This window comes from Pseudoalteromonas sp. Ld20 (genome assembly GCF_045064175.1).
GTDB lineage: Bacteria > Pseudomonadota > Gammaproteobacteria > Enterobacterales > Alteromonadaceae > Pseudoalteromonas > Pseudoalteromonas neustonica.
In genome coordinates, this window is record NZ_JBISHB010000028.1 from 56,810 (window position 1) to 104,089 (window position 47,280).

Genomic DNA, 47,280 nt, shown 5'->3' on the forward strand with positions numbered 1-47,280 from the left:
GCTCAGCGCTCTGCAGGGGCTGCAAAAGAGATTAAAGAGTTAATTAGAGATAGTGTTGATAAGGTCGAAGATGGCACGCAATTGGTCAATGAGTCAGGTGCAACGTTGCAAGAAATAGTTACCTGTGTGCAACGTGTCACAGGCATGATTTCGGATATTGCAGAAGCATCTGAAGAGCAAAGCTCAGGCATTGAGCAAGTTAATAAAGCAATTTCTGAAATGGATGAAATGACACAGCAAAATGCGGCCTTGGTTGAACAAGCGTCTGCTGCTGGTGAGTCGATGGCAGAGCAAGCGAATGATATGCGTAAGCTATTACGGTTCTTCTCATTAGGCCAAGAAGAGGCTGTAGTTCCCAACATAGAAAAGCCTAAAGCGACGACCCCACACGTAAGAAGTACTGAAACACCCGTCACACATAGTCGTTATATTCGCAGCGAACCAAGAGGGAATGATTTCTCTGAGCCTTCTGATGAGTGGGAAGAATTTTAAAGTTTATTAATAAACAACAAAGAATATTTTCTATATGGATTTAGAAAAGGTGCGCTGTACATTTTATATCACATAAGTATTTGATTTATTGTACAGCGCGATTAGCGCACGCCAATGCTTAGAATCCTGAGCAGCTAATTACTAAACCCTTAATAGCCGTTATTTCCGACTGTTATAATTGCGAGTGATTGTGATGAAAGAGTTTTTGTTTACCGACGATGATTTTAAGAAAGTATCAGAAAAAGTATATAACTCTTGCGGCATTGTATTGGGTGAGCATAAGCGGGAAATGGTTTATTCACGTTTAGCGCGGCGAGTAAGATCATTGCAGCTCTCCAATTTCAAGCAGTACTTAGAGTATTTAGAAGCTCACCATAATCAAGAGTTTAGTGATTTCATTAATGCGATAACCACAAATTTGACGGCATTTTTTCGCGAGCAGCACCATTTTGACTATCTACAAACACAGATTTTTCCAAAGCTATTAATAGCCAATAAAGATACGCGGCGAGTACGTATTTGGTCTGCGGGCTGCTCTACGGGTGAAGAACCTTATTCTTTAGCTATGGTATTGAGTGGTGTATTCCCACGTGATTGGGATGTAAAAATTCTAGCAACCGATTTAGACTCCAACGTTTTGGCGAAAGCGCAGTCTGGTACTTATACCGCAGCAAATGTTAATGGGCTTGAGCCTAGTCAGTTAAAGCGCTGGTTTTTAAGAAGTAAAGATGGTGAGCAATTTAAAGTAAAACCTGAACTGCAACAGATGATTTCTTTTAAACGTTTGAATTTACTGCAAGAGTGGCCGCTTAAAGGCCCATTTGATGTGATTTTTTGTCGTAATGTGGTGATCTATTTTGATAAAGAAACGAAAGAGCAGCTTTTTGAGCGTTATCACCAAGTTTTAGCTATGGATGGACATCTAATGTTGGGTCACTCTGAAACAATGAGTAAGGCACATCAAGAGTTTAAGAATTTAGGGAAGACAATGTATCAGAAGGTTTAATTATGGATAAGCATTTTTCACCAGTACTAAAAGGCTTCGATCATGTAAGACGGTTTTGGGATAGTGGGCATAAAAATGTTGTTGCAAAGGTTTTGCCCGGTGAGTTTTATGTATCAAAAAATGATGAGTTAATTACGACTGTGCTCGGATCATGTATTGCTGCGTGTGTTTATGATGAGCAAGTAGGTGTTGGGGGCATGAATCACTTTATGCTGCCTATTGAAAAAGGACAGGAGCTTACAAATGCTCACAGCCTAAATTGCCGTTATGGAAATTGGGCAATGGAATTTTTAATTAATGAAGTGCTTAAAAATGGTGCATCGCGCGCGAATTTAAAAATAAAGCTCTTTGGTGGCGGGCAGATTATTCGGACAATGACGGATATCGGTCTTGGTAATATAAGTTTTGCACAGGCATACGTTCAAGAAGAGGGATTGAGGTTAGTTTCTCAGGATGTAGGGGGTCCATGGCCTCGTAAAGTGGTGTTTCACCCGCAGACGGGTAAAGCTCATGTGAAAAAGCTGCGTAGTGTGCAAAATGAGAATATCGAAAAACGTGAAGTGAACTATCTTCATAATATTGAAAAACAAGAATTAAAAACTGATATTGAATTATTCTAAGGGGATTAAATGATTAATGTACTCGTGATAGATGACTCCCCGCTGATAAGGCAAATCTTAACCCAAGTTTTAAATCAAGCTGATGATATTAAAGTGGTTGGCTGTGCTGAAGACCCTTATCAAGCCCGGGACATGATCAAACAGCTCAATCCTGATGTACTTACATTAGATATTGAGATGCCAAGAATGGACGGCATTAGTTTTTTAAAAAATCTAATGCGACTAAGACCAATGCCGGTTGTAATGATTTCTACTTTAACTCAAAAAGGCTCGCCCATTACGCTTGAAGCATTAGAGTTAGGGGCTGTTGATTTTGTTGCTAAGCCAAAAATTAATGTATCTGAACAATTTGCTCAGTATGCGCAGCTAGTACAGCAAAAAGTGCGCACTGCTGCAAGTGCTAGGATACGCAGCTTTAAGCTCCCAGCTAATGTTGCAATTGATACTTCTGCTAAACAACATTTTATCAATACCAAAGTGTTAGCGATCGGAGCATCAACAGGGGGAACTGAGGCAATTAAAGAGGTATTAATAAATATGCCAGTGAATTGTCCGCCGCTTATGATCACTCAGCATATACCGCCAGTTTTTAGTAAGTCATTTGCACTACGAATGGACAAAACCTGCGCAATAAATGTAAAAGAAGCATGTCATGGTGACAAACTAGCGCCAGGCTGGGCTTATATAGCACCAGGGGATCAGCATTTAAGTATTAAGTTGCAAAATGGCAGTTTGTATTGCCAGCTTGATGCAAGTGACCCGATAAATCGTCATCGCCCCTCTGTTGATGTGTTATTTAATTCGATGGCAAAGGTATGTCCAACGCATACAGTAGCAGCACTATTAACGGGAATGGGAAGTGATGGCGCTAAAGGTTTATTGTCTCTAAGGGAGTTGGGGGCTTACACTATGGCGCAAGATGAGCTGTCATCAGTAGTATGGGGAATGCCAAAAGCGGCAATTGAGCTAAATGCCGCTATAGATGTGGTTTCCTTGGATAAAATCGCGAGTAATTTATTGCGTCATGCTGTTAAAAAATAATTTGCAAAAAATAGGTTATTTAACGATTACCCAAGGTTGTGAAAACCAGTAATAACTACCTGCATGCTTAATAGATGGCGCAGTACAATTAAAGCGAGAGCGACCTTTACCTAATGCTTTTGGTGTTTGTACTTGCACTGTATCTTTAGATGTCCATTTTAGCTTTGCTTGTCCAACACTAGATACATAACATGCTAGTTGGCTTTTATGGAAATCCCCCATATTAAATTGGATACTGATCTGGGGAAGATCCTCAGTTGTTACACTATCAGTATAAATTAGCTTTTTAATAGGGAATGCACGCGCATTCATTTTAGTAATTAAAGTATCGAGCGTGCTATAAAACCCTGATGCAGGAAAGCGAGGTAAGCGGCTAAAGTCAGAGTCTGTGTGTATAGCTCCTGAGTGTTGGCCAATACCAATAAAGCCCAACTCAGTTACTAAGTCTTGCAGCTGATTATTAAACTCACCGTAAGGATAGGCTAAGTATTTATAGTCATGTCCTATTTCTTCTTTAATGCGCTGTTGTGACGACAAAATATCTTGCTTGATCCGGGCTTGCCATTGCTCTGTTGTTTCTTCAGCTAATTTACGATGTAAGTAGTCATGTTGAGCACTGTGATTAGCAATAAGGGCTCCTTTTTTTGCGAGCTCTCTCAATTGGGGCCAACCCATCACATAGCCTTTACCTTCATCAATAAGTTTAGGGTTTACAAAAATAGTATAAGGGTAATTAAACCTCTCTAATATGGGCGCTGCTTGTTCATAGTTATTCTTGTATCCATCATCAAACGTAATTGCGACGGTTTTATCTGGTAAACTTTCGCCTTGTTGCAAGCGAGTTAATAGTTCATTGAGTGGGAGCACTTTAAAATCATGCTCTTGCAGGTAAGTAAGATGTTCGGTAAAAGTATCAGCACTGACACTTGTAACCGCTGGCAGAGTTTCACTGACATGGTGATACTGCAAAATAACTGCACTTTGCGCAGGCAAAGACAGACAAAATAGGACCGATAGTACACTGTGAAAAAATTTCTTAAACGTCATAAGGCACACCATAAAAGCTTGCTGTTGTTAGCAGGTCCGATGATATTATCAAATATAACCGTGCCATTGTTAGGAATTGTTGATACAGCAGTAATTGGCCATCTAGGTAGTGCGCATTATCTTGCTGGTATAGCACTAGGAGCCACGATTATTTCGTTGCTTTTTTGGCTAGCAGGCTTTTTAAGAATGAGTACCACAGGCCTTGTGGCACAAGCTTATGGTAAAAAGGACTATGCTCAATTAGCTGGGTTACTAAAACGTAGTTTAGTACTGGCGCTTATTGTTGCTTTCATTTTAATTGCCTTATCCCCATTAATGAAAAATGTAATCGCTTACCTGTCTGGTTCCAGTGAGGAGGTGTTAGTACAAGCTTATAGTTACTTTTATATTCGTATTTTTAGCGCACCAGCAGCGCTGTGTAACTTGGTGTTACTAGCGTGGATGCTTGGTATTCATTATGGTAAAGGGCCGTTCTATTTGCTGCTCGTCACTAATATTACCAACATCGTATTAGATATATATTTTGTCGTGTTTTTAGATTGGGAAGTTGCTGGTGCTGCATGGGCTTCGGTGATTGCTGATTATATTGCCTTAGTGTTTGCATTATTTTTAGTCATACGATTAGCAAATAAAATGTCAGTGCCTTTATTTGTTGGTGGTTGGTTTAGTCGTAAAAAAATGTGGGCATTATTAAGTCTTAATCGTGATATTTTTATTCGCTCGCTGATTTTGCAGTTGTGTTTTAGTTTTATGACTTTTTATGGTGCTCGCATTGGTGATGTGACGCTTGCGGCAAACGCAGTATTAATGAACTTTTTAATGTTAGTTAGTTTTGCACTAGATGGTATCGCTTACGCAAGTGAAGCAAAAATAGGCCAGGCGAAAGGGCAAAATAGTGTTAGGCGTATTAATTTATGGATGCGTATAAGTGTTTTTTGGGGAATGTTGTTTGCCCTATGTTATAGCGTGTTTTTTGCATTATTCGGCGGGCAGATAATCACGTTATTAACGGATGTTCCGCAAGTGATTAGTGAAGCCCAAAAATATTTGCCTTGGCTAATAATTTTACCGCTAGCAGCAATGAGTTGTTTTCTGTTTGATGGTATTTTTGTTGGGTTAACTCGCGCAAAAGACATGCGTAACACGATGGTTTTTTCAGCGCTATTCGGTTTTTTTGGTGTTTTTTTGTTATCTCAGCAATGGCAAAACCATGGGTTATGGTTTTCGATGACCTGCTTTATGTTACTTCGTGGCATTACATTGATAGTCCGTTATAGGCAACTACAAACATCGCAGCGCTTATTGAGTTAGTTTAAATGTAGGTTAATTTAAAGTTAACTTAAAACTTAGAGTTTATACCCAAGCCACCTTAAGATGCAGAATTCAGCGTTTCACAGAGGCTTAATATCAAGGCGTTACTTTGTAGGAATGGCCGTCCCTTTTAAGAAGGAACAACGATGAGAGTAAGTCTCTGTGAAACGCCCAACGGGTTGGTTTAAAAGCGATTTATACTGCGTTATTGATTTTAATAATAGAACCACTATTACTTGCAATCAATGCCTTGCCTAAATCGCTTTTAATTCCAACTGAAACTCGCATCTTGAGGTGGTTTGGGTATATTGTGCTAAAACAGCGTCGTTTAGCACGTTTGGGTATCTAAATTCGCATCTTGAGGTGTTTTGAGTATATGACTGAACTTTACCATTGGTTTGATTTAATCGGCGTGGCAGTATTTGCTGTGTCAGGCACCTTAATTGCCTACGATAAAAAAATGGACGGCTTTGGTGTCGTTGTACTGGCGACGGTGACAGCGGTGGGTGGAGGAACGTTACGTGATTTGATTTTGGATGTGCCTGTTTTTTGGCTACACGATCAAAGTTATTTTGTCGCTATTTTTGCATCGATTTTTATAACAACGCGCTTTATTAACAAGCAAAAATCCATACCTTATTATCATCTACAAGTGGCTGATGCATTTGGTTTAGCCTTTTTTGCGGTTATGGGAGCACAAAAAGCGCTCTTGGCCGGCATGCCCGCAACAACGGCGATTATCATGGGGATGATAACAGGGTGTTTTGGTGGCGTGATCCGGGATGTACTGGCGGACAATATACCTATGTTATTAAAAGGTGAGCTATATGCTATTACCTGTATTGCTGGTGGAATCGTCTATACCCAAGGTATCGCGTTTGGAATCATGACCGAAATGGCCATGGTGCTTGCGATGTTAACAACGCTAATATTACGTTTAGCAGCAATGAAGTGGCAATTGACACTACATATTTTTAAATATCCTGACTAGACTGTAATAAAACAATATTACAGGGACAAAGGAAATGTCATTAGCTCGTATATATTCTCGCGCTCAAGTGGGGATTCAAGCACCTGAAGTGATGGTTGAAGTTCATTTGGGAAACGGTCTACCGGCTTTTCATATCGTTGGTTTACCAGAGGCGTCGGTAAAAGAGGCTAAAGATAGGGTGCGCAGTGCCCTTGAAAACTCTCAGTTTGGTTTTCCAGATCAACGTATAACTATGCTATGAAAGAAAAACAGGAATAGTTTTATGCTTCCCTCTATATATAGCGCAATCTCTACTGGATTTGGTATACTGGCACAAAAATCTATGTATACTGTGTTTACATACAGGTCCAAGGTGAATGTTAATGATTACCCCTCACGTAATACCTTATCAAGGTAGTAAAAGAAAACTTGCTGATTCTATTCTTCAATATGTGGATGGGGTAGATATACATACACTTTATGAACCGTTTGCAGGTTCAGCAGCTATAACCTTGGCAGCGGCAAGCCAAAACTTGGCGAAAGAGTATGTTCTTAATGATAAATTCGCCCCAATAATGGATTTATGGGAATTAATTATTAACACCCCAGAACTAGCTTCTGATAGATATGAATCTCTTTGGAACTGTCAAATTCCGTTAGATGATTCTGTTGAATTACTCTCGCATTCCTACCAGCACTATATGGATGTAAGAAAAGAGTTTAACCAAGACCTTGATCCAATAAAATTTTTATATCTGGTTGCTAGATGTGTCAAAAATGCTATTAGATTCAATTCAAACGGTGAATTCAATCAAGGCCCTGACAAGAGAAGAAAAGGAACGGCTCCTAAAAAGATGAGAACCAACATTCTTGGAGCGTCTACTGTGCTAAAAGGCAAGAGTCGAGTGTATAGTCAGGATTTTAGAGACATAACAGCTAAAGCCACAAGCAATGACCTAATCTATATGGATCCACCTTGGCAAGGAACTAGTACCAAAAAAGACACAAGGTATGCTTTTGTTCTGCAAATTGATGAGTTAATTTCGGAAATGGAAGAATTGAATAATCGTAATGTGCCTTACATACTTTCATTCGATGGTGTTTGCGGTGATAGGTCATATGGTAAAGATTTACCAGATAGTTTGAATTTAAAAAAAGTTATGCTAGATGCTGGAAGATCTTCTCAAGCTATACTTTTAGGTAGAGAAGACAAGACTTTTGAATCCCTCTACCTATCACCAGCATTAGTCCAAAAGATTGAACCTAGCCTTTTAATCGCTGTATAACCAAGTCTTGAATAGGAAGTCCTGTTCTTTTACTTTCTTCTAAAAGGTGGTCATATACTTCACAATCTTGACCACTAAAACCAAGGTTTAGTAAGCGTAGTGGTCTCGTTGCTGCGTGATCATAATTTTCAGGGTAAGCCCAGTAACAAGAGCTACAGATAGCCTTATCTTTTGCCCCTTTAAGGTTAGGGCATTGCTCACACTCCCAAGATTTTTTCCTTTGTGCTGCACCACTTAAAAGCATAAATTTGTCGGGGGTATTTTCTTCGGCAACTTCATCACCAGCAACTTCATAAGGTATGCGATGATCGATTTGTAAGTATCTACCTTGAAATGCAATACCAGATACGGCACAACGCTCTCCATACATTGCAACAAGTGTGTCTTTTAAGTGTTTAGAAAAAGTTTGACGACCTGCTAATTTATGACCTTCAATTTTTCTAGGATCACCAAACCTGTAAGCTCCAATTTTTCGCCCTTGCTTATCTAATACCTTGAAAGTATCTAAAGGTATACCATTCTCTCTCACATCTCTTGCCGCCCTTGGTGGGTGGTCATAACCGTATATATCCTTTAACTCTTCTGTAGAGACAGAGCCGTGAGCGATAATGTGATCTATCACTGTTTTTGCACGTTTTGCAGTAATCTTTTTAGCAAGCTCTAAAATTTTAGGATCTATAGTATCCATAATCTAACTCCATAAAATGAGTTAGATTACCAAATAAGGCCAAAAATTGGGACCATTATCGCATATTGCAAATGATTATCATTAATAAGAGTTCACTTCTAATATATATATTTCTTCAGTGTCAATTAATCTTAAGTCCTCATGTATTATATTTAAAAAAGCATCGTATCCACTTCTAATTATTGCGCCTTCATTTCTAAAATCTTCAAAATATCTTTCTATGTTTTCACAACAACGATAATATTCACCAGAATCAAAACATAAACAACCATTAAAAACCGAATAAAACAAAACTTCATTATTAATAGTAAAACAATTATCGCCATCAGGTTCTATTTCTTGATTGTAATAAACTTTTGTCAAACCGTCATTATAATACTCTTCAAAGTCTTTAAAATAATATTTAAAAGATTCATCATCATCACAATCAAATTCCTCATTGTCGGCTAATTTTTCAAATAATTCTTTTGCGCTTGCCTTAAAGTTATAATGTTCTATTTTAATTACTTTAATATCACCCATTTAATATCCTCTCATCAGTTGGTTATTAATTTACATACCACTATTTTATGGAAAAGCAAGATGATAAAAATTGACTTGTAATTAATGAATGATAAAAAGATTATATATATGACTTATATTGCAAGTAGGAAGTGGGGAACCCACTTACTTGATTTATCTAACGATAAATATACAAATATTCGCTTAAAGCTCTATTTGAATTAAACAGTCTCTACCGCATTATCATTTGGTTTATCGACTATTTAATTTTAAAGGATCCGCATTACATTTGGAGAAAAAACATGAAAGAAACTATGTATAAAAAAGAATACTTACCATCTAAATTAAAACATCTTGAAATAATAATCATGCTGATAAATGCAAACGATGAAGAAGAATTACAAATAAAAAATAAAATTAATAATGAGGTGAGAAATGAAAAAAGAAAAACGAGATCCAAATAAAACAAGTTTGCATTTAAGACTTTCAATAGAAACAAAGAATCATTTGGAAGAATTAAAAGAACTTGGAAATTTTAAAACATTTGAAGAAACTATCTTGGCTTATATGTCCCAAAATGGAACAGAAGTAAAAAAAGTCTTTGTTGATGAAGATGGTCACTGTTTGAAACTAATGAATGAATTAATTAAATATTCTACAAACTTAAATCAAATGGCAAAAATTGCAAATCAACAAAATAGTATATCTTTAGAGGAAATTAAAAAGTTTCAACATAATCATTTGGTTTTAATCAACGCAAAAAGGTATTTAACAAAGAATGTTAAGATATTAAAAAAGAGGTTATAGAATGGCAGTATTTAGAGTATTACATGAGGGAAAAACATTAAGGGGATTACACGGAACAGTTAGATATAATTCAGTCGATAAGAAAGGCTTGAACAGCCCAGAGAACCCAAGACTGATTGGTGTTGAGTCAAACAGTGGCTTTTGTTTGAACGTTAACGATAGAGACGAATATAAACGATTAAAAGATAGTTTTGTTATGTCTGTTGAAGCTAACTCAAAGCTATCTAAGAACTCCCGTCAGTCCTACCTATACGAACACTCTATGATCTCTTTTTCAGAAGAGGACGATGAGAAACATACGCTTGAAGAACTTCAAAAACTAGCACTAGAAGCGTGTGAGCTTTACGATCCCAAGTTTAATGAAACTCCTTTTATGCTCTTCCCTCAGACAGACTCAGGAAAGACCCATTTCCACGTTGTCAGAGGCTTTCACGATGATGAGGGAAAGTATCAAAGACAAGTCCAATCAGGGCGTAAAATGGAGCGTGCAGCGCAAAAATTAGAAAAGCAATATAAGCTAACTTTCACAGGTAAAAATGATCCAAATAATTGGTTTATTATTGATGGAAAAAGGACTTACATTCCAAAACATAAACAAGATGGTCAAAAAACAGTTAAAAATAAATACTCTAGTAAAATTAAAATTCACAAAGATAAAGTAAATAAATTAGAAGATAAAAAATCAGTTGTTCAAAATGACATCACAAATTTAACCAACAATGCAAATAATACGGTTAATGATTTAAATGATTCAATTTCAGAAATAAATGAAGATATAAAAAATGATACTAATGAGATTGATAATTTAGGGTTTTTTAATAAACTTCTTAAAACTGATAACGATGTATTAACTGAAAATATTTCAGTTAATGATAGAAAGTTACGAGAATTAAAATCAAAAGTTAAAAAAGAAAAGAAATCAGCGAATAAACAAAAAGAATCTTTATCTAATGAATATAAGAATTTGGAAACGAGTATTGATAGAGAAAATGGTGATATCTCAGCAATAAAAGACAAAGAAACTAAATTGAAAACTTCATTTGATAGTATTGATGATTTTAAAAAATCAATAAATGATACTTATAGAAATAACCAAAGCTCAAAAGAATTCATCGAAAAGTTGAATAATTCAGGTATAGAAATACAATATCTTCACAGGAAAAATGGGAATGGTGGCATAACTTTCATCAGTGATGATTTTTCTTTATCTGGTGGTAAAGTTAATTCAATGCTTACGTTCGGTAAAATAAAGAAGAACAATCCAGAGTTGTTCAAATTAATAACTGGTCAAAGTGATTTATTAAGTTTGTCTTGTGATGATTCAAACAATAATAAAATAAACATTAAAAGTATAAATGACAATTACAAACAAAAAGTTGATAAACACGGTAATACTTTTATTTATTATGAGCATAAAGATGAAGAAAAATACCCAAGGAATTTCAACCTTAAACTTTCAGAAGATAAAAATAGAATTTCATTTGGTCAAAGAAGTAATGACCACGACATTAAATTATCGTATGACCTCGCAAAACAAACGGGTTGGACTTGTGCGAGTTCTGATAGTAAAGAATTAATACATCGTTGTATGAAGGTTGCTTTTAAAGAAAATCCAGATGATTTATTCTTTTTTCAAACGAATGAACCAAGCTTAAAAATTGATGAGCTAAAAGAAATTACAACATATAAAACATTATCAGATGATAATTTAATCAAGTTATATGATAGTGGGGTTGTTGCTACTGAAGATAAAGAGAAGTTGAAATCTTATATCATTCAACAATGTGTAAGAAAAGACTATCCAGTTGATAGAATCAGTGATTGTTTAGATAAAAATAAATCTTTAAAGGATACTTTTGAAGAAATAAAAAGTAGTAATAATAGTGGTGGCAATAATAAACAACAATTACATACACAATCTAAAAAACTTAAAGGTAAGAGTATTAATTCATTATCACCAAAACTAACACCTTTCAATAATCCTAATCATAATTAATCTGTAAATCACCCACTATATTTGAAAGATCACGCTCATAAGTATCATAATAAAACTTATAATGTTCTTCTGTAGCTTTTTGATTTTGATTTGCAGGATGTTTATATTCAGCTTCAACATTTATTGATTTAAATGATTTTTTTATTTTTGCTATTTTATTGTCTCTTCTTTTTATTGTGTTTAAATCTAATACCTTAAACAAATAATGTAAGTCAAGATAGCCGCTTGGTTTTATTTTTGTCAGAATGAACAACTTTACAGTTCTAACATCAGATATTGATTTTAAATCAGATATTTCAAGTTTATTAAACCCAGAGTCTTTTATGTTTTTCTTGTATTCTTTTGAAAGTTTGAAATTAATTTCATTACCAAGTGTCTTTATTTCATAGAAAAAAGGGCTTTTTAATTCGTTAATGAATTTTCTTATTTTACTTACTGATAAATCTCTTCTATTTAAAATGCTACTTTCAGAAAGTAAACCTTTTATATTAAAGTTATGATCTGCTTCTTTTTTTGTATTTCTGTAAATCATTGTTGAGTATGCAAGTATTGTAATAAACAACTTCATTTTAGAGTTGTTTTTATAGTCAAACAATGCGTAATGTAGTGGGTTTTTTCTATTCATAATTTCGTGTGGTATTGTTAAGTATTCAATCATTTTAATTTCCTTTTAGTTGTTGTTTAAACTTCAAAGGAATAATGATTATAATATACTTACTTTACAAATTGTAATTTTGGTGTTATATAATTAGTATTCTTCTTGGCGGAAGTTTAATTTTAAAAAGTCGCAAATTATTATGCGGCTTTTTTTGTATCTTTAATATATCAAATCACAATTGAAATATTTGTCAAACTGTAACTAAGTGCAGGGGGCTAATGTTTCAAAGTGTAGGTGGCTAATGTTTCAAAGTGCAGGGGGCTAATGTTTCAAAGTGTAGTCCTAATAATATATATACAAAACTAATTTAAATTTTTTAATATAGATTCTTTTTTTATATGTAAATTTATAGCTTCAATTTTTTGTTTTTATCGGCCTGAGGCCAAAGCATAAAAAATTTGCTGATTTTCCGAAGGAGCTTGCGTATGAGGCTCTAAAATCCATTTAAAGCTAATCAAATGGAAAACATAGCTAACAGCATAGGCATTTGTAGAAAATTGCTCAAAACGCTTGTTTGAGAGAACCTATTAGCATTTTGTGACTTAATCAAGGTCATAGACTTTTTCTGGTGTTTCAACACCCCAATAGTTTGTGGCTTTTAGTATTTCGATAAACTTCCCATCCATTCGCCCACTCTTGTAAGCGTTAAGGATTTCTTCTTTCAATTCGTAAAATTCACCAAAACCATCAACAGGTTTTATCTTTTCTTTTTTCTCAAGCTTACTATTGTTCAAAGTAAAGTGAATAACCATCCCGTTAGAATAAAGCGCAGTGCAAGCCTTTGAGTCGCTTGATACGACAAATGCCGCAAAATTTTCATTAACAAATCTCTTAGCTTTTACGACAGAAACAGGATCGGTCTTGTCAAAAAACTCTAGTTTGTTATCACTTGATAATCTTGCAATATTCGCTTTAAAATCTGCAATTCTTGCATCATTCACATTGATTTTCTTACGCTGTTTTGAACTTTCTTTTAGGTAAGTAGCATAATCCAAATCACCACTCTCATTCATCGTTTCTAGGGTTATTATATCTTTTTCAATCTTCTTGGTGTCTGTAGAAATCTCACTGATTTTCCCCTTTATCTGGTTAATTTCATTACTATTATCTTTCTTGCTTTGTGTAACCATTCCAAACATATTTGGAGTAGATGAAATAAAATCATCATACTTGATAGATTTACTCTTGCAGCCCAGAACACGCCTACCCTGACATTTCAACATATAGTATAAGGTTCTACCTTTTTTCGTGATTTTATCATCTGTCTCAAAGTAATATTTTTGACCACAACCTGCACAAAACATTTTACCAGTGAAGATATTAATAGATTTTCTACCAGAGGCTTTTTTGGTTTTCTTTGTTGCCGTCATTGATTGAACAACATCCCAATCATCAACGGAAATGATAGACGGGTAGTAGTTTTCATAAATATCGCCACTCTTTGCAATACGTAGCTCACCGAGAACACAGCGATTTTTAAGCAGGTGGTTAATCTTGGCTGAACTCCAAGAATTGGTAAAATTCTTATGTCGTCTTTTTGCTACTTGCTCAACAAGCTCATCGTTAAAAATCCTTGCTATATCGCCCATAGAAGTTCCTTCGATATACATTTTAAAGGCTCTTTGAACGATTTTAGCTTTCTCATTAATCACGAAATTTGTTTTTTGTTTTGTGCCTTTGTTGTCTATCCATCCTGGGAAAATCCCCACGTATTGAATAGATTCTCCGTTGTTTAACTTATCAATTTTTTGATCAAAGCTTTTTAGAATCCTTTCCGCTTTCTTTGCACTCTCTTCGTTGGCTTGAGCCATTAGCATTGACGAATACATAATGCTCATCAAATCGTTGAGACTAGCTTTTGTGTAGATTTTCTTATCCATCAATGTAATGACATTTACATTGGCTTTGAGGATTCTTCGGAAAACTTGATAAGCATTGTCTATGCTTTGTCGTGAGAGTCTATCTATTTGCTCAATACACAGATACGCAGATCCATCAGATTCTATGACTCCTGTATCTAAAGCATCTAAAAAGTCCCCTAGCGATCCTTTTTCAATATGCTTTGCTTTATATGCCGATAAGCCTAAATCCTTTAACTCAAGGCTGTTATTGACGGTATAGCCGTTCTCTTTTGCATAGTTTAAGATGTCGCCCATCTGTCGCTTGTATGAACTGCCACCTGATTGCTGTTCGCTACTAAACCTGACATATGGGTAAATGATTTTTTCCATTCTTGAACTCCTTAAATTATGCAAATCTCAACATATCATTTTTCCTGTTAATCATACATAAAATTACAGTAAACCTTGCACCTGCCGACCTTCCAAAAGATGGAGGACGTTTTGATTTAGCTATCGCCATGGGTATTTTAGTCGCATCAGGGCAGGTGGTTTGTAATGATCTTGAGCGTTATGAATTCTATGGTGAGCTTGCCTTAAATGGAGAGGTGCGTGGGGTTAACGCTATTTTACCATCGGTGCTTGCAGCGAAAGAGCAAGGGCGCTGTTGCTTCCTGCCTTATGTTAACGACAGTTTAGCCAGTTTAGTACATGGTGTTGAGCGCAAAGCCGTTTCATCAATTCAAGAAGTATGGAGCGATTTACTCAATCAGCAACCTTTACCATTGAATATTGAATACGCAGAGCGAGTTCATACCGCTAATTTTATTCATGATTTAAGTGATGTAAAGGGTCAGCCCGGGGCTAAAAGAGTATTAGAAATAGCTGCCGCCGGTGGTCATAACTTACTATTTTTAGGCCCGCCAGGAACCGGTAAATCAATGCTTGCCCAACGTATGCCAACCATTATGCCTGCGATGTCGGATGACGAAGCGCTCTCTAGCGCCGCGCTTTATTCAATTATAGGGCAATCGATTGATTTAACTAATTGGCGTAAAAGGCCATTTCGCAGTCCGCATCATACTTGTTCAGCAGTGGCGTTAGTGGGAGGATCTTCAAATCCCAAGCCGGGCGAAATTTCATTGGCTCATAACGGTGTTTTATTTCTTGATGAGTTACCAGAATTTGAACGTAAAGTGCTTGATTCACTGCGTGAGCCTATGGAAACCGGCACGGTAACAATTTCAAGAGCCGCTAGGCAAATGGAGTTTCCTGCGCAGTTTCAACTTATTGCAGCACTTAACCCCAGCCCCACCGGTTGCCATAATGATAAGCGGGCGACTCCCGATCAAGTAATGCGTTATTTATCTCGAGTATCTGGGCCGTTTATCGATCGTATTGATTTACAAATAGAATTACCGCGTTTGAACAGCGCGCAATTGCAAAGTACCGAAGAAGAAGAAAGCAGTGCTGTGGTGCGAGCGCGGGTTGAGGCGGCGTATAATCGTCAGTTAAAACGTCAAGGTAAAGTTAATGCACGGCTTAATAATAAGGAAATGGGCATACATTGCGTGCTTGGTACGGCTGAGTTGCAGTTTTTAGCTAAAGCCAGTGAGAAGTTGGCGTTATCACCACGCTCTTATCACCGTGTAATTAAAGTTGCTAGAACAATCAGTGATTTAAAAGGAGCTGATGAGATTAGTTTAGCTGAGTTAAAAGAGGCTCTTAATTACCGCGCATTTGAGCGTTTGATTGCACAACTAACAAAATACTAAGCTTATTTGATTCATGCTGATGTGGTATTTTCATCACTAATCTTAACGTCAAACGATACTATTATGCAGCCACATTACGCTCATTTAGAACGAGTAATCAATACATACAGTCCACTTTCTCAGCAAGCTTGGGATGCTTATTTAGGGTGTTGTAAAGCCAGAACAGTTGTAAAAGGTGAAACTCTTTATTCTTTAGGTGAAAAACCTAATAGTTTTGCGTTTGTCCACACGGGGTTGTTTCGTGCTTTTGTTCGCGGTGAAAATGGTGACGAGTTTAATAAAAACTTTTTTTCAGAAGGGCGTTTTCCGGGCAGTATGAGTTCACTGTTAACGGATGAAAATAGTGACTTAGAGGTTCAAGCACTTGAAGACAGTGAGATTATAGAAATTAACCACCAACAATACCGTGATGTTTTATTCAAATTCCCCGATTTAATGATTTTTCATATACATTATCTTGAGGCGCATTGGTTAATTGAGAAAGAGCCTAGAGAAATTAGCCTTTTACAACTAGAGGCAACTGAACGTTACCTTCATTTTTTACATAAATTTGAATTGATCTTACATAGATTACCTCAATTTCATATTGCCAGTTACTTAGGTATTACACCTACCCAGTTGAGTCGAATAAAAAAGAAAATTAAATAAACTTGATGTTCTCAACATATGTAAAGGATTGCTTTAACGTATCGATATAAAGTGACGACATATACCTAGCGGGGTATAAAAGCAGGAGTAATATATGTCGTTCATTAAAGCGCTAAATTGGCGTTATGCCGTTAATCAATTTTCAGACTCACAGTTAAGTGAAAAACAAATTCATGGGCTTATCGAAAGTGTACGTTTAGCACCAAGCGCATATGGTATCCAACCATACAAATTATTGATTGTTAAAAATCCAGCATTAAGAACAGAATGTGTAGCTAGTAGCTTTGGGCAAGCTAAGGTTGCCCAAAGCTCTCACTTGCTTGTTTTTGCTCATCAAAAAAGACTGACTTCCACTGATATTGATTGTTTTATTAGTAATCTTGCAAATAGCCAAGGTAAATCAGTCAGTGATTTAGCATTGTATAAACAGCAAATTAGTGATGATTTGCTCTCAAAAACTGAAAATCATCAAGCAATTTGGGCTGCTCAGCAATGCTATATTGGGCTCGGTACCTTGTTGTCTTTTGCGGCATTAAATAATATAGATGCATGCCCAATGACGGGTTTTGATGTTGCGGGTATAGACCGTATTCTAGGGTTGGCAGATCAAGGTTTAAGCGCCGCTATTTTATGTCCTATAGGATTTAGATCACCTAAGGATGCCTCTGCTATACGGTCAAAATACCGCTTGAGCCAAGATCAACTGGTTGTTCGGCTATGAATATTCTAGGCGTAATGGGGCTCTCTGCGGGAGCTGCAATTGCATTTCAAGCTGCAATGAATGCGCAGTTAGGTAAGGTTTTACAGAATAACTTATTGGCAACGTGCTATGCATTTTTATCGAGTTTTTTAATTATTGCTGTTTTAACTGCGTACGTTTGGGTAAATAAGGAACAAGGTTCGGGTGGCGAACAAGCTGAATTTATGCCAAATAGCTTGGGGACAGTCCCTTGGGTTTTATGGTTATCGGGGTTGTTTAGTGCTTATGGCGTTGCAAGTTTGTATTACTTGATCCCAAAGTATGGGGTTGGCAATGTGATGAGTTATGCATTAACAGGTCAGATAGTGATTGCGATAATTATTAGTCATTTTGGTTTATTTGATAGCCCTATCAAAGAAGTATCTATGGTAAAGGTCGCTGGGGCTGTGCTGCTTGTGTTGGGTGTTATATTAATTAATAAGAATTGAAAAATGAGCGCGGCTTTACAAATATACTCAAGTCACCTCAAAATGCAGTCTCAGCTGGAGTTAAAAGCGATTTAGGCAAGGCATAGATTGCAAATAATAGTTGTTCCTTTGTTAAAAATTAATAACACAGTATAAATAACTTTTAAACCAAATGGTTGGGTGCATGAAGTCGATTCAAAGATAGCTAGTACAGCAATTAGTTATGTGACAGGAACGAATATAGGTATTTATCAGCTAGGGATTGCGCTGGGATACTGTCAAGTGGGGGGGAGCAAAATTTATGGATCACCTAATTGACTGCGCTGTTAAACGGAATTTGCAAACGGTTACCTGATAACAATCAATCAACCAACATTATAATTAAATCGATAACATGTAGCCTTTGCCGCGTACGGTCACAATGCGTTTTTGATCCTTTTCATCACTGAGCTTTTTACGTAAGCGACCAATTAGCACATCCACTGTTCTGTCGTTTGGACTCCAATCAGGTTGGCCAATTTCTTCAGATATTTTTTCACGAGACGTTGCTTTTCCAGCATTTGAAATTAAGCAAATAAGGACTTTGTGTTCGGCCTCAGTGAGTCTAGATTCAATACCACTAGCAGTGATTAGTGTGCGGTTATCGGGGTGTAATTTAAAATCAGCATATTCGATAAACTCTTCGCTTTCGTCATGATGATTATTACCTTTGAGGCGCTTATATAAAGCGCGCATACGTAGTTCAAGCTCTAATAAATCAACGGGTTTGCAAATATAATCATCTGCGCCTTGTGCTAGGCCTGCAATACGGTCGGCCTGAGAATCACGGCTAGATAGCATGATCACGCCAATATCAGTAAGGGTGTTTAATTCTTTTGTTAGGTGTAAACCATCACGTTTTGGTAATACTATATCGACAATCGCTAAAGAAATAGCTGTTTTGTTATTTACACGCGATTGCACAATGGCTAAGGCATCAGCACCTGTTGCATCGTTCTCGATGTGAAATTCAGTCTCTTTAAAATGGTTGAGTATGCGCTTAACTAATAGTTCGTCATCTTCAACCAATAAAACATGAATGGCCATAGTATCTTAGTTACCTTTAATGATAGCTCTATGTTAGCACTCATTAGTAAAAGGTGAGAAGGGCGATCTTGAGTATTTCTGTACTATTTATGTCATTGTTTGGTAAATATCAACAGATAAGGGAGGTACCCTTACCTGTTGATAACATAAACAGTGTTAATTATTTTTTAGGATATAAATATTGCCACCACTGTGGTTCATTTTTTAGATGCTGGTCAAAATACGCAAGTTTGGTACTCCACCAATCAAAGCGTTGATCACGGGCGAATATTTGATGATCTGCGCCTTTGTATTCAATAAGATCAACATCTTTACCAAGCAGCTTAAGAGCTGTGTACATATTGTGACTTTCACCTACAGGTACATTGGTATCAGAATCTCCATGTAAAAGTAATAACGGTGTGGTTACTTTATCAGCATGAAATACTGGGCTATGATCACTATAAAGCGTGGCATTATTCCACGGGTAGCTATTTTTAGATGCTTCACCTGAATATAAATACCCCCACCAACCTTGGCCCCAATACGATGTAATATTAGAGATACCTGCATGGGCAATGGATGCGCTAAACATATCTGTTTTGGTCGCTAACAACATAGTCATAAAACCACCATACGAGGCGCCTAAATTACCTAATCGGTTTTTATCAATAAATGGATATTGTTTTAGCAACGCTTGCGTGCCTTGCATAATATCATCAGCAGTATATTGCCCCCATGCATTCACATGCTTAGCTGAAAACTCTTGACCGAACCCAGTTGCACCTGTCGGTTGCACTACATATACAACATAACCATGCTCTGCCCATAGATTAAAAGGGTATCGTCCAGTAAAGCCACGCGTAACTGGAGAGGTGCCACCATAATAATAAACGAGAGCAGGGTACTGTTTGTTTTTATCAAGGTCAGTTGGTAAGTAAACACGGCCTTTAATTTCAACACCTTCAGCGTTGGTGAAATTAAATTCGTCTAGGCTGGCAATATCAGTATTGGCATAACCTTCTGGTTTAGAATCCCAAAGCGTTTTTGCTTTATTTTTATTTATACTCAGTTGTTTTAATTGTTGTGGTGATGATGCGTTAGAACCGCTAACTAAAATAGCAGGGCTACGGTTGTTTGAGTAACTAAATTGCTCAACTACATCAAAGCCAGTTTTTAACTTGTTAAAGCGCTGTTTACTTTTATCGTAAAGATACAAAGCGATAGTATCTTGATCGGTAACTTTAACGATTGCATCGCCATTATTTAGTACTTCAAGTTGACCAATTGCTGGATCAAAATTACGGCTTAATGCAGATGCTTTTTTACCATTATCGGTTAATAAATAAAGTTGCCCATCGTAATTGTTTGAGAGCATGTCTTCAGGTAAATTCCGACCTAAGCCATCTTTAAAATCAGGCCCAGCAGTAACATAAATATCGTTATTGCTGTATTTGGCTTGGTTAAAAATATTAAATAGGCCAATAACTTCACTTTTACCGTTGGCGATATTAAGTTCGATTAGCTCTGTGGTTGGGTGAGTTGTTGCAAGCATTGGTTGTGTGCCGCGACTAAGTAATACTGTGCCGCGTTTGCTATTAAAGTCTTCAATGCTGTGACTTAGAGGTCCTTGGCTTAATATTTTACTTAGCCCAGTATTAATATCTAATAAGTAAACTTGTGATGTAATACGCGCATATGACCAACGATCTTGTAAGCCTTTATAGTGTTTTGTCAGGCTACTATCCGCAGTAGGTGATTTTGACCAGTTGAAAATTAAGCTTGTGTTGTCAAAGTACGAAAATCCGCCAGCGCCATCTAAATTTTCAGCGATCACTCTTAGGCTTAGGGTTTTACGGTTTAACTGCTTTAATTTACCCTCTAATAAATACACTATGTAGTTATTGTCTGGGCTCCAAATTACATTACTAGGCTGGCCAGATTCAAAGCGGTAAATTGTTCGGTTGTCATCATCTTTTAGTTCAGTCACCGTGTTTGCAGTGTTACCGGTGCTGTCCTGGTAGTGCCGCGTAGACACTAAGTGCTGCTTGGCGTCAGGTGATAGCGATAATGCACTTACTGTTGGTGCATCAAATAACTGTTTAGCAGATAAGCCATGTTGTTCTTTACTGCTAAAAGTCAGTGTGTGGGTATCTGTTTTCGCTGTAAAATCAAATTCTACATCATTCCAGTTAGCAACTTGCTCTGCGATTATTACAATTTGATGATCGCCTTGGCTTAATGCCAGCTCATATACATCTTTTGTGGGAGTTTGCTTCTCAGAATTGATGAAAAGCTGTGCTTTTTCTATCCCTTTAATTGTCAGAGTGCCTTGTGTAAAGCGTTCAGCGCTAGCGGTTAGCTTTAATGCTTGTAAGCCACCTAATGTTAATGCATTTACGCTATCAAACGACTGCCACTTTAGTTTTTCACCAAAGACTGTGATGCTTTTTTTTGGTTGTTGAAGGCTAGGCAAAAGGTTGTTAATAATCGCATCTTGATGCTCTGTTTGATATGGTTTCAATTGCATATCAGCGGCAATAGGGCCAATAAATTTTATATCCGCTTTATTTAAAGGTGCAGCAAATAGTGAGCTGCTAAAAGTGCTTAACGTTAAAACGGCGAGTGTCGTTTTAAGGCTTGGTTTTTTACCGAGCCAAATGGATCTAGGGTTCATAGTTGAGCCTGAAGTGGGTAATTTAATTTAATATAACATGTGAAAGTGGCGCCAAAAAGCGCTCTGCGATGGATTTTATCTTCCTTTAGTAGAAAGTTTGAGGTTAATACTGACAGTTGTTAAGGTGTATACTCAAACCACCTCAAAATGCAGGTTTTAATTAACCGTTTTGGCGTTTTACAGGGGCTTATTCTTTGCGTTGCTACTTTTTAAAAGAGATTGCTACTCTTGCAAAGTAACACTTTGATATTAAAACCTTTGAAACGTTAAACTCTGTAGTCTGGGTGTATCTAATTAAATAGCTAAGGAATAACAGTGACATTATTGATCGTTTACATGATAACGGCGATTACAATTTCTTTTTTATGCTCGATTATGGAGGCTGTGTTATTAAGCATAACGCCTAGTTATGTGGTAGTGCTGCGCAAACAAACACCAAAGTTAGCTAAACAGTTAGAAAAGCTAAAGAAAAATGTTGATCAGCCGTTAGCGGCTATCTTAACCCTTAATACGGTAGCGCATACTGCTGGTGCTGCGGGTGTGGGCGCGCAAGCTGCCGTGGTTTTTTCAGATACAGCAGTAGGCATTGCATCTGCAATTATGACATTGCTAGTATTGGTGCTTTCAGAGATTATTCCCAAAACACTTGGCGCAAATTATTGGCGTGCTTTAACGCCTATCGTTACCGCATCGTTAAGGTATTTGGTTATTGTATTAAAACCTTTTGTTTGGTTTGCTGATAAATTAACAAATATACTTGGCCGCAATTACGATGAAGCCTTTTATATTCGTCAAGAAATTGAAGCTATGGCAGATATAGGCACTGAATCAGGAGCATTGCACAAAGAAGAGTCTGAGATTATCCGCAGTTTATTGCATTTTAGACACACCAAACTTGACTCGTTAATAACTCCGAGAACGGTTTTATTTAAGGTACATAAAGACTTAACTGTCGATCAGTACTTAGCAGAGCATGGAGCCGCTTCTTTTTCACGTGTATTGGTTTACGATAAAAACACTGATGACATTATTGGCTTTGTGCATAAAAATGACATTATGTTGGCATATCATCGCCTAGATAAAGAATACAAAATAAGTAAGCTGGTTAAACCAATTTACACTGTTCCAGAAACTCTCTATGTACCGACTTTATTACATACACTATTAGCCGAACGTACGCATATTTGTCTTGTTATTGATGAGTACGGAGATGTGCAGGGGATAGTGACGCTTGAAGATATGATAGAAGCTTTAATGGGTCTTGATATTATTGATGAGCATGATCAGTCAGTGAATATGCAAATGGTTGCCAAACAACGTTGGCAACAACGATTAGCCAGTAATGATAAATTACTAAGTGAAGAAGACAAGCATGGCCGAGGCGACAACTAGCGTCTGGTTTTACTGGCACTAACCATATGCAACCAAGACTTGGCCCATCGGGTAAGCTCTATTTTTCCTTTAGGGCGGCAAATTAGAAAGCCTTGCATTAAAATATGTTCTTTAAAGCGGTCTAGGTACTCAAGCTCTTCAACGCGCTCTATACCTTCGGCAACGATAGTGAGATCTCCTTGCGTCGCAATGTTAACTAGGCTGCTAACAATCACCTGTGAAAATTGATCTGTTTCAATGTGGCTTATTAAAGTGCGATCTATTTTTACTTCTGTGAATGGGAGTGTTTTGAGTTGATTTATGTTGGTAAAGCCAACACCAAAATCATCAAGAGAGATATCGAACCCACGTATTCTCAAACGGTTTAATGTTTCAAGTTGAGCAGAGCTACATAAAGCATGTTGTTCTGTTATTTCTAAAATAATTTCACTTGGCTTGAGGTTGTTAAGTTTTAATATAAGTGCCAATTTATCAGGGCAGCTTAAATCTTCTAGCTGGCATGGCGATAAGTTAAATGCCAGTTTTAGGTTGTAACCTAGATTTTTCTTTATATCGATAAAGTCATTGGTTGCCTTTTCAAAAAGCTGAAAAGTAATAAGATTAATTAAATCTAAATGTTCGGCCACGCAAATAAAGCGATCAGGTAAAAATACAGTGCCTTGCGGGGTTATGATACGGGCGAGCACTTCTATACTTTCTACCTTGTTGGTTGCCCTACTTACTTTTGGTTGATAAAACGGGGTAATTTCATTATGACTAATAGCGTGTAGGAGTTGGTGTTCAGATATAGGCTCAGAAGGTTTTTCGGTATGACACGCTAAATGTTCTAATTTTTGCAGTAACTGATGCACTTGTGTTAATTGCACGGGTTTAGCAATATTACCGATTAAATGAGCATTACTTTTACGGGCTAAGTCGGCTGCTAAATCAATCACTTTTGGTGCCATTTCTGAAATAATAACAATGGCGCCGGGGTAATGAATATCACCTAAGTGGCGAATAAGCTCCATACCATCCATATTAGGCATGTTGAGGTCTGTAAAAACAGCATCATACAGTAATGGTGATTTCTTCACTTTTTCAAGTGCTTCTTGGGCATCTAAACATGTAGTTATATGTGGAACATCTAGTTCATTTAAAATGGCTTGCATCACGACTAAAATTGCTTTTGAGTCATCAACAACAAGTATACAGCGGGCTGTTTTAGTCATGTTCGCTCCTTGAAAAAACTTATTTATAATTTAAAAGTAGTAGATAAAGTATTAGGTGTCAGCATAACGACTAAAATAAATACCCGAATAGTCGAAAAAAAATAGGTATACTTGACGTAATATTTTTAAGGCTGTGAATACGATGATTCGAATACAACTAACCCTTGCTGAACAAGATTATAGTTTGGTTTTAGTAGGGCAAAAAATTGTCCAAATATTTCAAGAGCAACAAGCTATAGGGTTTGATAATACACGTGAAAGTTATTTTGAATTTAAGTCTAATGGCCAAGTAATTGGTTTAGATACTAGTGCAGTGCTCGATAACAGCTTGGTATTGTATATAGACGGCGAACTTGCAAAGCAATTGACACTTCCCCCAATGGAAAAAACTAAACCAAAGCAAGGTTTATTTGGACTGTTTGCGTTAGGTTTTAAAATTTTTAAAAGTGCAAAAGTGGTTAAAGTAGCACTAGCCGGCGCATCAGTTGCAGGTTATGCCTGGCTATTTACGTTTGAGTTCGCTTTAATGTTAATAGCGTGCTTGGTGATCCACGAATACGGTCATGTTAGAGCTATGCAGTATTTTGGTATTAAAACCAAAGGGATTTACTTGATTCCATTTGTCGGGGGGCTTGCCGTCTCTGATGATAAAATTACCACCCGCTGGCAAGATGTAGTTATCTCACTTATGGGGCCCGCGTTTGGTTTGATCACCTCTGTATTGGGTGTAGTGCTTTATTACGCCACTGAGATGGAAATTTTCGCAGGTGTCGCGGTGCTCAGCGCATTACTTAACTTATTTAACTTATTGCCCATTCTTCCGCTAGACGGTGGTCATGTGCTAAAAAGCATAAGCTTTTCAATGCGCTCATGGGTAGGTTTGAGTATATGTATTTTAGGAGTGTTATTTGGATTGTGGATAAGCTATACCTTTGGCTTAATGTTACTCGTGTTTTTCTTATTTATCGGTGCACTGGAAATTGCCTTTGAATGGCGCGGTCGTCACTTCTCACACCTAGTACCGCTAGATAAATATGGCCAAGGCTTTTCAGCAGTAATGTATGCACTCGTCGTTGCAGGACACGTCGCGGTGATGATGCATTTTGCTGATTCAGAAAACGCGATTTTAAGCCTGCCGATGAAGATTTTATCGAGTTAGCAATAACAACAGCATGCTAGCTTGATATTTGTTCGTCGTGCTGTTTTTTTGTACTGCATTTGTTGCTTTTTTGTAACTTAATATGTATTGTCCCTATATTAGTGTTTATTTAGGGGTTGTTCAGGGATGTTGTTTAGAAAGGAAGCTGTCGCTCAGCAAAGTGAGCGTTTGACGGGGGCTATTACCCTCGCACAACCTTTATCAATAAAATTAACTGTGTTTATTCTGGCTTGTGTGGCTATCGCAGTTATTACCTTCTTATTCACTGCTGAATACTCTCGTAAAGAAACTGTGCGCGGTTTTTTAATGCCCAACAAAGGGGTGATCCAAAGTTTTGCTAACCAAGGCGGCATGATTGAGCAGCTATTTGTACAAGAGGGTGATACCGTTATAAAAGGTCAGCCATTAGCGACCATTATTGTGCAGCAAAATAATAGCCAAGGGGTTGCCTTAAGTACCCAGCTTGTTGAGCAGCTAAGTATGCAAATACAGCTGCTTAATGACGAAATCACACAAAATCATACCTTACAAAAGCAAGAGTCACTAAACTTGCAAGCGCAAAAACGTGCACTGACTAATGAACAAGCTGCATTACAAAGCCAGCTAAAACTTACCGATGAAAAGTTAGCACTACTTAACCGCCAGCAGAGCAACCTTAATCAACTTAATAAAAATGGCTTTTTATCAAACATTGAGCGCGAGCAACAACAGCAAGCCCTGCTAGATGCCAAACAAGAAAAACAAAACCTTGCGCGTTTATTAATGCAGCAAGAAAACCAGTTAAGTCAACTTAACTTTAGTATTGCCAATGTACCGCAGCAATACACGCTGCGTATAAATAGTCTTAAACGCCAACAAGCGGATATTCAAAACCAGCTCACACAAATTAAAAGTAACTATCAATACACCATCACTGCAAGTAATAGCGGTACAGTTACTGGTATTCAAGTGGTTGAGGGTGAAACACTCACTCAAGCCAAACCGCTGCTGCATATAATCCCCGAAGGTTCAGAATTAGTGGCTGAATTACTATTACCTACCCGCTCGGCAGGGTTTATTGCGCTTGGTAACGATACGCGTTTGCGATTTGATGCTTTTCCTTATCAACGCTTTGGTTTTATTAATAGCAAAATTAGCCGCATAGATAAGGCACTTATTACCCCAAACGAAATACGTTTGCCCATTGCACTGCAAGAGCCAGTATACCGTTTGCGAGCGACACTCAGCCAGCAACAAATGCAGGCCTATGGTAAAGCGTTTGAGCTAAAAAGCGGCATGTTGTTTGAGGCCGATATTATGTTAGAGCAGCGCACACTAATTGAATGGTTGCTTGAACCGCTTTACAGCCTAAAAGGGCGAGTGAGTTAACAGTGAATTTTAAATTAGAATTTATTCTGATAACAAGCTTTGTTGTATTACACATTGAAGTTAAGTTTTTAATTTATCTGCATTATTTAGCGGTATTTAGGGAGCTGTCTTTCTTTTGAAATAACAAAGTATACAAATTAGGGGAATACAATAAAGATGAGTGTGCAGAAGAAATACCCAAGTTTAGAGTGCATCGTAGATTTTAAGTGTGCAAATGTTTTAGATGGATTTCAAAAGTCATTTAAAATTGAAAGGATTGAGGCTGAGAAAATTTTCAATGAAATGTTGAAATGGATGTGGTTCTGCTCATCACCTAAAACTACAGGGGCCAGGGTTATTGATGCTCCTATATTGATAATTGATGAAATGTGGCACACCTTTATTTTATATACTAAAGAGTATTTTTATTTCTGCGATAAGTTTTTTGGCCACTATATGCACCACTCCCCAACTACTTCTGAAGATTTGGATAAGTATAAAAAGCTCAGTGAAACTGACTTGCTAGAATCAAAGAGAACCCAGTATGAGTTGGTCTATGATTTGCTCGGTAAGGATACTTTTATTACTTGGTATCATGAGTTTCCTGAAAAATATTCTGCCGAAAAAATTTTAAAAATCAGAAGGAGATAGATTTCTTGTTAAAACTTTTAACTACCAATAAGGAAAATGAAGTATATGAAAGAAAATGATAAAAAAACGCTAGAAAATAGTTCTGCTGAAGATATTAGTAATTTTAGTAAAGAACATATTATTGAATCTGCGTTATTAAAAAATGTAACTGGTGGGAAAAGCGCTGCCGAATTACCATGCCGTGAGCGCTGTGTTCCAGCGTGTGGTTGTGGGCCTGATATTTGTGCACCATGGGGAGAATTCTGTATCTCTAGCCCACCATAATAAATAAACTACTTTAAGTGGTAGTAAAATACTTTACTGCCACACTCCCTCTTAAACTTTGGATGAATGTAAAATGACGGTCTTGTATAGAAAAATGTATTTGCTGATTTTTTTATTTATTTCAATGAGCTCTGAAAGCTTGTTAGCAAATGAGTATGTATCTTTTATTAAAGACAATAGTTTTCAAGAACTAAATCATGAATCAATAATAAGAAAAGGCCAATGTTTAAGTGGTTTATTTAGTAACTATAATAATTGGAGAGAAAAGCTGGTAGCTATTGGAAAGGTTACCGACAAAGAGTTTGAGCAAAGGCTTACTGAGAAAGAGTATGACTATTATAAGTCATCAGTGAACTGTGTTTCCATTATATATAAAGTTCAAAACTACTATGTTCGTGGCTTTGTTCTTTATCCTAAAGTGCAAAAACTTTCTAAGTTACCCGCAATTGTTTTTAACCGTGGAGGTAATGATTCGAATCGCCACACATTAAAAGTTGGGGATTTATTTTTACTACCGTATCAGCTTGCGGCAGCTGGAAATGTTGTTATTGCTAGTCAGTATGGCGGTGCTCAAGTGTGGCCTGAAGATAGAGAATTTGCCATTGGAGTAGATGAGTTTGGTGGGAAAGAGCTACAAGATGTACTTGCTTTGGTATCAATTTTAAAATCAATGCCAATGGTAGATATTGAAAAGCTCGGAACGGTTGGTTGGAGTCGAGGCTCTATGATGTCTTTACTGGCATTAAAAAGCGGTGCAAAAATAAAGAGCATGGCTTTAGGTGGATCATTAGTTGATTTATCTGCAACAGCAGAAGAAAGGCCTGAGTTTGAGCAGCAAGTATTAAAAAGGTTAATTCCAAAGTACGCAAATAATAAAGACAAGGAGCTTTTTAATCGTTCTGCAATCAACTGGTATCAAGATTTACCCAGCATTCCGGTTCTTATGCTGCATGGAGAAGACGATCAATATGTAAACCCCAAGCATGCTAGGCTATTTCATACGTTATTTTCACAGCAAAATAAACTAGCTAAATATATTGAATATCCCAATGGTTCTCATACCTTGATAGAGCATAGTGAAAAGATTCAAACAGAAATTATTAACTGGTTTGCGAACACCCTTTGATTTGAAGGTGGCTATTGTTGTATGTCAAATAGTGCTTTCATGACTTAGTGTATTGATTGGGTGGTTATTCGAGACCTTATATACTTAACCTAAAATGGCTAGTGAGCTTTAGGTCTTTGTTTATGATTTACTTGGTAAGGGTACTTTATTCCTTGGCATTGAGTTTCCTGAAAAATATTCTGCCGAAAAATTTTAAAAATAAGAAGGAGATAGATTTCTTGTTAAAACTTTTAACTACCAATAAGGAAAAGGAAGTATATGAAAGAAGATGATAAAAAACGCTAGAAAATAGTTCTGCTGAAGATATTAGTAATTTTAGTAAAGAATATATTATCGAATCTGCGTTATTAAAAAATGTAACTGGTGGGAAAAGCGCTGCCGAATTACCATGCCGTGGGCGCTGTGTTCCAGCGTGTGGTTGAGGGCCTGATATTTGTGATGCAGGGGGTGTCTGTATTTCTTGTTCATAATAATAATTAAACTGCTTTGAGCGGTAATAATGCTTCATTACTGCCACTTCATTTTTGGATATTTATAAAGTTAAGTTATATAAAATGTTTTTATCAAACTCTACTATTTATTGTCTAATGAGTATAAATAGATTTTAAGGAGAGTGACTTCTAAATGCTAAGTCATTAGTCAACAATAAAAAAGGCCAATGCTTGAGTGGTCAATAATTACAAAGATTGGACGTAAAACTGTTAGCTCTTGGAAATTGACGGCCAAAGAATTTGAATAAAGGCTGACTGAAAGTGAATACGACTTTTACAAAGAACTAGTGAGCTTGCCTCTATTATGTAAGGTTAAAAGCTTATATGTCCTCGGTTTTTTCTTTATTTTTCTTCAATATTTCCAATGTAGTGGCAAGTATCATTATTACTTTAGCTTCGGTGTTTGCTAAGTTGTATGTTGAGTGTTACTTGCTAATTAAAACAATACCTTAATAGAATTTTCAAAGTTTTTGGATGTTATGAGTGAATCAAAGTTAAACTTTACTATCCCTAGGTCGGTGCCGCTTATCTTGCAATCCGAAATAGCCGAATGTGGTCTCGCCTCAATGGCGATGTTGGCTTGCTATCACGGTCATCAGTTGGATATGCCTGCCATGCGCAAGCGCTTTTCGGCGAATTTAAAAGGTATGAATTTACAACAGTTGATTGAACTGGGTGATAGCTTAGAGTTAGCAAGCCGTGCGTTAAAGTGCTCATTAGAGGAAGTACATAAACTGCAAACGCCGTGTATATTGCACTGGGATATGAACCACTTTGTGGTACTGACAAAAGTGTCTGGTAAAGGTACTTCGGCTAAGTTTGCTATTAACGACCCCGCTGTTGGTAAACGCAGTTTAAATAGTGATGAATTTAGCAAGCACTTTACCGGTATTTGTTTAGAACTCATGCCAACCAGTAAGTTCGAAGCCAAACAAGAACAAGCAAGAATGAAGTTTACCCAGCTTTGGAGCTCGATGAAGGGCTTAAAGGCAGGGTTGCTAAAACTGATTGCGCTATCATTAGTATTACAGCTATTCGCCCTAATGACCCCTTATTATATGCAGTGGGTGGTGGATGAAGTATTAATCAGTTTTGATGAATCGTTATTAACGGTACTGGCTATGGGTTTTGCATTAATTGCGATTATCTCAGTGGTGACCAATGCGGTGCGGAGTTGGTTGATTTTACGGCTTTCAAGTTTGCTCAATATGCAAATGGGCGTGAACTTGCTTCGGCACTTATTGCGACTACCAATGAACTATTTTGAGTCACGCCATGTTGGCGATATTGTCTCGCGCTTTGGCTCCTTGGCACAAATACGGGAGCGCATTACCACAGGGGTTGTTGAAACACTGGTCGATGGCGTGATGGCTATTACCGTACTCATTATGATGCTAATTTACTCGCTAAAACTGACAGCTGTGGTTGTTGGTGCAATAGTGCTGTATACCTTAGTGCGCTTAGCGCTGTATCGGCCGCTGCATCAAGCCACTGAAGAAATGATTCAAAATTCAGCCAAAGAGCAATCCAACTTTTTAGAAAATATTCGCGGTATGCAAACCATCAAACTGTTTGGTAATGAATCGCAGCGCCAAGGCATTTGGCAAAACCGTTATGCTGAGGTAATAAACAGCGAAATCCGTTTAGGGCGGTTAAACATCAGCTTTGATTCATTTAATAAGCTGTTATTTGGTCTGGAAAATGTACTGGTGATTTACTTTGCTGCGTTATTGGTTATGAGTAATAGTTTGTCGGTCGGTATGGTATTGGCGTTTATTGCCTATAAAAACCAACTGACTAGCCGCTTTGCTAATTTAATAGAACAAATCATTCAATTTAAAATGATGCGCTTACACTTAGACCGTATTGCTGATATTGCCCTAACTCAACAAGAAGCCAATCGTGACGGTGAAATGGTTTATACAGGCAGTAATGAGGGTAAAGTAACAGGCCAACTTATCCTTGAAAATATTTGCTTTAGTTACGGTGATGACCAAGCCCCGATTCTAAATAACGTTAACTTAATCTTGAATGCGGGAGGCTCAATTGCGATTACAGGGCCATCTGGTGCAGGTAAAACCACGTTGATGAAAATAATGTTGGGGTTATTACAACCCACCTCAGGCAAGGTGTTGCTTGATGGTAAAGGTATTACCCAGCTTGGCCTTAAAAACTACCGTAAACAAATAGCCGCCGTAATGCAAGATGACACGTTATTAGCAGGCTCAATCGCCGATAACATCAGTTTTTTTGACCCACAACCCAATTACTTAAAAATAGAGCAGTGTGCCCATCATGCGGCAATTCATGATGATATCACTAAAATGACCATGGGTTACAATTCCTTGGTGGGTGATATGGGTTCAAATTTATCCGGCGGGCAAGTGCAACGCTTGCTCCTTGCTCGCGCACTGTATCAATCTCCGTGTGTGTTATTTATGGATGAAGCAACCAGTCATTTAGATAAAGATAACGAAGCCAAAATTAGTGAGCAAATTCAGCACTTACCCATCACACGCATTATGATTGCTCACCGCCAAGAAACCATCAATATGGCTGGTAAGGTCTATCATTTAAAAGCGGGTGAATTGGTGGATTTAGACCAGCAAAGTGAGAGTGCTTAAAGTGATCAAGGCGTGCATATATTGCACGCCTTTGCATAATGCTTGCAGCTAATAAAAACTCAATACAAACGATATAAACACGCCGGTTATAATCAATTGCACTAAACAAAAGCCCATGATGTCTTTGGCTTTTAGGCCGGCAATTGCTAGCACTGGCAAGGCCCAGAATGGCTGAATTAGGTTAGTCCAGGCATCTCCCCATGCTACCGCCATTGCAACCCGAGGCATATCAGCCCCTAAAGCTTGTGCGGCGGGTATTACAATGGGGGCTTGTACCGCCCATTGACCGCCACCTGATGGCACAAATATATTCACTAATCCTGCACTTAAAAAACTCAACAATGGCAGTGATTCAGCATCGGCAATAGCAATAAAGCCTTGTGAAATTTGTTGTGCTAATCCAGTGTCGACCATAATCGCCATGATCCCTGCATAAAATGGGAACTGGATAATAATACCTGCCCCGCTGGGCACTGCTTGTTGTAAGCTGGTTAATAAATTATATGGCGTTTGATGTAGTAATATGGCTGAAAATAAAAACAGCGCAATCACACTGTTTAGATTAAGTGAACCGGCATTAAGGGCAAAATAATAAACTAAATATGCTAACCCCATAATGCCAATACTCATACCTAATAAGCGACTGTGTTCAATATGATCTGCAGGGCGAAGTAAGTCTAATTTTTTAGGTATTGGTTCGCTAAGGCTAGCTTGATCGACATACACACTGTCTTTATCACAAGGTAACATATAGCGATTAACCAACGGCATAATGATAAATAAACCGATGACGATGGCAATATTAAACCCTGAAAATAATGTATCTCCAGTACTAATGACCCCAATACTTTGCTCTGAAAAATGACCAGTAGTAGCAATAGTGAGTGGAATTGAACCTGCAAGACCACCATGCCATACAATAAAACCAGAATAAGCACTGGCAACGAGTAAGCGATAGTCCACTTTTGTTTGTCGAGCAATGGCTTTGGCAAACAAAGCGCCAATCACTAACCCAAATCCCCAATTAAGCCAGCTTGCAAACAATGACACCACAGTAACAAAAATAATCGCTTTGGCAGGGCTGTTAGCATACGTGGCTAGTTTATTTAGAATTGAATTAATAACAGCAGTACTTGCAAGCATATAACCCGCTAGCAGCACCAGTAGCATTTGCATGGCAAACTTTAGTAAGTTCCAAAACCCACTTCCCCATGCATCAAGCACTTCAAGGCTACTTGAAGGTGTAAAAATACAGGCAAGGGCAAAAGTAACCAGGGTTAATAAAATCACAAACACGAATGGATCGGGGAGGTAACGCTCAACTAATTTTGTGAACGGTTTGGCAACTGAATTGAGCATAGAAGTATTTTTATTATTTATAGAGAGTGCCAATTAACCATGAAAGTAGTTAATTGGCAAATAGCCTAACTTTTTTTCTCAAGCACAACTTTAAGACGGTTTTGCACTTCTTCGACTAATAAGTCTGGTTGGAATTTAGATAAAAATGAGTTGCAGCCCACTTTTTCAACCATGGCCTGATTAAAACTGCCACTGAGAGACGTATTTAAAACGACAAATAAATTTTTCAACCGTTTGTCATTACGGATCTCATGCGTTAGTCGGTATCCATCCATTGCGGGCATTTCAGCATCGGTGATCACCATTAATAAGTCTTGCTCAACATTATCACCCCGATCAGCCCAGCTCTTAAGCATATTCAGCGCTTCAAGGCCGTTACTAGCAGGAATAATTTCAATACCCAGTTGCGACAGTGTATCACTGACTTGTTTGCGTGCTGTCGGTGAATCATCAGCGTGGAGAATTTTACGTCCAGCAAACTCATTAACGATACTTTGATCAACTAAGTCATCAGAAATTTTAACTTCATATTCAATAATTTCAGCGAGGACTTTTTCTACATCAATGATTTCGACTAATTGCTCTTGGTCATCACGTATAATCTTTGTTAGTGCGGTTAGATAATGATTTTTACCTACAGAGCTTGGCGGCGGCATGATATCTGACCATGTCATGTTGACGATTTGATCAACCTTACCAATTAAAAACCCTTGCACTGTGCGGTTGTATTCAGTAATTACAAGATTACAGTCTTCTATATTACGCGCCTCAGACATACAAATGGCTTTACGTAAATCGATAACAGGGATTGACTCACCACGAATATTCGCTACACCAGAAATTTTAGGGTGTGCATGGGGAATAATGTTTAAATGTGGCAATTTAACCACCTCTTTAACCTTAAATACATTGAGTGCAAACAAATGGCGACTATGTAAATAAAACAGTAAAAGCTCTAGACGGTTCTCTCCGACTAATTGAGTTCGTTGATCTACAGAAGCTAATACACCCGACATAATACGCTCGACTTTATGGTTAACGAATTTAAGTATAGCTTACACTGTTCCAGTTGAGAAAAGCATCCTAGAAAATAATCTTACATATTACAAACATTGCCTTCAATAAAGCATTGCAGTAACTTATCGGGTAATTGATAACGGATTAACCAAGTGGTGGCATGCCTTTTATATTTAAACAACTTTTTTTGTTAGTTAGAAGCCATATAGATCAGGTAAGTTGGCAGGCGGTTGCTGTTGCCACATTATTGCATATGGCATTAATTTGGTTGCTATTAGTTCTTGCCGGAGAATCCGCATTAAGTCCTTTAAGCACCTTTGTATATTACTATATAGTGACTACATCAACCGTGGGTTACGGTGACTTTAGTGCGAGTACAGATCTAGGTCGCTGGATTGTTGCACTATTACAAATCCCTTTTGGGTTGGCATTATTTGGTGTTCTGTTAGGAAAAACAGGGCAAACAGTTACTTATTTAATTAGGCGCGCTATGACAGGTGATAAAAGTTTTTCACATTACAACAACCATATTATTATTTTTGGCTGGCACCCAACGCGCACAAAAAAAATGGTTGACTATATTTTGGCTGACCAGAAACGCACTGAGCGACGTATTTTACTTGCGGTAACAGAGCCTATGGAGCACCCATTTTTAACCAATGCTCATGTTGATTTTGCACGTTTAACAAGCTTTACAGATTGCGAGCAACTTGAACGCGTAGCTATCAAGCAGGCAGATAAAATTATTATTGATGGTCAAGATGACGATCAAACATTTACTACCGCACTGCGCATAAGCAAGCTAGTCAAAGGTGATTGCCATATCAGCGCACACTTTAATGACGAGAGTAAAATTGAAATGTTGTTAGAGCATTGCGGTAATGTTGAATGTAGTAGTGCTAAATCAGCTGAAATATTAGTGCGTTCAATGCAAGATCCAGGGTCTAGTCGTGTGCAAGAAGAATTACTATCTACATTACATGGCGACACACAGTTTAGCTTAACGATACCAAAAGATTTAAATACCATGGAATTCGGTAAACTTTTTCACCATTTTAAACACGATCACGATGCTATTTTATTGGGTGTAGCACATAACTTAAGCGCACAAAATATGGATTTAAATCCACCGCTTGCTTACCCTGTGAATAGTGGCGATATTTTGCATTACATTGCTGTTGACCGCGTATTAAGCAGTGAAGTTAACTGGCAAGAGCTTGCTAAGTAATGGATGAAGTCGCGTTTTTAATTTTAGTATTGAGTGCCTATATTCTACCTGTAGTGATCGTTCTCAATACTAAACGCACTCAAGGCCACGAAAAAAACGGCTGGCTAATCGGTATTATCTTCTTCTCATGGCTTGCACTGATAATGTATTTTGCCATCGTGCCCAAACATGGGCATAAGAAAAAAGGGGCTAGAAAAAAAGCGAAAGGTTAATTCCGGCAGTTGTCATTGTGAATAAAAGCGCGGGATAAGGCCACGCTTACTGCTTAGCGCTCTATTGCGCCATTTTCATTATCTCATTCCAATCAGCCTGGGTGACCGGCATTACCGATAATCGACCACCTTTTTTTAGCGCTATTTCGGTAATGGCATCATTTTTCTTAATCGCTTTAAGACTAACAAGTTTACTTAAGTGCTGCTGATAGCTGACCTCAACGACCACCCAGCGTGGCTTATCATTGCTTGATTTAGGGTCATAATAATCACTACTTAAATCAAATTGGCACGGGTCTGGATAGGCCTCAGCGGTCACTGTTGCAATACCGGCTACACCTACTTGCTTACAGCTTGAATGATAGATCATCACTAGGTCGCCAAGTTTTACATCATCGCGCATAAAGTTGCGAGCTTGATAATTACGTACACCTTCCCAGGCTGTTGTTTGTGCGGGTGCACTCTTTAAATCATCAATTGAAAAAGCATCGGGTTCGGTTTTAAATAGCCAATAAGCCATAGTAAGGTTTCCTAACAAAGATTTACTTAGAGTCATTGTATAGTATGATTTAACTATTGTGGGATTGAGGATATTAAAAATGAGCCAAGTTTTAGATGATTTATTGTCATTATTAACGCTAGAAGAAATAGAGCAGGGCTTATATCGTGGGCAAAGCCAAGATTTAGGTTTTCGGGCGGTATTTGGTGGTCAAGTGATGGGGCAAGCACTCTCAGCAGCTAAAGAGACCTTACCTGAAGGGCGTATTGTTCACTCATTGCATTCTTATTTTTTACGCCCGGGCGATGCAGCAAAGCCGATAGTGTACGATGTTGAAACCATTCGAGATGGTAAAAGCTTTAGTACTCGTCGTGTGAGTGCCATTCAATACGGTAAGCCAATTTTTTATATGACGGCGTCGTTTCAGGCTGTTGAAGAAGGCTTATCTCACCAAGCTACTATGCCTGACGTACCTGCACCTGAAGAATTGCGCTCATCATTAGAGTTTTATCAAGAAAACGCCGAGCATATACCAGAGGTAATTCGGAATAAGTTTATCCGCGAAATGCCCATTGAGATGCGTCCGGTGACATTTCATAACCCGTTCAAACCACAAGAAATGGAACCCGTTAAGCATATTTGGTTTAAAGCCAATGGTGAAATGCCAGATGATCAGCGCATTCATAATTACTTACTAGCGTATGCGTCTGATTTTGAGTTTTTACCAACTGCATTACAGCCGCATGGCGTATCGTTTATGCAGCCAAATATGCAAGTTGCAACGATTGATCATGCAATGTGGTTTCACCGTCCGTTTAGAATGGACGATTGGATTTTATATACTATTGATAGCCCAAGTGCGAGTTCTGGTCGTGGCATGGTTCGCGGGCAGTTCTTTGACCGTCAAGGCAATTTAGTTGCCTCAACGATTCAAGAAGGGGTCATGCGTCAGCGCTAATCATGCACTGAGTGTTGTGCTTGGCTCAGTACAATATCACTAATAGACTGCCAGATCCGTGCTGGCAGTAACGCCTTAAGGTGCATATAGGCTTCACATAATTCAGTGCTGCCTTCTAAGCCATTACTCGTTTCGCTAATTAAGCCTTGTTCACGCAAATTACTAATAAAACCTACCAATACTTTTTTGTCAAAAAACTCAGGAGTTTTAATACCGTGCAATGTACCTAATCGCTGCGCGAGTACTTGGCTTTCACGCTCAAGTTCGGCGCGTTCAATACCTTTACTCGTTTGGATAAAGCCAATCACAATGGCGTAGCGTTGTAGAGTTAAACTCAGCGCACGACCAAGTATTTCAAGCTTGGCTAAGCAGTCATTACTATTCGTGATTTTGATATTGTCGCCCTCAATCTCTATCAGGTCTTGATCAACAAAGCTGGCTAAAATTCGGGTAATGTAATTTTCATCAAGCGCGTGCAAAAACCATTCTTTAGCAAACATAGGGTAAAAGCAGTTAATCAATGCTTGGCACTGCGAAATGGTGGTTTTATGGCTTTTAAATATATGCAGCGCCAGTAAACTTGGTACAGAAAACACATGCAAAATATTATTACGATAGTAGTTAAAGAGGATTTTTTCTTTATCGTTAATCGCGATGATCTCGCCAAACTCATCGCTTATTACATCAAATTTATTTAGCTTTAAGGCGTGAGTTAATAGCTCTTCCGGGCTCTCATCTGGAATGGTGATTTTTGCGCTGTAACTAGCATTGCGTTGTAAGTGCAGATAAAAATCAAGTTGTGCAAGCAGTTTTGGTTTACTCAAGGCTTGCTTATCGTTTACTAATAAAATCATAGCAAGCAAATTAACAGCATTAAGCGCGGCCGCATTATTAATGTTAACCATTACTTTATCAGCTAAGGTGGCTACTTGTGGTCCAAGCCATTGTGGTTTTTGTACATCCGTAGGATGAATAGAATCACGCCAATCTGGTTGCTGGTCATTTAAATATTGATTGACCGAAATGGGGTCGCCAAAATTTAAATAACCACGGCCGTAGTTTTTTAAGTTTTTAATTGCTTTAAAAATCCCAAATATTGATTCACCTTTTTTATCATCACCGGCGAGCTCTTTAAGGTAGGTATTAATTTCCATAACGTGTTCATAACCAATGTACACAGGAACAATTGAAATTGGGCGATCAATACCACGAAGCATGGCTTGCAGTGTCATAGCCAACATGCCGGTTTTTGGTGGCAGTAAACGCCCGGTCCGGCTACGCCCGCCTTCGGTATAAAACTTAACAGAGTAGCCTTTAATAAATAGTTGGCTTAAATACTCTTTAAACACCGCTGAATAAAGTTTGTTGCCCGCAAATGAACGGCGAATAAAAAAGGCGCCTGAGCGACGGAAAATTCCACCTGCTGGAAAAAAGTTTAAATTAATACCCGCAGCAATATGTGGCGGTACTAAACCAAGATGATAAATAGAGTAGGTTAGCAGTAGATAATCCATGTGACTGCGATGACACGGCATATAGATGATTTCATGGCCTTTATTGGTCAGGTCGTGAATTTGCTCGGTGTATTTTATTTCGATACCGTTATACAGCTTGTTCCATAACCAAGTTAATGCCCTCTCAGCAACGCGGATGGTCGCGTCACTGTAGTTAGCGGCTATTTCATCCAGTAGTTTTAATGCGTTTTGACGTGCCTGTGCTTGGCTTATATTCTTACTCTTTGCTTCATCGCTAATAGCTTTTTTAATAGTGGGGGATGCTAATAGCGAATTAAATAATTGCTCGCGTGAGGGCATTTTAGGGCCCGTAGCCGCTAATTTTTGACGACGAAAATGTACGCGGGCTACACGCAATAATTTATGCGGCAGCTCATCCACATCGGCTTTTTCGTTTACTAATAGCGATAAATCTAACGGCTGACTAAAGCGTACAAAATTATCACGGCCAGAGAACAGTAAAACAAAAAATTTACGAAACCAGCTAGGCGTTAAAGAGTGTGATACGAGTGTACCTAAACCTGGTTTTTCTTTACCCGGATTGCGACCCCATAAAATAGTGACCGGAATGACTTGTACGTTTTTTTCACCACTGGCGATTAACTGTTCAATGATTTGCTTACCTTGATTTAACGCGTCAGTAGGCTTTGCCTTGTCACCAAACAGTGGTGGTGGGTTCTGTAGGCCAATAAAGCGATCTAATGAGGCATTACCAAGCAGTTGTTGTTCGGTCGGATTTGGTAAGCCATGCTTTTTACATACGCGTGCGAGTGCAGCTAAATCAGATCGAGCATTGAGTTTAACGATATAAAAAGTGGGATAAGCCGGGTTAAGGGCATATTGTTCAATAGGGCTCTCTGGCAGCACCTTACTTTTTACAAGCAGGCGGTTGGTCACCATTGAGATAAAGTTCAAACAATAATTAAAAATACGCATCAACTCACCAAGGTTAAGGATTAAGAGATAAAAGCAAACAAGGGGGAATAATAACAATTAAAAACTGGACTGACCATTATCATTCATACTATGCATGATCTCACTATAGTAAATCCACAGTAATGACGACACGATGACAGGCCCTTTTTTACAGTATAAATTACAGTCATTCGGGTTGATTGAAATAGTTGTTGCATTTATCACCAATATCACTATAATACGCAGGCTTTCAAAATTCCCCCGGGAACTTGAAAGGAACATTAAGCTTGGATTTCAAGCTAATAAAACAGGAGTTCCGATTTGGAACTCAACGTAGATATAAATCAACAACCGGCATCTTATGTTTTTAAGATTGTTTCGGTCGTTTTTTTATGCTCTTTTAAATGCTCTTTATATTGAGGTTTAAGAATGTCAAATCAACGCATTCGTATTCGCCTAAAAGCTTTTGACCACCGTTTGATTGACCAATCAACGGCGGAAATCGTGGAAACTGCGAAACGCACTGGCGCACAAGTACGTGGTCCAATTCCACTACCTACACGCTTTGAACGTTTTACTGTACTTACATCACCGCACGTTAATAAAGACGCGCGTGATCAGTACGAGATCCGCACCCATAAACGTCTGATCGACATCGTAGAACCAACTGACAAGACTGTTGACGCACTTATGCGTTTAGATCTTGCTGCTGGTGTTGATGTTCAAATCAGCCTGGGTTAATCGAAAGATTAGAGAGGTTTTAGGAAAATGGCATTAGGTCTAGTCGGTCGTAAAGTGGGTATGACACGTATCTTCACTGAAGATGGTGTATCTATCCCTGTGACAGTTATTGAAGCGACACCTAACCGCATTGCTCAGATCAAATCTGACGCAACAGACGGTTATAACGCGCTTCAAGTAACCGCAGGCACTAAAAAAGCAAGCCGTGTAAACAAAGCAACAGCGGGTCACTTCGCTAAAGCTGGTGTTGAAGCGGGTCGCGGTCTGTGGGAATTCCGCCTTAACGGTGGTGAAGGCGATTTTGAAGTAGGCGCTGAGCTTACTGTTGAATTATTCAACGAAATCAACAAGGTTGACGTAACCGGTACTTCTAAAGGTAAAGGTTTCCAAGGTGGTGTTAAGCGCTGGAATTTCAGCATGCAAGACGCTACACATGGTAACTCTCTATCTCACCGTGCTCCTGGTTCAATCGGTCAAAACCAATCACCTGGTAAGGTGTTTAAAGGTAAGAAAATGGCCGGTCATATGGGTGCTGAGCGTGTAACGACTCAAAACTTAGAACTAGTACGCGTTGACGCTGAGCGTAACTTGCTTTTAGTTAAGGGTGCAGTACCTGGAGCTATCGGCGGTGACGTTATCGTTAAACCTGCTGTTAAAGCATAAGTCCTGGAGATTTAGTGATGGAATTAGCAATTAAAGACGCTTCTGGCGGTCTTGAAGTTTCTGAAGCTACTTTTGGACGTGAGTTTAACGAAGCATTAGTACATCAAGTAGTTGTTGCATACGCAGCAGGCGCTCGTCAAGGTACTCGTGCTCAGAAGACACGTTCTGAAGTAAGCGGTGGTGGTAAAAAACCATGGGCTCAAAAAGGTACTGGCCGTGCACGTGCTGGTACAATCCGTAGTCCAATTTGGCGTTCAGGTGGCGTTAGCTTTGCAGCTAAACCACAAGACCACAGCCAAAAAGTAAACCGTAAAATGTACCGCGGTGCGATCAAAAGCATTTTATCTGAATTAGTTCGTCAAGAGCGTTTAATCGTTGTTGAAAGTTTTGCTCTAGCAGCACCTAAAACTAAAGAACTAGTTGCTAAGCTTAAAGAACTTGAGCTTAAAGATGTTCTAATCGTAACTGAAGAAGTAGATGAGAATCTATTTTTATCGGCACGTAACCTGTACAAGGTTGACACGCGTGATGTAGCTGGTATCGACCCTGTAAGCTTAATTGCTTTCGACAAGGTACTTATTACAGCTGCTGCTGTTAAGCAACTTGAGGAGACGCTAGCATGATCCGTGAAGAACGTCTTTTAAAAGTGATCCTTGCTCCACATATCTCTGAAAAAAGCACCATTGCTGCTGAAGAAAACAACACGATTGTTTTTAAAGTAGTAAATGACGCAACTAAAGCTGAAGTTAAAGCTGCTGTTGAAAAGCTTTTTGAAGTGGAAGTAACTGGTGTTCGCACACTTAACGTTAAGGGTAAAACAAAACGTACTGGCGCACGTTTCGGTCGTCGTAGCGACTGGAAAAAAGCTTACGTTACTCTTAAAGAAGGCAGCGAACTAGACTTTGTCGGCGGCGCCGAGTAATAAGGGGAGTTAGAATTATGGCACTTCAAAAGTGTAAGCCTACTTCTGCGGGCCGTCGTCACCTAGTTAAAGTGGTTAACTCTGATCTACATAAGGGTAAGCCATACGCACCACTTTTAGAGAAAAACTCTAAATCAGGTGGTCGTAATAACAATGGTCGTATTACGGTTCGTCATATCGGTGGTGGTCATAAGCAGCATTACCGTTTAATCGATTTTAAACGTACTAAAGATGGCATTCCAGCCACTGTTGAGCGTTTAGAATATGATCCAAATCGTAGCGCAAACATCGCTCTTGTATTATATGCAGACGGTGAGCGTCGTTACATTATCGCACCAAAAGGCTTAAAAGCTGGTGATGCAATCCAGTCTGGTGTTGATGCACCAATCAAGCCTGGTAATGCATTACCTATGCGCAATATGCCTGTAGGTTCGACTGTTCACAACGTAGAATTAAAACCAGGTAAAGGTGCTCAAATCGCACGTTCTGCTGGTGCATACGTTCAAATCCTTGCTCGTGATGGTCAATATGTAACATTACGTCTTCGTTCAGGCGAAGTTCGTAAAGTTGAATCTGATTGTCGTGCGACACTAGGTGAAGTAGGCAATGCTGAGCATATGCTTCGTTCACTTGGTAAAGCAGGTGCAAATCGCTGGCGTGGTATTCGTCCGACAGTTCGTGGTGTTGCCATGAACCCGGTTGATCACCCACACGGTGGTGGTGAAGGTCGTACATCTGGTGGTCGTCATCCTGTGTCTCCATGGGGTAAGCCGACTAAAGGTGCTAAGACGCGTAAGAACAAGCGTACGGATAAATTTATAGTACGTCGTCGTACTAAGTAATATTGAGGAATAGCCATGCCACGCTCTCTCAAGAAGGGTCCTTTTATAGACCTACACTTGCTGAAGAAGGTAGAGAAAGCTTTGGAAAGCGGTGAAAAGAAGCCAATTAAAACTTGGAGCCGTCGTTCAATGATCATACCTAACATGATCGGATTGACCATTGCTGTCCATAATGGTCGCCAGCATGTACCAGTTTTCGTTTCTGACGAAATGATCGGTCACAAACTAGGTGAATTTGCACCAACTCGCACTTACCGTGGCCATGCTGCGGATAAGAAAGCGAAGAAACGTTAAGAGGGGAATGATAAATGCAAGCATTAGCTAAACATAAATTCGCCTCTGGTTCGGCGCAAAAAGCACGTCTAGTTGCAGATCAGATCCGCGGGTTACCTGTCGATCGCGCACTAGAAATCCTGGCGTACAGCCCTAAAAAAGCGGCTGTATTAGTTAAGAAAGTACTTGAGTCTGCTATTGCTAACGCAGAGCATAACGAAGGTGCTGACATTGATGAGCTACGTGTAACAACGATCTTTGTGGACGATGGTCCTACAATGAAACGTATTATGCCACGTGCTAAAGGACGCGCTGACCGCATCCTTAAGCGTACAAGCCACATCACTGTTGTGGTTTCAGATAGCTAGGAGTATAAGTAATGGGACAAAAAGTTCATCCTACTGGTATTCGCCTAGGTATATCTAAACCTTGGGTTTCTACCTGGTACGCGAGTTCAAAAGATTTCTCTGCACAGCTTTTTGGCGATCACAAAGTACGTACATTCCTTACTAAGGAATTGAAAGCGGCTTCTGTGTCTAAAATCGTTATTGAGCGTCCAGCAAAATCAATCCGCGTAACAATTCACACGGCTCGTCCGGGTGTTGTTATCGGTAAAAAAGGCGAAGACGTAGAAAAATTACGTCAAGCGGTAACTAAGATTGCTGGTGTACCTGCTCAGATCAATATCTCTGAAGTACGTAAACCAGAACTAGATGCACAGTTAGTTGCAGATGGCATTGCCTCTCAACTAGAGCGTCGTGTTATGTTCCGTCGCGCTATGAAGCGTTCGGTACAAAATGCAATGCGCATTGGTTCAAAAGGAATCAAAGTTGAAGTTAGCGGTCGTCTTGGCGGCGCAGAAATCGCACGTTCAGAATGGTATCGTGAAGGTCGTGTACCTCTACATACTCTTCGTGCTGATATCGACTACGCAACTTCTGAAGCCTTAACCACTTATGGTATCATTGGTGTTAAAGTTTGGATCTTCAAAGGCGAAGTTATTGGTGGTTTACCACTAGTACAAGAGCAAGAGAAGCCAGCTAAACGCGCACCAAAGAAAGCCAAGAAAAGTGCTAAGTAGAGGTAGCGAGTAATGTTACAGCCAAAACGTACAAAATTCCGTAAAACGCATAAAGGCCGCAACCGTGGTCTTGCGCAAAACGGTAACAAAGTAAGCTTCGGTACTTTCGGTTTGAAAGCTACTGGCCGTGGCCGCATGACTGCTCGTCAAATCGAAGCAGCTCGTCGTGCCATGACACGTCACGTAAAGCGTCAAGGTAAAATCTGGATCCGTGTGTTCCCTGATAAGCCTATTACAAACAAACCGCTTGAAGTCCGTATGGGTAAAGGTAAAGGTTCTGTTGAATATTGGGTTGCTGAAATTCAGCCTGGTAAAGTACTTTACGAAATGGAAGGTGTTTCTGAAGAGCTTGCTCGTGAAGCATTCAACCTTGCTGCTCGTAAACTGCCATTCAAAACAACTTTCGTAACTCGGACGGTAATGTGATGAAAGCAAGCGAACTAAAAGACAAAAGCGTAGAAGAGCTTAATGCTGAACTTCTAGGACTTCTTCGTGAGCAATTTAATATGCGCATGCAAGCAAGCACTGGTCAGTTAGCTCAGACACATACGCTAAGAACAGTACGTCGCGATATCGCGCGTGTAAAAACAATTATTAACCAGAAGGCAGGTCAATAATGAGCGATAAAATCCGTACTCTTCAAGGCACTGTAATCAGCGACAAGATGGAAAAATCTTTCACTATCGCTATCGCACGTTACGTGAAGCACCCAATTTATGGGAAATTCATCAAACGTACGACTAAATTACACGTACATGACGAAAATAACACAGCAAAAGCGGGTGACGTTGTTTCTATCCGTGAATGCGCTCCAATTTCTAAGACTAAGTCTTGGACATTAGTAGACGTTATTTCTAGTCCTAAACAAGCTTAATTTTTAATTAAGTCTGTTTTATAAAAGCCTCGGCATTAGCCGGGGCTTTTTGTTTTTAAAGAAGCCATAAGCGGTAAGTTGTCAGCTTTCAGTTGCTCGCAGTAAGTGTTAGCGCCGTAGCTTGGGTTGAGTATTGAGAAACCCGAGGAGGAAAGAGCGCCATAAATGCGCTGAAATAATATTCTTAGAATTAAGTAACAACTAAGTATCGGGTTTATAATTTACGAAACTTATACCTTTGTGAAAATACACCTGCAACTATAGATAGTAAAATACACACTACAGAACCTACAATTAGAAAGCGGTTTTCGATCCTGCTAACTTGTCTTTCGCCGACAATTTGGTAAGTAACATCACCTTCAATAAAGCGTTCGCCTTGATATTGCTGACTAACATTAAACGCTAAAAATTCACCTTGTTTTGCCTGATAAGTAAAGTAGGTTTCAGAATAAAAAATTTCATACGTTGCACATAGCCAAACTATAAGACCAATTATAAACAGCACAAAACTTAATATGGGCAGTTTTTTCAGCGGCACGTTTGTTGATGGTGTTGTAGGTAAATAGTTATTAAAACACACTTCGTCGTAGCACAATTTTAGCTTTTCGATCACTTCAGGAGAGGGAATGAATTGGCCATTCTCTAGTTTTGATAAATAAGATTGTTGGATGCCTATTTCCCGAGCAGCAAATGCTTGAGTCCATTTTTTGTTTGTTCGAAGACGTTTTAATTCTATTCCTAGCGATTGCATACTCATTATTCTCTCCTTAATTGTTGCCGTGTTATTATCACCAATTAGCTAATCCAGAGATAGAGGTTATGTTTATATTCATGTAAATGAATAAAAGAATATTATGAATATTAATGGATTAGCGTTTTTTATGGGCTGTTTTAAATTATGCTAGCATTATCAAACTAACGAAAGGGTATATCCTATTATGAAAAAGCACGTCTATTTATTACTTAGCTCCATGGCTTTATTATTGGTAAGTTATCAAACTAATGCCGAACCTGTTTTTGCAGTTAAAGCCGATATTTATAAATTGAAAAATGAGATAGCAATTGATAGTAAAATTGCTGAAACGCTAAAATCATTGGATCCAATTCACCAACCAATGCTATTAGCTTTATTAAACGAGAGTGCATTAATAGAAATAGGAGATGAAAAACAATTAACAGCACTTGAGGTAAAGGCAAACGAAGATGGATCGTTTTTTAATGCGGCGATGAAGTTAAAAGATAAAACAGATGGCCAATGGCAATCAATAACGTCTTTTATGCCTAACATTCCTAATGGTCAAACTGTATATTTTAGCCGTACTTTTATCGATAGTGTTTGGTTGATAAAGTTAACCGGGACACGTTATGAATCAGAGGAGCTGGGTCTAGCTAGTTTCCAAAACCAATAATAGTAATCGCTGGAGTATTATTATCTGTTTACTGAGGTTGATATTTTATATTACTTGTTAGCTGCGTTTGATTTTAAAAATAGAATAATAAATCAATGTTTCAGGATAACTCATATCGTGATTATTACGATTTCATCGTTTTACAGTGAGTGTTATCCACAGATGTTTGTGGGTAACATGTCAGTTTCTTTTGTGTATCTTACAAAAGCGAAATAAATGCAATATTAGTGATAATAACGCTTGCGTAAAATCCGCCGCGCCCTATAATGCGACCCCACTGAGACGGCAGAGCGCAACGCATAGCGGGGCAAGAGTTAATCAGTGAGTCGAGTAAAACTTGAGTTTAGATTTTTTAGAAAGTTTAAATTTAAGTGTTGACAAAAAAATAGGAAAGCGTAACATGCGCAGCCCTAGCGAGATAAAGCAAAGCGCTTTAATCGCAACGTTCTTTAACAATATAAAGCAATCATCTGTGTGGGCACTTGTACAGATTGAGTTCTAACAGCCGAGCTTAAATTTCTTTTTAGATAGGTAAGCAAGGCAAAAAATTTAGAGTCTCAATGTGATTTCTCGAAAGAGAAACTGAGTGACCAACAGAATAGTTATTTCGGTAATTATTCGGCACAGTCAATTCAATATCGAAAGATATTAAATAAATTCAGAATTCATTGAGCAGGTTCTTCATTCTTTATTGGATGAGAACAGAAAAAACTTTTAATTGAAGAGTTTGATCATGGCTCAGATTGAACGCTGGCGGCAGGCCTAACACATGCAAGTCGAGCGGTAACAGAGAGTAGCTTGCTACTTTGCTGACGAGCGGCGGACGGGTGAGTAATGCTTGGGAATATGCCTTTTGGTGGGGGACAACAGTTGGAAACGACTGCTAATACCGCATGATGTCTACGGACCAAAGTG

The 47,280-nt window shown here is 38.4% G+C and carries 48 protein-coding genes, 1 rRNA gene and 2 pseudogenes (1 of these 51 running past the window's edge); 38 read left to right on the plus strand and 13 right to left on the minus strand.

Going from position 1 to position 47,280, the window contains the following annotated elements; genetic code table 11:
- From ACJJVX_RS05175 to ACJJVX_RS05190, 4 genes are all read left to right on the plus strand, one after another.
- Window positions 1-492: the 3' end of a methyl-accepting chemotaxis protein gene (locus ACJJVX_RS05175; protein ID WP_405630492.1), read on the plus strand. 2,229 nt of this gene lie to the left of the window's left edge; the window shows 492 of its 2,721 coding nt (coding positions 2,230-2,721); its start codon lies beyond the left edge, outside the window; its stop codon occupies window positions 490-492.
- A gap of 193 nt (window positions 493-685) precedes the next feature.
- A complete protein-coding gene (locus ACJJVX_RS05180; protein ID WP_054206104.1) occupies window positions 686-1,498 on the plus strand; it encodes a protein-glutamate O-methyltransferase CheR in 813 nt (270 codons plus the stop codon).
- A gap of 2 nt (window positions 1,499-1,500) precedes the next feature.
- Window positions 1,501-2,118 carry a chemoreceptor glutamine deamidase CheD gene (gene cheD, locus ACJJVX_RS05185; RefSeq protein WP_054206105.1) on the plus strand — a complete coding sequence of 206 codons (618 nt, stop codon included), beginning with the start codon at window positions 1,501-1,503 and terminating at the stop codon, window positions 2,116-2,118.
- A gap of 9 nt (window positions 2,119-2,127) precedes the next feature.
- Entirely contained in the window at window positions 2,128-3,159 is a 1,032-nt protein-coding gene (locus tag ACJJVX_RS05190) for a chemotaxis response regulator protein-glutamate methylesterase (protein ID WP_170174275.1), read from the plus strand.
- Between the two features lie 15 nt (window positions 3,160-3,174).
- Here the strand turns inward: ACJJVX_RS05190 and ACJJVX_RS05195 are convergent, their stop codons facing one another.
- Window positions 3,175-4,206, minus strand: coding sequence for a polysaccharide deacetylase family protein (locus ACJJVX_RS05195; protein ID WP_054206107.1), 1,032 nt, complete (start codon window positions 4,204-4,206; stop codon window positions 3,175-3,177).
- Between the two features lie 39 nt (window positions 4,207-4,245).
- Here ACJJVX_RS05195 and ACJJVX_RS05200 point away from each other — a divergent pair, with 39 nt between their 5' ends.
- The 4 genes and pseudogenes from ACJJVX_RS05200 (at window position 4,246) to ACJJVX_RS05215 (ending at window position 7,773) form a co-directional block, all read left to right on the plus strand.
- A complete protein-coding gene (locus ACJJVX_RS05200; protein ID WP_054206139.1) occupies window positions 4,246-5,517 on the plus strand; it encodes an MATE family efflux transporter in 1,272 nt (423 codons plus the stop codon).
- A 376-nt stretch (window positions 5,518-5,893) separates the two neighbouring features.
- Complete coding sequence (locus ACJJVX_RS05205; RefSeq protein WP_054206108.1) at window positions 5,894-6,508, plus strand: trimeric intracellular cation channel family protein; 615 nt, start codon at window positions 5,894-5,896, stop codon at window positions 6,506-6,508.
- 34 nt (window positions 6,509-6,542) lie between these two features.
- Window positions 6,543-6,743, plus strand: a pseudogene (locus ACJJVX_RS05210) (magnesium chelatase domain-containing protein); the annotation flags it as partial.
- A 127-nt stretch (window positions 6,744-6,870) separates the two neighbouring features.
- A complete protein-coding gene (locus ACJJVX_RS05215; RefSeq protein WP_405630499.1) occupies window positions 6,871-7,773 on the plus strand; it encodes a DNA adenine methylase in 903 nt (300 codons plus the stop codon).
- On the opposite strand, the gene ACJJVX_RS05220 is transcribed toward ACJJVX_RS05215, so the two are convergent.
- Together ACJJVX_RS05220 and ACJJVX_RS05225 are read right to left on the minus strand one after the other, a co-directional pair.
- The gene (locus ACJJVX_RS05220) at window positions 7,751-8,461 is read right to left on the minus strand and encodes a hypothetical protein (protein ID WP_405630502.1); all 711 of its coding nucleotides are present in this window, start codon (window positions 8,459-8,461) and stop codon (window positions 7,751-7,753) included. The two genes, ACJJVX_RS05215 and ACJJVX_RS05220, sit on opposite strands and share 23 nt — an antisense overlap.
- 81 nt (window positions 8,462-8,542) lie before the next feature.
- Entirely contained in the window at window positions 8,543-8,983 is a 441-nt protein-coding gene (locus tag ACJJVX_RS05225) for a hypothetical protein (protein ID WP_405630504.1), read from the minus strand.
- Window positions 8,984-9,264: 281 nt separating this feature from the next.
- On the opposite strand from ACJJVX_RS05225, the gene ACJJVX_RS05230 reads away from it, so the two are divergent.
- Genes ACJJVX_RS05230 through ACJJVX_RS05240 form a run of 3 tightly spaced genes read left to right on the plus strand, consistent with a single transcriptional unit; the run spans window position 9,265 to window position 11,765 of the window.
- On the plus strand, window positions 9,265-9,426 hold the full coding sequence (locus ACJJVX_RS05230; protein WP_405630507.1) for a hypothetical protein: 162 nt from the start codon (window positions 9,265-9,267) through the stop codon (window positions 9,424-9,426).
- Entirely contained in the window at window positions 9,398-9,769 is a 372-nt protein-coding gene (locus tag ACJJVX_RS05235; RefSeq protein ID WP_405630510.1) for a hypothetical protein, read from the plus strand. The genes ACJJVX_RS05230 and ACJJVX_RS05235 overlap by 29 nt, the downstream gene beginning before the upstream one ends.
- 1 nt (window position 9,770) lies before the next feature.
- A complete protein-coding gene (locus ACJJVX_RS05240; protein WP_405630513.1) occupies window positions 9,771-11,765 on the plus strand; it encodes a relaxase/mobilization nuclease domain-containing protein in 1,995 nt (664 codons plus the stop codon).
- Here ACJJVX_RS05240 and ACJJVX_RS05245 read toward each other — a convergent pair.
- Together ACJJVX_RS05245 and ACJJVX_RS05250 are read right to left on the minus strand one after the other, a co-directional pair.
- Window positions 11,752-12,423, minus strand: a complete 672-nt coding sequence (locus tag ACJJVX_RS05245) for a hypothetical protein (RefSeq protein ID WP_405630515.1) — start codon at window positions 12,421-12,423, stop codon at window positions 11,752-11,754. The two genes, ACJJVX_RS05240 and ACJJVX_RS05245, sit on opposite strands and share 14 nt — an antisense overlap.
- 542 nt (window positions 12,424-12,965) lie before the next feature.
- Entirely contained in the window at window positions 12,966-14,654 is a 1,689-nt protein-coding gene (locus ACJJVX_RS05250; protein WP_405630518.1) for a recombinase family protein, read from the minus strand.
- Between the two features lie 41 nt (window positions 14,655-14,695).
- Here ACJJVX_RS05250 and ACJJVX_RS05255 point away from each other — a divergent pair.
- From ACJJVX_RS05255 to ACJJVX_RS05270, 4 genes and pseudogenes are all read left to right on the plus strand, one after another.
- A pseudogene (locus ACJJVX_RS05255) lies at window positions 14,696-16,036 on the plus strand (YifB family Mg chelatase-like AAA ATPase); the annotation flags it as partial.
- A gap of 63 nt (window positions 16,037-16,099) precedes the next feature.
- A complete protein-coding gene (locus ACJJVX_RS05260; protein ID WP_405630520.1) occupies window positions 16,100-16,684 on the plus strand; it encodes a Crp/Fnr family transcriptional regulator in 585 nt (194 codons plus the stop codon).
- A 94-nt stretch (window positions 16,685-16,778) separates the two neighbouring features.
- Window positions 16,779-17,405, plus strand: coding sequence for a nitroreductase family protein (locus tag ACJJVX_RS05265; RefSeq protein ID WP_054455422.1), 627 nt, complete (start codon window positions 16,779-16,781; stop codon window positions 17,403-17,405).
- The gene (locus tag ACJJVX_RS05270) at window positions 17,402-17,872 is read left to right on the plus strand and encodes a DMT family transporter (protein WP_405630522.1); all 471 of its coding nucleotides are present in this window, start codon (window positions 17,402-17,404) and stop codon (window positions 17,870-17,872) included. Before ACJJVX_RS05265 ends, ACJJVX_RS05270 begins: the two co-directional genes overlap by 4 nt.
- A 360-nt stretch (window positions 17,873-18,232) precedes the next feature.
- Here the strand turns inward: ACJJVX_RS05270 and ACJJVX_RS05275 are convergent, their stop codons facing one another.
- The gene (locus tag ACJJVX_RS05275; RefSeq protein WP_054206112.1) at window positions 18,233-18,937 is read right to left on the minus strand and encodes a response regulator transcription factor; all 705 of its coding nucleotides are present in this window, start codon (window positions 18,935-18,937) and stop codon (window positions 18,233-18,235) included.
- Between the two features lie 160 nt (window positions 18,938-19,097).
- Window positions 19,098-21,593: a S9 family peptidase gene (locus ACJJVX_RS05280; RefSeq protein ID WP_054455426.1), complete on the minus strand. Its 2,496-nt coding sequence runs from the start codon at window positions 21,591-21,593 to the stop codon at window positions 19,098-19,100.
- A 315-nt stretch (window positions 21,594-21,908) separates the two neighbouring features.
- Between ACJJVX_RS05280 and ACJJVX_RS05285 the strand changes: the two genes are divergently transcribed.
- Window positions 21,909-22,985 carry a hemolysin family protein gene (locus ACJJVX_RS05285; protein WP_405630526.1) on the plus strand — a complete coding sequence of 359 codons (1,077 nt, stop codon included), beginning with the start codon at window positions 21,909-21,911 and terminating at the stop codon, window positions 22,983-22,985.
- Here ACJJVX_RS05285 and ACJJVX_RS05290 read toward each other — a convergent pair.
- The gene (locus tag ACJJVX_RS05290) at window positions 22,982-24,196 is read right to left on the minus strand and encodes an EAL domain-containing protein (RefSeq protein ID WP_054206115.1); all 1,215 of its coding nucleotides are present in this window, start codon (window positions 24,194-24,196) and stop codon (window positions 22,982-22,984) included. The two genes, ACJJVX_RS05285 and ACJJVX_RS05290, sit on opposite strands and share 4 nt — an antisense overlap.
- 142 nt (window positions 24,197-24,338) lie before the next feature.
- On the opposite strand from ACJJVX_RS05290, the gene ACJJVX_RS05295 reads away from it, so the two are divergent.
- The 6 genes from ACJJVX_RS05295 (at window position 24,339) to ACJJVX_RS05320 (ending at window position 31,858) form a co-directional block, all read left to right on the plus strand.
- Entirely contained in the window at window positions 24,339-25,355 is a 1,017-nt protein-coding gene (locus tag ACJJVX_RS05295; RefSeq protein ID WP_405630529.1) for a metalloprotease, read from the plus strand.
- Between the two features lie 126 nt (window positions 25,356-25,481).
- On the plus strand, window positions 25,482-26,723 hold the full coding sequence (locus ACJJVX_RS05300) for an HlyD family efflux transporter periplasmic adaptor subunit (protein WP_405630532.1): 1,242 nt from the start codon (window positions 25,482-25,484) through the stop codon (window positions 26,721-26,723).
- A gap of 162 nt (window positions 26,724-26,885) precedes the next feature.
- Window positions 26,886-27,353 (plus strand): hypothetical protein, encoded by a 468-nt coding sequence (locus ACJJVX_RS05305; protein WP_405630534.1) that lies wholly within the window; start codon window positions 26,886-26,888, stop codon window positions 27,351-27,353.
- Between the two features lie 45 nt (window positions 27,354-27,398).
- Window positions 27,399-27,617, plus strand: a complete 219-nt coding sequence (locus ACJJVX_RS05310) for a hypothetical protein (protein ID WP_169021676.1) — start codon at window positions 27,399-27,401, stop codon at window positions 27,615-27,617.
- A 73-nt stretch (window positions 27,618-27,690) separates the two neighbouring features.
- Window positions 27,691-28,743 (plus strand): prolyl oligopeptidase family serine peptidase, encoded by a 1,053-nt coding sequence (locus ACJJVX_RS05315; RefSeq protein ID WP_082379066.1) that lies wholly within the window; start codon window positions 27,691-27,693, stop codon window positions 28,741-28,743.
- 970 nt (window positions 28,744-29,713) lie between these two features.
- Entirely contained in the window at window positions 29,714-31,858 is a 2,145-nt protein-coding gene (locus ACJJVX_RS05320; protein WP_405630537.1) for a peptidase domain-containing ABC transporter, read from the plus strand.
- Window positions 31,859-31,906: 48 nt separating this feature from the next.
- Here ACJJVX_RS05320 and ACJJVX_RS05325 read toward each other — a convergent pair whose 3' ends face one another.
- Both ACJJVX_RS05325 and ACJJVX_RS05330 read right to left on the minus strand, forming a co-directional pair.
- Complete coding sequence (locus ACJJVX_RS05325; protein ID WP_170174281.1) at window positions 31,907-33,217, minus strand: short-chain fatty acid transporter; 1,311 nt, start codon at window positions 33,215-33,217, stop codon at window positions 31,907-31,909.
- A gap of 65 nt (window positions 33,218-33,282) precedes the next feature.
- Entirely contained in the window at window positions 33,283-34,233 is a 951-nt protein-coding gene (locus ACJJVX_RS05330; RefSeq protein WP_054206119.1) for a chemotaxis protein CheV, read from the minus strand.
- 161 nt (window positions 34,234-34,394) lie between these two features.
- On the opposite strand from ACJJVX_RS05330, the gene ACJJVX_RS05335 reads away from it, so the two are divergent.
- Both ACJJVX_RS05335 and ACJJVX_RS05340 read left to right on the plus strand, forming a co-directional pair.
- Window positions 34,395-35,462, plus strand: a complete 1,068-nt coding sequence (locus ACJJVX_RS05335; protein WP_054206120.1) for a potassium channel family protein — start codon at window positions 34,395-34,397, stop codon at window positions 35,460-35,462.
- Window positions 35,462-35,674, plus strand: coding sequence for a hypothetical protein (locus tag ACJJVX_RS05340; RefSeq protein ID WP_054206121.1), 213 nt, complete (start codon window positions 35,462-35,464; stop codon window positions 35,672-35,674). The genes ACJJVX_RS05335 and ACJJVX_RS05340 overlap by 1 nt, the downstream gene beginning before the upstream one ends.
- Window positions 35,675-35,735: 61 nt before the next feature.
- On the opposite strand, the gene ACJJVX_RS05345 is transcribed toward ACJJVX_RS05340, so the two are convergent.
- The gene (locus tag ACJJVX_RS05345; RefSeq protein ID WP_054206122.1) at window positions 35,736-36,194 is read right to left on the minus strand and encodes an EVE domain-containing protein; all 459 of its coding nucleotides are present in this window, start codon (window positions 36,192-36,194) and stop codon (window positions 35,736-35,738) included.
- Window positions 36,195-36,273: 79 nt separating this feature from the next.
- On the opposite strand from ACJJVX_RS05345, the gene tesB reads away from it, so the two are divergent.
- The gene (tesB, locus tag ACJJVX_RS05350; protein ID WP_054206123.1) at window positions 36,274-37,131 is read left to right on the plus strand and encodes an acyl-CoA thioesterase II; all 858 of its coding nucleotides are present in this window, start codon (window positions 36,274-36,276) and stop codon (window positions 37,129-37,131) included.
- On the opposite strand, the gene plsB is transcribed toward tesB, so the two are convergent.
- Window positions 37,128-39,581 (minus strand): glycerol-3-phosphate 1-O-acyltransferase PlsB, encoded by a 2,454-nt coding sequence (plsB, locus tag ACJJVX_RS05355; protein WP_405630542.1) that lies wholly within the window; start codon window positions 39,579-39,581, stop codon window positions 37,128-37,130. The two genes, tesB and plsB, sit on opposite strands and share 4 nt — an antisense overlap.
- 408 nt (window positions 39,582-39,989) lie before the next feature.
- On the opposite strand from plsB, the gene rpsJ reads away from it, so the two are divergent.
- The 11 genes from rpsJ to rpsQ are packed head-to-tail and all read left to right on the plus strand — an operon-like array spanning window position 39,990 to window position 44,956.
- A complete protein-coding gene (gene rpsJ, locus ACJJVX_RS05360) occupies window positions 39,990-40,301 on the plus strand; it encodes a 30S ribosomal protein S10 (protein WP_002957900.1) in 312 nt (103 codons plus the stop codon).
- Window positions 40,302-40,328: 27 nt separating this feature from the next.
- Window positions 40,329-40,964: a 50S ribosomal protein L3 gene (rplC, locus tag ACJJVX_RS05365; protein ID WP_054206125.1), complete on the plus strand. Its 636-nt coding sequence runs from the start codon at window positions 40,329-40,331 to the stop codon at window positions 40,962-40,964.
- Between the two features lie 17 nt (window positions 40,965-40,981).
- Window positions 40,982-41,587, plus strand: a complete 606-nt coding sequence (gene rplD, locus ACJJVX_RS05370; protein WP_054206126.1) for a 50S ribosomal protein L4 — start codon at window positions 40,982-40,984, stop codon at window positions 41,585-41,587.
- Entirely contained in the window at window positions 41,584-41,886 is a 303-nt protein-coding gene (gene rplW, locus ACJJVX_RS05375) for a 50S ribosomal protein L23 (RefSeq protein ID WP_054206127.1), read from the plus strand. Before rplD ends, rplW begins: the two co-directional genes overlap by 4 nt.
- 17 nt (window positions 41,887-41,903) lie before the next feature.
- On the plus strand, window positions 41,904-42,728 hold the full coding sequence (rplB, locus tag ACJJVX_RS05380; protein WP_002957895.1) for a 50S ribosomal protein L2: 825 nt from the start codon (window positions 41,904-41,906) through the stop codon (window positions 42,726-42,728).
- A gap of 15 nt (window positions 42,729-42,743) precedes the next feature.
- Complete coding sequence (gene rpsS / locus ACJJVX_RS05385; protein ID WP_004588689.1) at window positions 42,744-43,022, plus strand: 30S ribosomal protein S19; 279 nt, start codon at window positions 42,744-42,746, stop codon at window positions 43,020-43,022.
- 14 nt (window positions 43,023-43,036) lie between these two features.
- Window positions 43,037-43,369, plus strand: a complete 333-nt coding sequence (gene rplV / locus ACJJVX_RS05390; RefSeq protein ID WP_004588690.1) for a 50S ribosomal protein L22 — start codon at window positions 43,037-43,039, stop codon at window positions 43,367-43,369.
- Window positions 43,370-43,380: 11 nt separating this feature from the next.
- The gene (gene rpsC / locus ACJJVX_RS05395; RefSeq protein ID WP_054206128.1) at window positions 43,381-44,082 is read left to right on the plus strand and encodes a 30S ribosomal protein S3; all 702 of its coding nucleotides are present in this window, start codon (window positions 43,381-43,383) and stop codon (window positions 44,080-44,082) included.
- 12 nt (window positions 44,083-44,094) lie between these two features.
- Window positions 44,095-44,508 carry a 50S ribosomal protein L16 gene (gene rplP / locus ACJJVX_RS05400; RefSeq protein WP_054206129.1) on the plus strand — a complete coding sequence of 138 codons (414 nt, stop codon included), beginning with the start codon at window positions 44,095-44,097 and terminating at the stop codon, window positions 44,506-44,508.
- Entirely contained in the window at window positions 44,508-44,699 is a 192-nt protein-coding gene (gene rpmC / locus ACJJVX_RS05405; protein ID WP_054206130.1) for a 50S ribosomal protein L29, read from the plus strand. The genes rplP and rpmC overlap by 1 nt, the downstream gene beginning before the upstream one ends.
- Complete coding sequence (gene rpsQ, locus ACJJVX_RS05410; RefSeq protein WP_054206131.1) at window positions 44,699-44,956, plus strand: 30S ribosomal protein S17; 258 nt, start codon at window positions 44,699-44,701, stop codon at window positions 44,954-44,956. The genes rpmC and rpsQ overlap by 1 nt, the downstream gene beginning before the upstream one ends.
- A 214-nt stretch (window positions 44,957-45,170) precedes the next feature.
- Here rpsQ and ACJJVX_RS05415 read toward each other — a convergent pair whose 3' ends face one another.
- Window positions 45,171-45,707 carry a helix-turn-helix domain-containing protein gene (locus ACJJVX_RS05415; protein WP_054206132.1) on the minus strand — a complete coding sequence of 179 codons (537 nt, stop codon included), beginning with the start codon at window positions 45,705-45,707 and terminating at the stop codon, window positions 45,171-45,173.
- Between the two features lie 187 nt (window positions 45,708-45,894).
- On the opposite strand from ACJJVX_RS05415, the gene ACJJVX_RS05420 reads away from it, so the two are divergent.
- On the plus strand, window positions 45,895-46,365 hold the full coding sequence (locus ACJJVX_RS05420; RefSeq protein WP_405630549.1) for a hypothetical protein: 471 nt from the start codon (window positions 45,895-45,897) through the stop codon (window positions 46,363-46,365).
- Between the two features lie 715 nt (window positions 46,366-47,080).
- Window positions 47,081-47,280 (plus strand): 16S ribosomal RNA (locus ACJJVX_RS05425); the annotation flags it as partial.

Bases quoted from the DNA above. Each gene is read 5' to 3' on its own strand.
- ACJJVX_RS05180 (WP_054206104.1), top strand. From the start codon at position 686: ATGAAAGAGTTTTTGTTTACCGACGATGATTTTAAGAAAGTATCAGAA.
- cheD (WP_054206105.1), top strand. From the start codon at position 1,501: ATGGATAAGCATTTTTCACCAGTACTAAAAGGCTTCGATCATGTAAGA.
- ACJJVX_RS05190 (WP_170174275.1), top strand. From the start codon at position 2,128: ATGATTAATGTACTCGTGATAGATGACTCCCCGCTGATAAGGCAAATC.
- ACJJVX_RS05195 (WP_054206107.1), bottom strand. From the start codon at position 4,206: ATGACGTTTAAGAAATTTTTTCACAGTGTACTATCGGTCCTATTTTGT.
- ACJJVX_RS05200 (WP_054206139.1), top strand. From the start codon at position 4,246: ATGATATTATCAAATATAACCGTGCCATTGTTAGGAATTGTTGATACA.
- ACJJVX_RS05205 (WP_054206108.1), top strand. From the start codon at position 5,894: ATGACTGAACTTTACCATTGGTTTGATTTAATCGGCGTGGCAGTATTT.
- ACJJVX_RS05215 (WP_405630499.1), top strand. From the start codon at position 6,871: ATGATTACCCCTCACGTAATACCTTATCAAGGTAGTAAAAGAAAACTT.
- ACJJVX_RS05220 (WP_405630502.1), bottom strand. From the start codon at position 8,461: ATGGATACTATAGATCCTAAAATTTTAGAGCTTGCTAAAAAGATTACT.
- ACJJVX_RS05225 (WP_405630504.1), bottom strand. From the start codon at position 8,983: ATGGGTGATATTAAAGTAATTAAAATAGAACATTATAACTTTAAGGCA.
- ACJJVX_RS05230 (WP_405630507.1), top strand. From the start codon at position 9,265: ATGAAAGAAACTATGTATAAAAAAGAATACTTACCATCTAAATTAAAA.
- ACJJVX_RS05235 (WP_405630510.1), top strand. From the start codon at position 9,398: ATGAAAAAAGAAAAACGAGATCCAAATAAAACAAGTTTGCATTTAAGA.
- ACJJVX_RS05240 (WP_405630513.1), top strand. From the start codon at position 9,771: ATGGCAGTATTTAGAGTATTACATGAGGGAAAAACATTAAGGGGATTA.
- ACJJVX_RS05245 (WP_405630515.1), bottom strand. From the start codon at position 12,423: ATGATTGAATACTTAACAATACCACACGAAATTATGAATAGAAAAAAC.
- ACJJVX_RS05250 (WP_405630518.1), bottom strand. From the start codon at position 14,654: ATGGAAAAAATCATTTACCCATATGTCAGGTTTAGTAGCGAACAGCAA.
- ACJJVX_RS05260 (WP_405630520.1), top strand. From the start codon at position 16,100: ATGCAGCCACATTACGCTCATTTAGAACGAGTAATCAATACATACAGT.
- ACJJVX_RS05265 (WP_054455422.1), top strand. From the start codon at position 16,779: ATGTCGTTCATTAAAGCGCTAAATTGGCGTTATGCCGTTAATCAATTT.
- ACJJVX_RS05270 (WP_405630522.1), top strand. From the start codon at position 17,402: ATGAATATTCTAGGCGTAATGGGGCTCTCTGCGGGAGCTGCAATTGCA.
- ACJJVX_RS05275 (WP_054206112.1), bottom strand. From the start codon at position 18,937: ATGGCCATTCATGTTTTATTGGTTGAAGATGACGAACTATTAGTTAAG.
- ACJJVX_RS05280 (WP_054455426.1), bottom strand. From the start codon at position 21,593: ATGAACCCTAGATCCATTTGGCTCGGTAAAAAACCAAGCCTTAAAACG.
- ACJJVX_RS05290 (WP_054206115.1), bottom strand. From the start codon at position 24,196: ATGACTAAAACAGCCCGCTGTATACTTGTTGTTGATGACTCAAAAGCA.
- ACJJVX_RS05295 (WP_405630529.1), top strand. From the start codon at position 24,339: ATGATTCGAATACAACTAACCCTTGCTGAACAAGATTATAGTTTGGTT.
- ACJJVX_RS05300 (WP_405630532.1), top strand. From the start codon at position 25,482: ATGTTGTTTAGAAAGGAAGCTGTCGCTCAGCAAAGTGAGCGTTTGACG.
- ACJJVX_RS05310 (WP_169021676.1), top strand. From the start codon at position 27,399: ATGAAAGAAAATGATAAAAAAACGCTAGAAAATAGTTCTGCTGAAGAT.
- ACJJVX_RS05315 (WP_082379066.1), top strand. From the start codon at position 27,691: ATGACGGTCTTGTATAGAAAAATGTATTTGCTGATTTTTTTATTTATT.
- ACJJVX_RS05320 (WP_405630537.1), top strand. From the start codon at position 29,714: ATGAGTGAATCAAAGTTAAACTTTACTATCCCTAGGTCGGTGCCGCTT.
- ACJJVX_RS05325 (WP_170174281.1), bottom strand. From the start codon at position 33,217: ATGCTCAATTCAGTTGCCAAACCGTTCACAAAATTAGTTGAGCGTTAC.
- ACJJVX_RS05330 (WP_054206119.1), bottom strand. From the start codon at position 34,233: ATGTCGGGTGTATTAGCTTCTGTAGATCAACGAACTCAATTAGTCGGA.
- ACJJVX_RS05335 (WP_054206120.1), top strand. From the start codon at position 34,395: ATGCCTTTTATATTTAAACAACTTTTTTTGTTAGTTAGAAGCCATATA.
- ACJJVX_RS05340 (WP_054206121.1), top strand. From the start codon at position 35,462: ATGGATGAAGTCGCGTTTTTAATTTTAGTATTGAGTGCCTATATTCTA.
- ACJJVX_RS05345 (WP_054206122.1), bottom strand. From the start codon at position 36,194: ATGGCTTATTGGCTATTTAAAACCGAACCCGATGCTTTTTCAATTGAT.
- tesB (WP_054206123.1), top strand. From the start codon at position 36,274: ATGAGCCAAGTTTTAGATGATTTATTGTCATTATTAACGCTAGAAGAA.
- plsB (WP_405630542.1), bottom strand. From the start codon at position 39,581: ATGCGTATTTTTAATTATTGTTTGAACTTTATCTCAATGGTGACCAAC.
- rpsJ (WP_002957900.1), top strand. From the start codon at position 39,990: ATGTCAAATCAACGCATTCGTATTCGCCTAAAAGCTTTTGACCACCGT.
- rplC (WP_054206125.1), top strand. From the start codon at position 40,329: ATGGCATTAGGTCTAGTCGGTCGTAAAGTGGGTATGACACGTATCTTC.
- rplD (WP_054206126.1), top strand. From the start codon at position 40,982: ATGGAATTAGCAATTAAAGACGCTTCTGGCGGTCTTGAAGTTTCTGAA.
- rplW (WP_054206127.1), top strand. From the start codon at position 41,584: ATGATCCGTGAAGAACGTCTTTTAAAAGTGATCCTTGCTCCACATATC.
- rplB (WP_002957895.1), top strand. From the start codon at position 41,904: ATGGCACTTCAAAAGTGTAAGCCTACTTCTGCGGGCCGTCGTCACCTA.
- rpsS (WP_004588689.1), top strand. From the start codon at position 42,744: ATGCCACGCTCTCTCAAGAAGGGTCCTTTTATAGACCTACACTTGCTG.
- rplV (WP_004588690.1), top strand. From the start codon at position 43,037: ATGCAAGCATTAGCTAAACATAAATTCGCCTCTGGTTCGGCGCAAAAA.
- rpsC (WP_054206128.1), top strand. From the start codon at position 43,381: ATGGGACAAAAAGTTCATCCTACTGGTATTCGCCTAGGTATATCTAAA.
- rplP (WP_054206129.1), top strand. From the start codon at position 44,095: ATGTTACAGCCAAAACGTACAAAATTCCGTAAAACGCATAAAGGCCGC.
- rpmC (WP_054206130.1), top strand. From the start codon at position 44,508: ATGAAAGCAAGCGAACTAAAAGACAAAAGCGTAGAAGAGCTTAATGCT.
- rpsQ (WP_054206131.1), top strand. From the start codon at position 44,699: ATGAGCGATAAAATCCGTACTCTTCAAGGCACTGTAATCAGCGACAAG.
- ACJJVX_RS05415 (WP_054206132.1), bottom strand. From the start codon at position 45,707: ATGCAATCGCTAGGAATAGAATTAAAACGTCTTCGAACAAACAAAAAA.
- ACJJVX_RS05420 (WP_405630549.1), top strand. From the start codon at position 45,895: ATGAAAAAGCACGTCTATTTATTACTTAGCTCCATGGCTTTATTATTG.